This window comes from Oceanirhabdus seepicola, from assembly GCF_023684385.1.
In the GTDB taxonomy this organism is placed as follows: domain Bacteria; phylum Bacillota; class Clostridia; order Clostridiales; family Clostridiaceae; genus Oceanirhabdus; species Oceanirhabdus seepicola.
Genome location: NZ_JAGSOJ010000002.1, coordinates 1 through 57,671, shown reverse-complemented (window position 1 = coordinate 57,671; position 57,671 = coordinate 1). Strand labels below are relative to the sequence as shown.

Sequence of the window (57,671 nt, the reverse complement as noted above, 5' to 3'; positions counted from 1 at the left end):
GCTTCTTTTCTTGAGTTACCATAACCTAATTTAAAAACTACGTTATCTAATCTAACTTCAAGAAGCATTAATAGGTTGTCACCTGTTACACCCTTTAATCTACTAGCTTCTTCGTAAGTTCTTCTAAACTGCTTCTCAAGAACTCCGTATATTCTTCTAGCTTTTTGCTTTTCTCTTAACTGAACTCCGTAGTCAGTCATTTTACTTCTACGTTGCCCATGTTGACCAGGTGCATAACTTCTTCTAGTAAAAGCACACTTATCAGTAAAGCATCTATCTCCTTTAAGGAATAACTTCATTCCTTCTCTTCTACATAATCTACATACTGCTCCAGTATATCTTGCCATGAATCACACCTCCTTATTTACTAAACTCTTCTTCTCTTTGGTGGTCTACAACCATTATGTGGTATTGGAGTAACGTCTTTGATTAAAGTAATCTCTAATCCAGCTGCTTGTAAAGATCTTATTGCAGCTTCTCTACCTGAACCTGGACCTTTAACGTATACTTCTATACTCTTTAAACCATGATCCATTGCTACTTTAGCGGCAGTTTCAGCTGCCATTTGAGATGCAAATGGAGTTCCTTTTTTAGAACCTTTAAATCCTAATGCGCCCGCACTAGACCAAGCGATAGCATTACCAACTCTATCTGTTAATGTAACAATAGAATTGTTAAAAGTTGAATTTATATGCGCACATCCATGCTCAATGTTCTTTTTCTCTTTTCTTCTTCTACTACCTTTTTTAACTTTCTTTGGTGCCACGTTCACCCCTCCTATCTGTTACTTTTTCTTGTTAGCCATTGTCTTCTTAGGCCCTTTTCTTGTTCTAGCATTTGTTTTTGTTCTTTGACCTCTTACTGGAAGTCCTCTTCTATGTCTAATTCCTCTTAAACATCCAATTTCGTTTAGTCTCTTAATATTAAGAGCCACACCTCTTCTTAAGTCACCTTCAACAGTAAAATTCTTGTTGATATAGTTTCTTAAAGCAGAAACCTCATCCTCAGATAAGTCCTTAACTCTAGTATCAGGATTTACTCCAGTCTCTTTCAAGATCTTTTGAGCTGATGGTAATCCAATACCAAAGATGTATGTTAAACCAATCTCTACCCTTTTTTCTCTAGGTAGATCTATTCCAGATATTCTTGCCATTGATCAATTACACCTCCTAGGTATTCTTTTGATTTTAATTATATTTATATGTTAATTTCTAGAACAATAAAGCGTATTGTCAGCCGCACCCAGAAATTTAATATCTAATTTTATTATCCTTGCTTTTGCTTGTGTTTAGGATTTTCACAAATAACCATTACTCTACCTTTTCTTCTGATAATTTTACATTTCTCACAGATAGGTTTTACGGATGGTCTTACTTTCATTGTTACCCCTCCTTATTACTTCTCTCTCCAGACAATTCTACCTCTACTTAAATCATAAGGAGAAAGCTCTAATTTAACTCTATCACCTGGTAATATTCTAATGAAATTCATTCTTAGCTTTCCTGAAATATGTGCTAGTATTTTATGACCACTTTCTAATTCTACCTGAAATGTTGCATTCGGTAAAGATTCTAATACAGTTCCTTGCATTTCAATAACATCATTCTTTGACATAAGGTAATCAAACCTCCTTATTGGCAATTTTTTGACTTATGGCTTTTCTTACAGTAGCATCATTAAGCCTCTTGCCTTTTAGAATAATATCTTTTACTTCGTCACAGATTTTATCTGTGAAAATTAAATGTTTAATTTTCTTTTTCTTAGGCCTCTCAAGCCTTCGTAGATGTCCATCGACTAAGTAAACGAATTCTTCGTTTAAAACGTCCAAAATCATAAAATATTTATCTTTGTCTCTACCAGCTTTAGAGTAAACTATTTTACCTATTAGGTTCTTACGTTCCAAATAATTTCACCTCTATTTGCCCCAAGAAATACCTATTATAATATCTTTCCCGTTTGAAGCTATTTAATACTATATCATCCATAGGATTCTAAGTATATTTTAAACTTTACCTAAGTTGCAATTTCTATTTTCTTAACTCATTTAGAACTTTAGAAACACTCTCAAAAACATCATTAATTGCTTGAGTTCCATCAACTTCTGAAAGAAGATCTCTACTCTTGTAATACTCAATTAACGGATGAGTCTGTGCTTCATATATATCTAATCTTTTGTTTACAGTTATTTCAGCATCATCATCTCTTTGAATAATGTCACTGCCGCATATGTCACATATTCCCTCGTTTTTAGGAGGGTTAAACTTTACGTGATAACTTGCACCACATGATGGGCACACTCTCCTACCAGTCATTCTTTCAAGAATAAACTCTCTAGGAACTTTAATTAGTAATGCGGTGTCCAGATTTGCTTCTCTTTCGTTTAAAAAAACATCTAAAGCTTTAGCTTGCTCAACCGTTCTTGGATAACCATCTAAAAGATATCCATTTTCACAGTCTTCCTCTACTAATCTGGACTTAATAATATCTATTGTCAACTCATCGGGTACTAATTGACCATTATCAATATATTTCTTAGCTTCAATTCCTAAAGGCGTTCTCTCACTAATATTTTTTCTAAATATATCTCCAGTTGATATATGAGGTATATTATACTTGTTACTTATAGACTTAGCTTGAGTGCCTTTTCCAGCTCCTGGCGCACCCAATAAAATAATTCTCAATTGCATCATCCCCGCATATATTATTTTAAGAAACCTCTATAATGGCGCATTACTAATTGAGATTCTAATAGCTTCATAGTTTCTAGTGCCACTCCTGTCATAATTAACAGTGATGTTCCACCAAATCTAGCAGCTTCTAATCCAGGAACCATTGCTACAATTACAGGGAATATTGCTATAACACCCGCAAAACATCCACCTATAATTGATATTCTTCCAATAACAGTCTCCAAGTATTTCCTAGTAGGTTCTCCTGGTCTTATTCCTGGAATAAATCCTGATGATTTATGCATGTTTTCAGCCATTTCGTCTGGTTTCAACTGTAATTCAGTATAGAACCAACAGAAGAAAATAACTAATAAAAACATAATTATAGGATATAGTATACTATTTGTATTGAATATACTATATGGGCTTTCTTTAATAAATTTTGCGAAACTACTATCTGCCGCAAATAAAGATGCTATAGTTGGTAAAAAGCTCATAACAGACATAGCAAAAATTATTGATATTACAGCTGAACCATTAACGTTTACTGGAATATGACTGCTTTGTCCTCTTGTCACTTTATTTCCAACTGCTTTACCTGCATATTGAACTGGAATTCTTCTTTCAGCCATATTTGTTATTACAACACAAAGTAGCAATCCAAGTAGAATAGCTAAATATAAAGTAATAACAACAGGATCTGCTTCTTTAGAAGCATATAATCCTATAGTTTGTTGTGGTAATCTTGAAATAATATTTGCAAAGATAATCAATGAAACACCATTTCCTAAACCATATGCTGTGATTTGCTCACCAAGCCAAACTAAAATCACTGAACCAGTTACAAGTGCAACAACAATAGTGAAATATGTCCAAAAACTTGTATCTTTTATAACTCCATAATTACTTATTAATCCAATTACTCCAATTGACATAACGATTGCAAAGAATATTGAAGCATATTTTGTATATTTTTGAATTTTCTTTCTTCCTTCTGCACCCTCTTTTTGCATATTTTCAAGGGATGGAATCGCAACAGTTAATAAACTAAATATAATTGATGCATTGATGTATGGTGTTACAGACAATGCAATTATACTCATTTGTGAAAATGCTCCACCTGAGAAAAGATTATAGAATGACATTAATCCCCCAGTTTCACTAATTTGTTTAGCTAGAGCTGTTGCATCAACTCCAGGAACCGTTATATGGGCTATCAATCTTACTATAACGACCATCATTATAGTAAATAAAATTCTTTTTCTCAGTTCAGGAACTTTCCAGGCATTACGTAGGGTAGATAACACGTTATATCACCTCAGCTTTTCCTCCAGCTGCTTCAATTTTTTCTATTGCAGCCTTTGAGAATTTCATAGCTTTTATAGTTAACTTTTTTTCTAAATTTCCATTTGATAACACTTTTATTCCATCATTAAGTTTTCTAACTATTCTTTTCTCTAAAAGTAATTCTGGTGTAACTTCTGTACCATCTTCAAACACGTTTAGTCTATCAATGCTTACAGTAGAATACTTCTTAGCAAAGATGTTATTAAAACCTCTTTTAGGAAGTCTTCTATATAATGGCATTTGACCACCTTCAAAACCAAGTCTTACTCCACCGCCTGATCTTGAATTTTGTCCATCCTGACCTCTACCAGCTGTTTTACCCCAGCCAGTACCAGTACCTCTACCAATTCTTTTAGAAGATCTTTTAGAACCTTCTGCTGGTCTTAACTCGTTCAGTTTCATTTCGTTGCACCTCCTCTTGATTATGCTTCCTCAACTTCTAGGAGATAAGTTACTTTGTTAACCATTCCTCTGATTTGAGGTGTATCATTATGCACTACAGTACTACCAACTTTTCTTAACCCTAAAGCTTCTACTGTAGCTTTGTGACTCTTCATTCTACCGATTGTACTCTTTTTTAAAGTTATTTTTAACTTAGACAAAGGAATCCCTCCTATCCTAAGATCTCTTCAACAGTCTTGCCTCTTAATTTAGCAACCTGTTCTACAGTTCTTAAATTTGATAAACCTTCAATTGTAGCTTTAACCATATTGTTAGGATTGTTTGATCCTAATGATTTAGCTCTAACATTGTGTAATCCAGCTAACTCAAGTACTGATCTTACTGGACCACCTGCGATAACTCCTGTTCCTTCTTCAGCTGGCATAATTAAAACATTAGCTGATCCGTATACACCATTTGTTCTGTGAGGTACAGTACCATCTACCATAGCAACTCTTACAAGTTTTTTCTTCGCATCTTCGATACCTTTTCTTATTGCATCTGGAATCTCAACAGCCTTACCTGTACCAACTCCAACATGACCGTTCTCATCACCAACAACAACTAAAGCAGTAAATCTAAAATTTCTTCCACCTTTAACAACCTTAGTAACTCTGTTGATGCCAACAACTTTCTCTTTTAATTCTAAATTTGTTGAATCAATTCTCTTTTCCACGGCTCACCCTCCTTTACCTAGAATTTAAGTCCAACTTCTCTAGCACCTTCAGCAAGTTCTTGAATTCTTCCGTGGTAAATGAATCCGCCTCTATCAAATACTACGTTATCAATTCCTTTTTCAAGGGCTCTTTTAGCAACTAGCTCTCCAACTTGTCTAGCAGCTTCTTTATTACTTCCTGCTTTCAACTCAAGCTCATTGTCTAAGCTTGAAGCCGATACTAATGTATTTCCAACTGAATCATCTATAATTTGTGCGTATATATTCTTCTCACTTCTGAAAACGCTTAATCTTGGTCTTTCAGTAGTACCACTGATTTTTTTACGCAATCTTTTATGACGTCTGATTCTAGCATCATTTTTGCTCATCTTCTTAGCCATGTAGCATTGACTCCTTTCTACTTATTTATTTACCAGTTTTACCTTCTTTACGTCTGATGTATTCACCTTCGTATTTGATTCCCTTACCTTTATAAGGCTCTGGTACTCTCCATTTTCTGATATCAGCAGCAGCTGAACCAACTTTCTCTTTATCTATACCTTCAACGATAACCTTTGTTGTACCTTCTGTTTTGAAAGTTACACCTTCAACAGCAGTAATTTCTACTGGATGAGAATAACCTAAGTTCATAACTAAGTTACCACCCTTAACTTCTGCTCTGTAACCAACACCAACTAGTTCAAGAACCTTCTTGAACCCTTCAGTTACTCCAATTACCATATTATTAATTATAGCTCTTAAAGTACCTTGTAGTGCTCTGTGTAATTTATTTTCACTTGGTTTGTTAACCACAACTGAATTATCTTCTACTGTAATAATCATCTCTTTGTGAAATTGTTTACTAAGTTCTCCCTTTGGCCCTTTAACAGTTACAAGATTTTGATCTGTCACTGCTACAGTTACACCAGCAGGGATTTCTATTGGAAGTTTACCAATTCTTGACATTTCTACACCTCCTCTATGTTAAACTACCAGATGTAGCAGATTACTTCTCCACCTACGTTTACTTTTCTAGCATCTCTATCAACTAAAAGTCCTTTTGGTGTTGAAATAATTGCAGTTCCTAGTCCATTTAATACTTTTGGTATTTCATCTTTACCTGTATATACTCTTAAACCTGGCTTAGATATTCTCTTTAACCCTGTTATAACTCTCTCTTTTCTCTCACCATATTTCATAGTAATTCTTAGCATTGGCATTGTGCCGTCATTGTATTCTTCACATTTTTTAATGTAACCTTCGTTAAGCATTATTTCAAGAATACCCTTCTTAATTTTTGATGCTGGTACATCAACAACCTCATGACCTACTGTATTAGCATTTCTAATACGCGTAAGTAAATCTGCGATAGGATCTGTCATTACCATTTAATTTGCCTCCTTTCACCAAATATCTCTATTACCAACTAGCTTTCTTACATCCTGGAATTTGACCTGCGTAAGCAAGTTCTCTAAAACAAATACGACAAATTCCATATTTTCTTAATACTGAATGTGGTCTACCACATCTTCTACATCTTGTATACGCTCTAGTAGAATGCTTTGGATCTTTTTTCCACTTTACGATCATTGCTTTACGTGCCATAATCTTCCCTCCTTACTGCTGAGCAAAAGGCATACCTAATAACTTTAATAATTCTTTTGCCTCTTCGTCAGTTTTTGCAGTTGTTACGAAAATAACATCCATACCTCTAATTTTATCAATCTTATCGTATTCGATTTCAGGGAACATTAATTGCTCTTTAATACCTACTGCATAGTTTCCTCTTCCATCGAAAGACTTTGCAGAAACTCCTCTGAAGTCTCTTTCTCTAGGAAGAGCAATATTGATGAACTTATCAGCAAATTCATACATTCTTACTTTTCTTAAAGTAACTTTACTTCCAATATTCATACCTTCTCTTACTTTGAAGTTCGCAACTGATTTTCTTGATTTAGTAACTACAGGCTTTTGTCCTGCGATTAATTGTAAATCAGTTACTGCACTTTCAATAACTTTTGAGTTTTCCTTAGCTTCTCCTAGACCCATATTAAGAACGATCTTTTCAAGCTTTGGTACCTGCATTATATTCTTATATCCGAATTTTTCCATCAAAGCTGGAACAACTTCTTTTTGGTACTTCTCCTGAAGTCTTGGTATCATAATCCTTACCTCCTTCCCAAGTAATCTATTATAAAGTTTCACTACATTTTTTGCATATTCTTACTTTTGAACCATCTTCAAGAATCTTCTTAGAAATTCTTGTTGCTTTCTTGCACTTATCGCAGTAAAGCATTACTTTTGAGCTATAAATCGGTGCTTCCATTTGAACCATTCCGCCTTGCATGTTTTGTCTGCTTGGTTTTTGGTGTTTAGTAACGATATTAACATCTTTAACTAAAACTTTTCCCGTTTTAGGCTGTACTGAAATTACTTCTCCGATTTTACCTTTATCTTTACCAGAAACAACAATTACCTTATCATTTCTTCTAACATGTACTTTCATTCTAGCCACCTCCTAACTATAGAACTTCTGGTGCTAATGATAAAATTTTACTGAAATCTTTATCTTGATCTCTCAACTCTCTTGCTACAGTTCCAAAGATACGAGTACCTTTTGGCATAAAATCATCTTTGATTATTACAGCAGCATTATCATCAAACTTAATATAAGAACCATCTTTTCTTCTTACACCTTTTACAGATCTAACGATAACAGCTTTAACTACTTCACCTTTTTTTACAACGCCACCTGGTGTTGCTTTCTTAACACTTGCAACTATTACATCTCCAATATTTCCATATCTCTTCTTTGATCCACCTAATACTCTGATGCACATAATCTCTTTTGCTCCTGAGTTATCTGCAATTCTAAGTCTAGTTTGCTGTTGTACCATTTAAGAACCTCCTTTCAACTTTAAGGAAATCAACTATTTAGCTTTTTCAACTATTTGAACCAATCTCCATCTCTTATCCTTGGATAATGGTCTTGTTTCCATTATTTGAACTATATCATTAACTTTACATTCGTTGTTTTCATCATGAGCTTTGAACTTAGTAGTTCTATTAACAGTCTTACCGTATAATGGATGACGTTTTTTTGTTTCAATCGCAACTACGATTGTTTTATCCATTTTATCAGAAACAACTTTACCTACTCTAGTCTTTCTGTTTCCTCTAACCACTATTTAAACCTCCCTTCGTTGCTACTATTGTTGCAACGCCTTTAACTCAGCTTCTCTAATTACTGTTTTAATCTGAGCTATCGACTTCTTAACTTGTTTGATTCTCATTGGATTTTCTAATTGTCCAGTAGCTAACTGGAATCTTAAATTGAATAGCTCTCCTTTTAAATCTCTAACCTTTAATGATAACTCTTCTGGGCTGCTATTTCTTAATTCTTGTAACTCTCTTTGTTTCATTATTCTTCACCACCCATTTCCTCGAAATCTGCTCTTCTGACGAATTTACATTTTACTGGAAGCTTATGTGATGCTAATCTCATAGCCTCTCTAGCTAATTCCTCACTTACGCCTGCGATTTCGAATAAAACTCTACCTGGCTTAACAACTGCTACCCAATACTCTGGAGAACCTTTACCAGAACCCATACGAGTTTCTGCTGGTTTTTGAGTTACAGGCTTATCTGGGAAAATTTTGATCCAAACTTTTCCCCCTCTTTTAACATGTCTATTGATTGCAATTCTGGCTGCTTCTATCTGATTACTTTTAATCCATCCGCATTCAGTAGCTTGTAATCCGAACTCTCCATAAGCAATGAAGTTTCCTCTTGTAGCTTTACCTTTCATTCTTCCACGTTGTACTTTACGACGCTTGACTCTTTTAGGCATTAACATTTTGCTTTTCCTCCTTCCTTAGCAATCCGCTCTATTTTACAAATTAAGCTCTTTTTTTCTCGCTTTTAACTACTGGAAGAACCTCACCTTTATATATCCAAACTTTTACACCAATCTTACCGTAGACTGTATCTGCTTCAGCAAATCCATAATCAATATCTGCTCTTAAAGTTTGTAGTGGAATTGTTCCTTCGTTATATTGTTCAGTTCTAGCAATTTCCGCTCCGCCTAATCTACCAGCACAAGCAGTCTTTATACCTTTTACGCCTGATTTCATTGCTCTTTGAATACATTGCTTCATAGCTCTTCTGAATGAAATTCTCTTTTCTAACTGAAGTGCTATATTCTCAGCAACTAATTGAGCATCTTTCTCAGATTGCTTAACTTCTACAATATTTATTAGTAAGTTTTTGTTACTATTTTTTAAGATATTCTTCTTGATTTCTGTTTTTAGAGCTTCAATTCCAGATCCGCCTCTACCTATTACCATACCTGGCTTAGCTGTATATATGTTAAGCTTAACTTTTTTAGCAGCTCTCTCAATTTCAATTTTAGAAATTCCTGCATTTTTATGTTTATTCTTGATGTATTTTCTTAACTCAACATCTTCCATTAGGTAATCTGCGAAATTTTTCTTATCAGCATACCATTTAGCGTCCCAGTCTTTGATAACACCAACTCTTAAACCATGAGGATTGACTTTTTGACCCACTCTTTTTCCCTCCTTTTTAGTTTCTTTCTCTTACTACCAAAGTAATATGACTTGTTCTCTTAAGGATTCTATAACCTCTACCCTGAGCACGTGGTCTGAATCTCTTTAGTGTTGGTCCCTGACCTACATATGCTTCAGCAACAAATAATCTATTTACATCTAATTCGTGGTTATTCTCCGCATTAGCAACAGCTGATTTCAAAACTTTATTAATCTCAACAGCAGCTTTTCTTGGAGTATATTCTAAAATTGCAGCTGCTTCATTTACATTTTTACCTCTAATTAAATCTAAAACGATACTTGCTTTAGGTGAGGAAACTCTTACGTATTTAGCAGTAGCTTTAACTCCGTTCATGTTATTCCCTCCTTTCTGGATTATCTAGCTTTTGACTTTTTCTCTTTCTTGATATGTCCTTTGTAAGTTCTTGTTGGAGCAAACTCCCCAAGTTTATGTCCTACCATATCTTCTAAAACGTATACTGGCACATGCTTTCTACCATCATGAACAGCTATAGTATGACCAACCATTTGAGGGAAAATAGTCGAACTTCTGGACCAAGTTTTAACAACTTTTTTCTCACCAGCTTTATTCATTTCTAATATTCTATTTATTAATCTTTCTTGAACGAAAGGGCCTTTTTTAATAGATCTTCCCATTAGATATCCTCCTTTCTCTTACTTTAGAATAAGTGAAGAGAATGTTTCAATTCTCTTCTTCTATTTTCTCTTCTTAACAATGTACTTATCAGAAGCTTTTTTATTTTTTCTAGTTTTGTAACCAAGTGTTGGTTTACCCCAAGGAGTAACTGGTCCTGGTCTTCCGATTGGAGATTTACCTTCTCCTCCACCATGTGGGTGATCGCAAGGGTTCATTACAGATCCTCTAACGTGTGGTCTTATACCCATGTGTCTCTTTCTACCCGCTTTACCGATTTTTACGATATTGCTAGTAGGGTTAGAAACTGTTCCAATAGTAGCTTTACACTCGATTCTAACTTTTCTTACTTCGCCAGATGGTAATCTTAATGAAGCATAATTCCCTTCTCTAGCCATTAATTGAGCAGATGTTCCAGCAGATCTTACAATTTGAGCACCTTTTCCAGCTTTCATTTCAATGTTGTGAATTACTGTACCAACTGGAATGTCTTTTAATTGTAATGCATTTCCTGGTTTGATATCTGCTTCTGGTCCAGATAATAATTCTGTACCAACAGTGATTCCTTGAGGAGCGATGATATATCTCTTCTCACCATCAGCATATACTAATAACGCAATATACGCTGTTCTGTTTGGATCATATTCGATACTAGCAACTTTTGCTGGAATACCATCCTTATTTCTTTTAAAATCGATAATTCTATACTTTCTTTTAGCTCCGCCACCACGATGACGAACTGTTATTCTACCATTAGCATTTCTACCACCATTTTTCTTTAACGCAACAAGAAGTGACTTTTCTGGCTTATCAGTCGTAATTTCCTGGAATGTAGCCATTGTCATATTTCTTCTTGAAGGAGTAGTAGGCTTAAAACTTTTAACTGCCATATCTATTTCCCTCCCTATCAGCTTCTCTGGTTCCCACCAATATAGGCTTATTTTATTGCATCATACCTTCGAAGAATTCGATGCCCTTACTATTTTCTGAAAGCTTCACTATAGCTTTCTTATAATCCGCTCTCTTACCGAAGTGAACGCCTTGTCTCTTTGGTTTACCGTTGTATCTTATTGTTTTAACTTCTTCAACTTCAACACCAAACACTTCTTCAACAGCTCTCTTTATTAGAGATTTGTTAGCTTTGATATCAACAATGAAGGTGTATTGTCTGTCTGCCATAGCAGTCATACTTTTTTCAGTGACAACTGGTCTTCTAATTATATCATAACTTGTCATCTTCATTATGCATACACCTCCTCTATCTTAGCTACAGCATCTTTAGTAATCATGAAGTTTTCATACTTAAGAATGTCATACACATTGATATTATTTACAGGAATCACTTGAACTCCTGGAATGTTTCTAGCTGATTTGTATGCATTTTCGTTACCTTCAGTAACAACAATTAAAGTTTTCTTTGATTCAAAGGCATTAATTGTCATAACCATTTCTTTTGTCTTAGGAGCTTCTAAATTTAAACTATCTAAAACAATTAAGTTATTATCAAGCACTTTTGAAGATAGAGCACTTGTAATAGCTAATCTTCTTACTTTCTTAAGAACGCTCTGTCTGTAGCTTCTTGGTTTTGGTGCAAATACAACTCCACCCTTAATCCATTGAGCTGCTCTTATCGAACCTTGTCTTGCATTACCAGTTCCTTTTTGTCTCCATGGCTTTCTTCCACCACCACGAACTTCAGATCTAGTTTTAGCACTTTGAGTTCCTTGTCTCTTGTTAGCAAGTTGTGCAACAACTACTTGATGCATAACATCCTTGTTAACCTCAACACCGAACACTTTATCTGATAATTCTATTTCTCCAACTTTTTTAGCTAATCTATCATAAACAGCTACGCTTGGCATAACACTTCCTCCTTTCTCTTAGAAGTTTTTTATCTTTTAACTGTATCTTTTATGAATAATAATCCTTTTCTTGGCCCTGGAACTCCACCTTTGATTAAGATTATATCTTGTTCTGGCATAACTTTAACCACTTCAAGATTCATAACAGTTCTCTTAACATTACCCATGTGACCAGGCATTTTTCTATTTTTAAAAGTTCTTGATGGGTCAGATGCAGCTCCCTGTGATCCAGGTGCTCTTTTGAATTTAGAACCGTGACTCTTAGGTCCGATTGAGAAATTCCATCTCTTAATTACCCCTTGGAATCCTTTACCTTTAGAAGTTCCTGTAACATCAACTTTTTCTCCAGCTTCAAAAGTGTCAACTTTAATCTCTGATCCAATTTCGTAAGTAGACATATCATCTAACTTAAACTCTTTAATGAATCTTTTAGCAGCTACTCCTGCTTTTTTGAATTGACCCATTCTTGGGCTATTTACTAATTTTTCTCTGATGTTTTCGAATCCTACTACCACTGACTCGTAACCATCTTTTTCTATTTCCTTTTTACCAATCACTACTGATGGTTCACACTTAACAACCGTTACTGGAACAACACTTCCATTTTCATCGAAAATTTGTGTCATACCAATTTTTCTTCCTAATATAGCCTTTTTCATGCTATAACACCTCCTATTTTTATTAGCGGATCACACTTTTGCAATCATAACATCTAGATAGATTATAGCTTTATCTCGATATCCACACCCGCTGGTAAATCTATTCTCATTAGAGAATCAACTGTCTTCTGAGATGGGCTGATGATATCAATAAGTCTCTTATGAGTTCTTATTTCAAACTGCTCTCTAGAATCCTTATACTTATGTGTTGCTCTTAAGATAGTAACTATTTCTTTTTCTGTTGGTAGAGGTACTGGACCTGCTACATCAGCTCCTGTGTTTTTAGCAGTTTGAACTATTTTTTCAGCAGAAGTATCTAGTAGACTATGATCAAAAGCTTTTAATCTGATTCTGATTTTTTGAGTTGCCATCGTACATTTCCCTCCTTTACTTGACATTTACATTTGAATTTTACTTCTGTAAACTGTTCCACGTGTTGCATGATTTAAAACATATAATATATGTTATTTTAACGCCTTCTTAACCAAGGCTTATCACCTATAATTAGCTTAAATTCGATAATTTTAAGCATTCGTAACAAACTTCCGACTTAACAACTTCTATAGTATACTATACATTAAATCCTTTTACAAGAGTTTTCTACTCATTTTTTAAAATTTAAACTACATTATTATTGGTAATTTTTTTTGAACATTCTACATGATATTCACTTTTACAGAAAACCATGAGAGTAGGAATCATCCTATCCCTCATGATTTATCAATATAAAGTTAAATATTACTCTACGATGCTAGTAACAACACCAGAACCTACTGTTCTTCCACCTTCTCTGATTGCGAATCTTAATCCCTCTTCCATAGCGATTGGAGTGATTAACTCAACATTCATGTCAATGTGGTCTCCTGGCATTACCATTTCCATTCCTTCTGGAAGGTTAGCTGTACCAGTTACATCTGTAGTTCTGAAGTAGAACTGTGGTCTATATCCATTAAAGAATGGAGTATGTCTTCCACCCTCTTCTTTTTTAAGTATATATACTTGACCTACAAACTTCATGTGTGGGCTTACTGTACCAGGCTTACATAATACTTGCCCTCTTTGTACTTCTGCTCTTTGAACACCTCTTAATAATGCTCCAATGTTGTCTCCAGCCATTGCAGAGTCAAGAATCTTTCTGAACATCTCTACTCCTGTACATACAGACTTCATTTTTTCTTCTTTAATACCAACGATTTCTAATTCGTCTCCTGTATTAAGAACTCCTCTTTCAACTCTTCCAGTAACAACTGTACCTCTTCCAGTGATTGTAAATACGTCCTCGATAGGCATTAAGAATGTCTTATCTGTATCTCTCTCTGGAGTTGGAATCCACTCATCTACTGCAGCCATAAGTTCGAAGATACATGCATCTTCACCTTTTTCGATTGCCATTAATGATGATCCACTAACTACTGGACATTCGTCTCCGTCAAATCCATATTCGCTTAGTAATTCTCTTACTTCCATTTCTACTAACTCTAATAACTCTTCGTCATCTACTTGGTCAGCTTTGTTTAAGAATACTACGATATGTTCAACACCTACTCTTGATGCAAGAAGGATATGCTCTCTTGTTTGTGGCATTGGACCATCTGCAGCAGATACTACTAAGATAGCTCCATCCATTTGTGCTGCTCCTGTAATCATGTTCTTAACATAGTCAGCGTGTCCTGGACAGTCAACGTGCGCATAGTGTCTGTTCTCTGTCTCGTACTCAACGTGTGCAGTGTTGATTGTGATTCCTCTTTCTTTTTCTTCTGGAGCTTTATCTATTTGATCATAGTTCATTACTTCTGCTCCACCAGCTTTTGCTAATGTCATTGTGATAGCTGCTGTAGTTGTAGTCTTACCGTGGTCAACGTGACCAATTGTTCCTATATTTACGTGTGGCTTACTTCTTTCAAACTTTGCTTTAGCCATTTTTTATTCCTCCTTAAAACTAACTTGTTTTATTTATAAAATTAATAATAATTTATAGTTACTATAACTATATTAAATAAGTATTACTTATTTTTACCTGATACTTCTTCTTGAATGCTCTTTGGAACCTTCTCATAAGCTGCAAACTCCATACTATAGTTTCCTCTACCTTGAGTTCTTGATCTTAATGTCGTTGAATAACCGAACATCTCTGAAAGAGGTACCATAGCTCTTACAACTTGAACTCCATTCTGTGGTTCCATTCCCTCAATTCTTCCTCTTCTTGAGTTAATGTCACCCATAACATCTCCCATGTACTCTTCTGGCATAGTTACTTCAACTCTCATAACAGGTTCAAGTAATGTTGCTCCAGCTTTAGCCATAGCATTCTTAAACGCCATAGAACCAGCAACTTTAAATGCCATTTCGTTAGAGTCAACATCATGGTAAGATCCATCATAACATCTAGCTTTGAAGTTAATTACTGGGTATCCAGCTATAATACCAGCTTGTGAAGCTTCTTGGATTCCTTTATCAACAGCAGGAACATATTCTCTTGGAATAACCCCTCCTACGATAGCATTCTCAAACTCATATTCACCTTCAGTTGGGATTAACTCTATCCAACAGTGACCGTATTGTCCACGTCCACCTGATTGTCTTACAAACTTACCTTCAGCCTTAACTTGTTGACCAATTGTCTCTTTGTAAGCAACTTGTGGAGCACCAACGTTACACTCAACCTTGAATTCTCTTAGTAATCTATCAACGATGATCTCTAAGTGAAGCTCACCCATTCCAGCGATAATTGTTTGACCTGTTTCTTGGTTAGTAAAAGTTTTAAATGTTGGATCCTCTTCAGCAAGTTTAACAAGAGATAATCCCATTTTATCCATACCAGCTTTTGTCTTAGGCTCAATCGCAACAGATATAACCGGCTCTGGGAATTCCATACTTTCAAGTATAACAGGATGATCCTCATCACATAAAGTCTCACCAGTGATAGTATTCTTTAACCCTATAATTGCACCTATATCTCCAGCTCTTAACTCTTCAACTTCTTCTCTATGGTTAGCATGCATCTTAACCAATCTACCAATTCTTTCTTTTTTACCCTTGTTACTGTTAAGAACGTAACTTCCGCTCTTTATTATACCAGAGTAAACTCTTGCAAATGTTAACCTTCCAACAAATGGGTCAGTAGCAATTTTGAATGCCAAAGTTGCCATTGGAGCGTCGTCATCTGCAGGTCTTTCAACTTCTTCATCAGTATCAGGGTTTATACCTTTTATAGCTTTGATATCTACTGGAGATGGCATGTAATCAACTACAGCATCAATCATCATTTGTACACCCTTATTCTTGTATGACGAACCACAAACTACTGGAACTATTTCATTAGCTATAACACCTTTTCTTAAAGTAGCTTTTAACTCTTCAAGAGTTATTTCTTCTCCATCAAGGTATTTCATCATTAATTCTTCATCCAGTTCAGCAACCGCCTCAATTAATGAACCTCTATATTCTTCAGCTAATTCTTGCATATCAGCTGGGATTTCAGTTTCTTCTATTTCTTTTCCTAAGTCATCTTTGTAGATCTTAGCTTTGTTAGTAACAAGATCTATGATTCCCGTTAAGTTATCCTCTTTACCTATTGGTAATTGAATAGGCACTGCATTACACTTTAATCTTTCTCTCATCATGCTTACAACTCTGAAGAAATCAGCACCTAAAATATCCATCTTGTTTACGTACGCCATTCTTGGTACGTTATATTTATTTGCCTGTCTCCATACTGTCTCAGATTGAGGTTCAACTCCACCTTTAGCACAGAATACAGAAACAGCTCCATCAAGAACTTTTAAAGATCTCTCAACTTCAACTGTAAAGTCTACGTGTCCAGGTGTATCAATTATGTTTACTGTGTGATTTTTCCAGCTAGCAGTTGTAGCCGCAGAAGTAATTGTAATACCTCTTTCTTGCTCTTGAACCATCCAGTCCATTGTAGCTTCACCTTCGTGAACCTCACCAATTTTATGTGTTCTACCAGTATAATATAGTATACGCTCAGTAGTTGTTGTTTTACCAGCATCAATGTGAGCCATAATACCAATATTACGGTATTTTTCTAATTTTACTTTTCTAGCCACTTAACTTTTCCTCCTCTCGCCGTTCATTAAAATTCGACAAAACTGCCTTGGCAAACCAAAACAGCTTTGTCTTAATAAATCTTTTTCTAATATTAGTATCTGTAATGAGCGAATGCTTTATTAGCTTCTGCCATTTTATGAGTATCTTCTCTCTTCTTAACAGCCGCACCTGTGTTATTTGATGCATCGATTAACTCATTAGCAAGTCTTTCAGTCATGAATCTTTCACTTCTTTTTCTTGAAGCAATTAAAAGCCATCTAAGACCTAAAGTCTGTCTTCTAACTGGTCTAACTTCGATTGGTACTTGATAGTTAGATCCTCCGATTCTTCTAGCCTTAACTTCTAGTAAAGGCATTATGTTTTCTAATGCTGCTTCAAAAACCTCTAATGGATCTTTTCCTGTCTTTTCAGCAATGATATCAAAAGCTCCATAACAAATCTTTTGAGCTAATCCTTTTTTACCGTCTTGCATTATTCCATTTATTAACTTAGTAACAACCTTACTGTTGTACATTGGATCTGGTAATATATCTCTTTTTGGTGCACTTCCTTTTCTTGGCACTTTACTTCCCTCCTTAAATATCTAATTTAATTCACAGGTACTCGACATCCAACTCGTTAAGTGTCAGTGATTATTACAACCACATTATCAACTTTCTAGATCATCAAATAACACGTGCTAGTACTAAAATATATAGATTTATGTGAACTGGATACTACAGCATTGCTAATTAAGATACAAATATTATTGTATTTTAAAATCTAACCTAATAAATATTATTTCTTTGGTCTTTTACTTCCATACTTAGATCTTGATTGCTTTCTTTCACTTACTCCAGCAGTATCTAACGCACCTCTAATAATCTTATATCTTACACCTGGTAAGTCCTTAGTTCTTCCACCTCTGATAAGAACAACACTGTGCTCTTGAAGGTTATGTCCTTCACCTGGAATATAAGAAGATACTTCTAACCCGTTTGTTAATCTAACTCTTGCAACTTTTCTTAATGCTGAGTTTGGTTTCTTAGGAGTAGTTGTTTTAACAACTGTACATACTCCTCTTCTTTGTGGACACGCATCAAGGGCTGGTGACGTTGATTTTAAAGGAGTAGTTTTTCTACCTTTTCTTACTAATTGATTTATAGTTGGCATTCCTGCACCTCCTCTATCTTTTTTAAAAATTTTTAATAATTTACGTTATTTTTATTGTTCTTTTAAGAACAATGCCGCTGCAGCTCCAACATCTATATCACAAATTTCACCTAATTCCGTCATAGTATCTATATATACTATTTCAACGGATAAATCTTTTGCCTTATCTATAAGAGGCTGAATAACTATTTTTTCCGCATTTTTTGCTATACACAAACATCTGCAATCTTTATTATTCATCTTTTTTAATGATTGTTTAACTCCAACAACTTTCGTATTATTCTTTAACTCAAGCATTTTAAGCTATCCCCCATTAAAATTATCCTAAAGAAATTCAGCACAAATCGTATTTTATCATTTTAAAACGACTATGTCAATATCATTAATAATTAAGCTCAAATCCATTTTCTTCAATTTCAGCTGTATCCATTGATTCTTCGACATCTGGGCTTATATTAATTTTTCTATATCTCATCATACCTGTACCAGCTGGTATAAGTTTACCAATGATAACATTCTCTTTTAAACCTATTAATGGATCAATCTTACCTTTAATTGCTGCATCAGTAAGAACTCTTGTTGTTTCTTGGAATGATGCTGCAGATAAGAAAGAGTCAGTAGCTAAAGATGCTTTTGTAATACCCAATAAAGCGTTAGAGTAAACAACTAACTCTCCACCATCATTTGCGATTTTCTCATTTTGATTATTAACATCTAAAATGTCAACTTTTTGGCCTGGTAAGAATTCACTATCACCAGCTTCTTCTATCAACACTTTTCTTGTCATTTGTCTTACAACAACTTCAAGGTGCTTATCATTGATATCAACCCCTTGTAGTCTATAAACCTTTTGAACTTCTGAAAGAAGATACGCCTTAACCCCTTCAACACCTTTAATTCTTAAAATATCATGTGGGTTAACTGAACCTTGTGTAATATTATCTCCAGCTTCAATTTTATCCCCATCAGCAACTACAATTCTAGCTCCAAATGGAATATCATATTTGAACTCTTCGCCTTCCTCTGTTACTACAATAACGATTCTCTTCTTTTTCGTCTCTTCATTTCTTACACTTCCGCTAACTTCTGAAACTATAGCTAACCCTTTAGGCTTTCTTGCTTCAAATAATTCCTCTACCCTTGGAAGACCCTGAGTGATATCTCCACCAGCGATTCCTCCTGTATGGAACGTTCTCATTGTAAGCTGCGTTCCTGGCTCACCGATTGATTGAGCAGCAATAATACCAACAGCTTCACCAATATCAATTTGGGTACCTGTAGCCATGTTCATACCGTAGCACTTTGAACATACTCCGTGTCTACTTTTACATGTAAATACAGATCTTATTTCAACTTTTTCTATTCCAGCATCTACAACTTTTTGTGCTAACTCTCCATCCATATATACATCGTTTTCTACTAAAACTTCACCTGTTTCTGGATGTATAATCTTAGTTGCAGTGTATCTACCAGTTAATCTCTCATGAAGCGTTTCAATAACTTCTGATCCTTCTGCTATTTGGGCAACCTCATAACCTTCTACAGCTCCACAATCCACTTCTCTAATAATAACATCTTGGCTTACATCAACCAATCTTCTTGTTAAGTATCCTGAATCGGCAGTTTTTAAAGCTGTATCGGCATTACCTTTTCTCGCACCGTGAGTTGATAGGAAATACTCAAGTACGTCAAGTCCCTCTTTAAATGACGATTTAATAGGCAACTCGATGATTTTACCTGATGGACTAGCCATAAGTCCTCTCATACCAGCTAATTGCTTAATCTGACTCTTAGAACCCCTGGCACCAGAGTCAGCCATCATGTAGATAGGATTAAACTTATCAAAACTATCCATAAGTGCATTCGCAACATCTTCAGTAGTTTCAGTCCATTTTTCGATTACTCTCTCATATCTCTCTTCTGCAGATATGAATCCTCTTCTATACATCTTTTCAATTTTTTCTACTGTCTTTTCAGCATCATCAATTAAATCTTTCTTAGCTTCTGGAACTATCATATCAGAAGCAGCAATAGTTATTGCTCCTATTGTAGAATAATGATATCCAGTAGCTTTAATGTTATCTAACATTATTGATGTCTTAGTAGGTCCATATTTAACAAAACACTTATCTATTATCTTTCCTAGATTTTTTTTACTTACTAGGAAGTCTATTTCTAACTTCAGCTCGTTACCTGGTATACTTCTATCTACAAGACCAAGTGTTTGAGGTACAGCTTCATTAAATATTAATTTACCTGTAGTAGTTTCTATTATACCTTCATGCATTTTCCCATTTACTTCAGCTCTCATTAATACATTAATTTTAGCATGTATATCAATATCTTTTTTCTGATATGCCATAATTACTTCATCCGGTGATGAAAAATACCTTCCTTCACCCTTTGCACCATCTTTATCGATAGTTAAGTAATATACTCCTAAAACCATATCCTGAGTTGGTACAGCAACAGGCTTTCCATCAGAAGGTTTTAAAATATTATGAGCTGCTAACATTAAGAATCTCGCTTCTGCTTGAGCTTCTACTGATAACGGAACATGAACAGCCATTTGGTCTCCATCGAAGTCCGCATTATATGCAGTACATACTAGAGGATGCAGCTTGATAGCTTTTCCTTCAACCAATATAGGCTGGAACGCTTGAATTCCAAGTCTGTGTAGAGTAGGCGCACGGTTAAGTAATACAGGATGATCACGTATAACTACTTCTAACGCACCCCAAACTTGTGGTTGCATTCTTTCTACCATTCTTTTTGCACTTTTAATATTATGTGCTATATTCTTATCTACTAATTCCTTCATTACGAATGGTTTAAATAATTCTAAAGCCATTCCTTTTGGAAGTCCACATTGGTACATTTTCAATTCAGGACCAACAACTATAACAGAACGTCCAGAATAGTCAACACGTTTTCCTAGAAGATTTTGTCTAAATCTACCTTGCTTACCTTTAAGCATTTCAGATAATGATTTTAAAGGTCTGTTTCCTGGTCCTGTAACCGGTCTACCCCTTCTACCATTATCGATAAGTGCGTCAACAGCTTCTTGAAGCATTCTCTTTTCATTTCTAACTATTATATCCGGTGCCCCTAATGATAATAGTTTTTTAAGTCTGTTATTTCTATTAATAACTCTTCTGTATAAGTCATTCAAGTCAGATGTAGCAAATCTTCCTCCATCCAGTTGCACCATAGGTCTTAAATCTGGTGGTATAACTGGGATAACATCAATAATCATCCAATCTGGTCTATTTACTGATTTTCTGAATGATTCAACAACATCTAATCTTCTAACTGTTCTAATCTTTTTCTGACCAGTACTAGTCTTTAAGCCTTCTTTTAATTCTGCACTTAATGATTCTAAATCAATTTCTTCTAAAAGTCTTTTTACTGATTCAGCTCCCATTCCTGCTTCAAAGCTTCCATAACCATACTTATCAATAGCTTCTCTATACTCTTTTTCATTTAACAATTGTTTCTTTATTAGAGGAGTTTCTTTTGGGTCGATTACAATATAAGAAGCAAAATATAAAACCTTCTCTAACGATCTTGGTGACATATCAAGAATCAATCCCATTCTTGACGGTATACCTTTAAAGTACCAAATATGAGATACAGGAGCAGCAAGTTCAATATGCCCCATTCTCTCACGTCTCACTTTAGATTTGGTAACCTCAACACCACATCTATCACAAACAATTCCCTTATATCTAACTCTTTTATATTTACCACAGTGACATTCCCAATCTTTCTGTGGTCCAAAAATCTTCTCACAAAACAATCCATCTTTCTCTGGTTTTAATGTTCTGTAATTTATTGTTTCCGGCTTTTTCACTTCACCTCTAGACCAGTCTCTTATCTGCTCTGGTGAAGCTAACCCTACTTGTATTGCATCAAAGTTATTAAGTTCAAACAAGGGTTTATCCTCCCTTCACTATTAGTGTTCATCAGTAACATCGTTTAAATCTAATTCAATACTACTTAAAGATACGTCATCTAATTCTAATTCAGTGAATTCTTCTGCATCTGGTTCTATTTCTTCTATCACGCTATTAGCCTCAATTTCGCTTTTATCTGTTTCTACAGGCACAGAATCTTCATTACCTTCTATATATACTCCAAGCTCTTCGCCATCTTCTTCAATAGATTCTTTTAGTATTATTTCAGCATTGTCCCCACCAAGCACTTTAACATCAATACATAATGCCTGGAATTCTTTAATAAGAACTTTGAAAGACTCTGGAACTCCTGGTTCTGGAATATTTTCACCTTTAACTATTGCCTCATAAGTTTTAACCCTTCCAACAACATCGTCGGATTTAACAGTTAAAATTTCTTGTAGAGTGTAAGCTGCTCCATATGCTTCTAAAGCCCATACCTCCATCTCACCAAATCTCTGACCACCAAATTGAGCTTTACCACCCAATGGTTGTTGAGTTACTAAAGAATATGGTCCTGTAGATCTTGCGTGCATCTTATCGTCAACCAAGTGGTGTAACTTCAAGATATACATGATACCAACTGTTACTCTATTTTCAAACGGCTCTCCAGTTCTACCATCATAAAGAACTGTTTTACCATCTCCATCATATCCTGCTTTCTCTAGACACGCTTTTATATCAGACTCAACTGCACCGTCAAATACTGGAGTAGCTATATGCCACCCTAACTTGCTAGCAGCCCAACCTAAATGCACTTCTAATACCTGACCGATATTCATACGAGAAGGAACCCCTAGAGGATTTAAACATAGCTGTACTGGTCTACCATCCGGTAAGAACGGCATATCTTCAACTGGTAGGATTCTAGATATAACACCCTTATTACCATGTCTTCCAGCCATTTTATCTCCTACTGATATCTTTCTCTTATGTGCTATATATGCTCTTACTAATTTGTTTACTCCTGGTGATAACTCATCTCCATTTTCTCTAGTAAACACCTTAACATCAACAATTATACCATTTTCTCCATGCGGAGCTCTTAATGAAGTATCTCTAACTTCTCTAGCTTTTTCACCAAAGATAGCTCTTAACAATCTTTCTTCAGCAGTCAGTTCAGTCTCACCCTTAGGCGTAACTTTACCCACTAGTATATCGCCAGATCTAACTTCAGCACCTATTCTGATTATTCCGCTTTCATCAAGATCCTTAAGGGCATCTTCTCCAACATTCGGTATATCTCTTGTTATTTCTTCAGGTCCTAACTTAGTATCTCTTGCCTCACATTCATATTCTTCAATATGAAGAGATGTGAACACATCCTCTCTAACTAATTCCTCAGATACTAGCATAGCATCCTCATAGTTATAACCTTCCCAAGTTACGAATCCAATTCTGATATTCTTACCAAGTGCGATTTCTCCAAGATCAGTAGATGGACCATCAGCTAAAACATCTCCTGCTTTAACTTTCTCTCCTTTTTCAACTAAAGGCCTCTGATTAATGCATGTTCCTTGGTTTGAACGCTTAAATTTCAATAGATTATAAGTATCTACTATACCTAATTCATCTCTTCTAATTTTAATTTCATTAGCACTAACATACTCGACAACACCGTCATACTTAGATTTAGGTAACACCCCTGAATCTGCAGCAGCTCTGTGCTCTATACCAGTTCCAACATATGGAGATGCCGCTTTTAATAACGGAACCGCCTGACGTTGCATGTTTGATCCCATCAGCGCACGGGATGCGTCATCATTTTCTAAGAAAGGAATCATAGATGTTGCAACTGATACGATCTGTCTTGGAGATATATCCATTAGATCTACTTGTGTTGCTGGAACAATAATAGCTTCCTCTTTATCTCTTACAGTAACTTTATCATCGATAAATTTACCATTTTCATCAATAGGTTCGTGAGCCTGTGCAATCAAGTGCCCATCTTCTTCATTCGCTGTAAAATATCTTATTTCATCAGTAGCCACACCATCTTTTATTACTCTATATGGCGTTTCCATAAATCCATATTCATTAACCTTTGCATACGCCGCCAAAGAGTTAATTAATCCAATGTTCGGTCCCTCTGGTGTTTCAATAGGACACATTCTACCATAGTGAGAGTGGTGAACGTCTCTTACCTCAAATCCAGCTCTTTCTCTCGAAAGACCTCCTGGCCCCAGTGCAGATAATCTTCTCTTATGAGTTAATTCCGAAAGAGGATTAGTTTGATCCATGAACTGAGATAATTGAGAACTTCCAAAGAATTCCTTTATAGCTGCAGTAACTGGTCTTATATTTATTAGACCTTGTGGTGTAATACCTTCCTGCTCTTGAATAGTCATTCTTTCTTTAATAACTCTTTCCATTCTTGAAAGACCAATTCTAAATTGATTTTGCAACAATTCTCCCACTGATCTTAATCTTCTATTTCCTAAGTGGTCAATGTCATCAGAATAACCGATACCATATACTAAACCAATTTGATAACTAATAGTAGCTAACATATCATCTTTTACAATGTGCTTAGGAACTAACTTATTTTTATTCTTCTTGATCTCAACTTTTAATACTTCTTCATTTTCGCAATTATCCATAATATCTTTTAATGTTGGATAATGTACCAATTCTCTAATACCCAATTCTGTAGCGTCAAAATCAACAAAGTGATTTATATCAACAAAGTGATTTCCAATAATTCTTATGATTTTATCTTCTACAAGAACATCAACTGAATTCATACCAGAATTTCCGATTTCTTGAGCTCTTTCTCTTGAAATCTTTGCACCTTCTTCAACAATTATTTCTCCCGTTTCTGGATTCACAATGTTTTCAGCTGCTATTTGGTTTATTAGTCTGTTACTTATGCTAAGTTTCTTATTAAACTTATATCTCCCTACTTTTGATAAATCATATCTTTTAGCATCAAAGAATAGTGAATTTATAAGACTTTTAGCACTTTCAACAGTAGGAGGCTCGCCTGGTCTTAACCTCTTATATATTTCTAAAAGACCTTCTTCTTCTGTCTTTGTATTGTCTTTTTCTATAGACGCAGTTAATCTCTCTTCTTCTCCGAAAAATTGAGTTAACTGTAAGTCACTTCCGTACCCCATAGCTCTTGCTAATACAGTTATAGGAAGTTTTCTTGTCTTGTCGATTCTTACATAAATAATGTCATTAGAGTCCGTTTCGTACTCCAACCAAGCTCCCCTATTAGGAATTATCGTTGAAGAATATAGTTTTTTACCTGTCTTATCAACATTATAACTATAATATACTCCCGGTGATCTAACAAGTTGACTTACGATTACTCTTTCAGCTCCATTAATTACGAATGTACCTTGTTCTGTCATTATTGGGAAATCTCCCATAAATACCTCTTGTTCCTTAATTTCGCCAGTTTCATTGTTAGTTAATCTAACTTTTACTTTTAGAGGCGCTGCAAAAGTAGAGTCTCTATCTTTGCACTCTTCAACGTCATACTTCGTGTTGTCATAATCTAAATTGTAATCAACAAATTCTAACACTAAATTACCTGTATAGTTCTGTATAGTATTTATGTCGTCAAAAACCTCTTTAAGACCAGCATCTAGAAACCAGTTGTATGAGTTCAACTGTACCTCTATAAGGTTTGGCATAGTTGTAACCTCTTGAACTTTTGAGAAGCTCATTCTGGTCCTTTTACCAACTTGGATAGGATGTACCATAACTTTCACTCCTTGCTTAAGTAAAATAGCAGCACTAATTGCATTAACATCTTATTATTATACCCTAGTTTTTATCCAAAATACCCTTTATTACACAAAAAACTAATATTTTATAATATAATAACATTAAATTTCAACAAATCAATGCAATTATCTATATTATCATATTTCTTTTTCATTGTCAACATGTATTAAGTAAAAAAAAGGGCACTTAAATTAAGTGCCCTTCTAGTCGGCTATTATTATTTTAATTCAATAACTGCTCCAACTTCTTCTAACTTAGCTTTCATTTCTTCAGCAGCATCTTTAGCTAAAGCTTCTTTGATTGTCTTAGGAGCTCCATCTACGATTTCTTTAGCTTCTTTTAATCCTAAACCAGTAACTTCTCTTACTGCTTTGATTACTTTGATTTTGCTTGATCCAGCAGAAGCAAGAACTACGTCAAACTCAGTTTTTTCAGCAGCTCCACCTGCAGCAGCTCCAGCAGCAGCAGCTGGCGCAGCAGCGCTTACTCCAAACTCCTCTTCACATGCTTTAACTAACTCGTTTAATTCCATAACTGACATTTCTTTTATAGCTTCAATAATTTGTTCTCTTGTCATTTTTAGTGCACCTCCATATATTTTTACCGTACAATTTTTTTATTAATATTTAACTGATTAAGCTTCGTTTTTCTCAGCGATAGCTTTAACTAAATATGCAAACTTTGATATTGGTGATTGTAAACTTCCAAGTAACTTTCCAAGTAATACCTCTTTTGGTGGTATTGATGCGAACTCTGTGATTTTTTCTAAATCATAAACTTCACCTTGAACTAAACCTGCTTTTAATTCTAGTGCTTTATGTTCTTTCACGAAAGCACTGATTACTCTACCTGGTGCAGTAGGATCTTCATATCCTAATGCTATAGAAACAGGTCCTTCTAAATGCTCATCAAGACCTTCAATTCCTAACTCTTTAAGAGCTAATTTTACTAAAGTGTTTTTGAATACTTTATATTCAACTCCAGCTTCTCTGAATTGCTTTCTTAATTGAGTGTCTTCTTCAACAGTAAGACCTTGGTAATTAGTTAAGATTACTGTTTGAGCTTTTTCAAGCGTAGCTCTGATTTCTTCAACCTTAGCTTCTTTAATCATTCTATTTTTACCTGCCACTGTATACACCTCCCTGCAATTTATTTTATATTTAAAAAAGTCTCTCCATAGACATGAAGAGACCAAATATCTTAATTAATTAAGTATCAATGGAATCCTCGGCAGGCGACATAGCTTACGTTTTTCAACACCTACTGTCTAGGGAATATTTTTTAATTTTCCTTAACAACATTAACTATAATACTACAGTTAATCTTATTTGTCAACAATAATTTCGAAATTAATCTAATATCTTTGTTGGGTTAATTTTAATTCCAGGTCCCATTGTGCTAGCAACGCTAACAGACTTAACGTATTGACCTTTTGCTGCTGCTGGTTTAGCTTTAACTAATGCTCCCATTAACGTTTGGAAGTTTTCTGAAAGCTTCTCACCATCAAAAGATTTCTTTCCAATTGGTACGTGAACGATAGAAGTCTTATCAACTCTATATTCAACCTTACCAGCTTTTATATCATTAATAGCTTTTTCAACATCAAAAGTTACTGTTCCTGATTTAGGGTTCGGCATTAAACCTTTAGGTCCTAATACTCTACCTATTCTACCAACAACACCCATCATATCTGGTGTTGCAACAGCAACATCAAATCCAAACCAACCTTGCTGAATTTTAGCTACTAATTCATCTGATCCAACAAAATCTGCTCCTGCTGCTTCAGCTTCTTTAGCTTTTTCACCTTTAGCAAAAACTAAAACTCTAACAGTTTTACCTGTTCCGTGTGGAAGTACAACAGCACCTCTTACTTGTTGATCTGCGTGTCTTGGATCTACCCCAAGTTTAACATGAAGCTCAATAGTTTCATCAAACTTAGCCTTCGCTGTTTTTTGAACTAATTCAATAGCTTCTGCTGGTGTGTATAGTGTGTTTCTATCAACTATTTTAGCACTCTCTACGTAATTCTTACCTTTTTTAGCCATTATTCTATCCTCCTTCGTGGTATTAACGGTTACAACCTCCCACTTTATTGGGCATTATACCTATTCTACTACTTCAACACCCATACTTCTTGCTGTACCTTCGATCATGCTCATAGCAGTCTCTATTGAAGCAGCATTCAAGTCTGGCATTTTAATCTCAGCTATTTCTTTAATTTGCGCTTTAGTTATCTTACCAACTTTATTTTTGTTTGGCTCTCCTGATCCACTTTCTAAACCAATAGCTTTCTTGATTAGAATTGGAGCTGGTGGAGTCTTAGTGATAAACGTGAATGATCTGTCCTGATAAACTGTTATAACAACTGGAATAATCATTCCTGCTTGATCTGCAGTTTTTGCGTTAAACTCCTTAGTGAAAGCCATAATATTAACACCGTGTTGACCTAATGCTGGCCCTACTGGTGGTGCTGGTGTAGCTTTCCCTGCTGGTAATTGAAGTTTAATATAGCCTGTAATTTTTTTAGCCATGTGTTACACCTCCTGATTTGTGGTAAATGCGGATTTTTAATCCTCCCACTTAGCAAAGGATTTCCCTTGCATAAGTACATTAATCTAAATGTTTTATTTGATTGAAATCAAGTTCAACAGGTGTTTCCCTGCCAAACATGTCGACTAATCCTTTTATTTTTTGTTTTTCAAGGTTAATTTCTTGTACTAATGCAACAAAGTTTTCTAACGGACCCGTTACTATTCTTACACTGTCACCAACCTCAAAATCAACCTCAACAATTTTTTCTTTAATTCCCATAATCTTAACTTCTTCGTCAGTAAGAGGAACCGGCTTAGATCCTGGACCTACAAATCCTGTAACTCCGCGAGTATTTCTAACTACATACCACGACTCATCAGTCATGATCATTTTTACCATGACATACCCAGGGAAAACCTTTTTTTGAGTTACTTTTTTCTTACCATCTTTAATTTCAACTTGTTCCTCCATAGGAACAACGATGTCAAAAAACAACTCATGAAGATTTCTATTCTCTATTGTCTTTTCGATATTAGCTTTAACTTTGTTTTCATATCCCGAGTACGTATGCGCTACATACCACTTTGCATTGTTTTCATTCATAATTTCCAAGGACTACCGCCCTACCTCCTTTTACGTTATTGACCAAAAATCACACCAAACATCTTCATGAATACACTGTCACAAAGAGAAATTAATAAAACATAAAAAGTACAGCATAAAGCAACTGCCCCTAGTGCTTTTTTAACATCTTTCTTTGGAGCCCATGTAATTCTCTTGAATTCCGCTTTAGTGTTCTTAAAAAAAGCCAAACTTCCTTTGTTAGCTGTCTTGTTTTCGTTTTTTTTCACTTTCCCATTTACAGCCATTCTATTCACATCCCCATATATAATTATACCTACTTAGTTTCTCTGTGTAGTGTATGTTGCTTGCAGAATTTACAATATTTCTTCATTTCAATTCTCTCAGGGTTGTTCTTCTTATTCTTCATAGTATCATAGTTTCTTTGCTTACATTCCGTACATGCTAAAGTAGCTTTAATTCTCACTTTAAACACACCTCCTAGTTTAAACCCAATTATTGGTATACTCGTATCTCTTTTTTATTTACTAACCTAATTTATCACAAAGTTATACACCATGTCAACTAGACATTTTTATACACTTTAGTATATTTTGCTTTTTAATACTTTCAAAAGGACTAGGTATTACCCCAGTCCAAATTTATCTTAATCAATTATAAACTTAGATATTACTCTACGATGCTAGTAACAACACCAGAACCTACTGTTCTTCCACCTTCTCTGATTGCGAATCTTAATCCCTCTTCCATAGCGATTGGAGTGATTAACTCAACGTTCATGTCAATGTGGTCTCCTGGCATTACCATTTCCATTCCTTCTGGAAGGTTAGCTGTACCAGTTACATCTGTAGTTCTGAAGTAGAACTGTGGTCTATATCCATTGAAGAATGGAGTATGTCTTCCACCCTCTTCTTTTTTAAGTATATATACTTGACCTACAAACTTCATGTGTGGGCTTACTGTACCAGGCTTACATAATACTTGCCCTCTTTGTACTTCTGCTCTTTGAACACCTCTTAATAATGCTCCTATGTTGTCTCCAGCCATTGCAGAGTCAAGAATCTTTCTGAACATCTCTACTCCTGTACATACAGACTTCATTTTCTCTTCTTTAATACCAACGATTTCTAATTCGTCTCCTGTATTAAGAACTCCTCTTTCAACTCTTCCAGTAACAACTGTACCTCTTCCAGTGATTGTGAATACGTCCTCGATAGGCATTAAGAATGTCTTATCTGTATCTCTCTCTGGAGTTGGAATCCACTCATCTACTGCAGCCATAAGTTCGAAGATACATGCATCTTCACCTTTTTCGATTGCCATTAATGATGATCCACTAACTACTGGACATTCGTCTCCGTCAAATCCATATTCGCTTAATAATTCTCTTACTTCCATTTCTACTAACTCTAATAACTCTTCGTCATCTACTTGGTCAGCTTTGTTTAAGAATACTACGATATGTTCAACACCTACTCTTGATGCAAGAAGGATATGTTCTCTTGTTTGTGGCATTGGACCATCTGCAGCAGATACTACTAAGATAGCTCCATCCATTTGAGCTGCTCCTGTAATCATGTTCTTAACATAGTCAGCGTGTCCTGGACAGTCTACGTGTGCGTAGTGTCTGTTCTCAGTCTCGTACTCAACGTGTGCAGTGTTGATTGTGATTCCTCTTTCTTTTTCTTCTGGAGCTTTATCTATTTGATCATAGTTCATTACTTCTGCTCCACCAGCTTTTGCTAATGTCATTGTGATAGCTGCTGTAGTTGTAGTCTTACCGTGGTCAACGTGACCAATTGTTCCTATATTTACGTGCGGCTTACTTCTTTCAAACTTTGCTTTAGCCATTTTTTATTCCTCCTTCAAATTGTATATATATATTTCTATTCATCTTTCTCCAACTCATAGTCCAGTTAACCATACTGGAGCCCACGACCGGACTTGAACCGGCGACCTCCACCTTACCAAGGTGACGCTCTACCGTCTGAGCCACATGGGCATTTAGAACTCAACTATGGGTTTAAGAGAAAGCGAATAAATAATACCTCAAACTAATTATTAATTTTACTATAAATCATAGATTTGTCAATAAGGATTTTATCTTTTGTCTAGACATTTTTCAAGCTTTCTTTTAACTCTCTGAAGAGCATTATCTATTGACTTGGAATGTCTATCTAAATCACATGCAATTTCTTGATATGATTTTCCGTCAAGATACGCCATAAGGACTTCCATTTCTAGGTCAGATAATACCTCACCTATTTCATGTTCAATATGACTAACTTCCTCAGCACTTATAACCAACTCTTCTGGATCAGTTACTTTAACACCTGATAAAATATCTAAAAGTGTTCTATCTGATTCTTCATCATATATTGGTTTATTAAGAGAAACATAGGTGTTAAGTGGTATATGCTTTTGTCTAGTAGCTGTTTTAATGGCTGTTATTATCTGTCTTGTTATACACAACTCCGCAAAGGCTTTAAAAGACGAAAGTTTATCTGGCTTAAAATCTCTGATAGCTTTATATAAACCTATCATTCCTTCTTGGTAAATATCTTCTTTATCAGCACCAATCAAAAAATAAGATTTAGCCTTAGATTTAACAAAACTTTGATATTTTTGAATTAAATATTCTTCTACTTTTTTGTCCCCTTCTTTTGCCTTAAATACTAATTCTTCATCAAGTATATTTTTATACTGTTGAAAATAGTATTCTCGAAGAGCCATTTGATTATTTGCAGACCCCTTATCCAAAGCTTAACCCCTCTCTTTAATTCAACATAATTCTCTAACTTAGATTATACAATATTTTTTTTTCAATCGTCAAGAAAATCAATCACTTCTTCTTATTTTTTCAAGTTTTTCAAATACATTCTCATCCATAAACTCTGATAATAAATTCCTTTCTTTTGAAGCTACCTTTATAGTCTTATTTTTAATACCTGACATTCCTTTAACTACATCAGTATAAAACTCGAAACAACTTTTCCTTACAGCGCCCCTCTGGAACACAACCTGCTGCTCTAAATTATCATCTGTAACAACAGTCACATTAACTCTCCTACCTAAATTATTTACACTTTTTTCAATATAACTATCAGCTGTTTCCCCTTCTTTTGTGAAAATCACAATTAATTCACCATATTTATCTTTTTTTTGTATGCTTCCTCTAACTTTATGAGCATCAAATACAATTATGATTTTACTACCAATAAAAGCACCATAATTTTGCAAAATCTCTATTAATTTTTGTCTTGCAGCTTCATAACTGACTTTTTTCTCATTTACAAGTTCTGGCCAATTATTTATTAAATTATAACCATCAACATATATTATTTTCACTTTTTACCACTGTTAAGTTTTTGTCTCAACACTTCATACATCAATATTCCACCTGCCACAGATGCATTGAGAGAATTAATTTTTCCCACCATAGGAATTTTAACCAAAACATCACACTTCTTTAATGTTAATCTTGAAATTCCTCTTCCCTCACTTCCAATAACTAAAGCAATCGATCCATCCATATTTGTTTCATGGCAATACGCCTCACCATTTATGTCCGCTCCATAAATCCATATTCCCTTTTCTTTAAGATCATCAATAGTAGCATTTATATTTGTTACTTTAGCTATCTTCATATGTTCTACTGCTCCAACTGAAGTTCTATGTACAGTAGGTGTAACAGCAACATTCCTTCTTTTTGGTATAATTATGCCATGTACTCCAACAATCTCAGCAGTCCTTATTATTGATCCAAAATTATGAGGATCTTCAATTTCATCTAGAATAATGATAAAAGGTTTTTCACCTTTTTCAGCTGCATAATTTAATATTTCTTCTACTGACGAGTATTCATAAGAATTGACAATAGCTATTACTCCTTGATGGTTTCCTGTTTCACTTATAGAGTTTAGCTTTTGTTTGTCCACCTCTTTTATTACAATCTTTTTTTCTTTAGCTAGAGCATATATAATATTCAAAGAATGTCCTACACTAGAGCTATTTATAAGTATATTTTCTATTGTTCTATCTTTTTTTAATGCTTCAACTACAGCATTACGACCTTCAATTATATTTCCCAAATCTTCTTTTACACTAGAATCCTGTTTTTTCTTGTAATTTTTTTTTCTCTTAAAGTCCGCTTTTTTGTTTGAATCTTCTTTTTTGTTAAATTCTTCTATGTTCTTCATATTTGCCACCTTCTTTAAAGATATCTTTTTCTCATTTCATCTATCTTACCACAACTCATTCGTCCTTCTGGACAAGAAGTTTTTACACAACTTGGTCCTGCATATTTAAAAATGGATGGAGCTACACCTTTTACTAATTGAAGCATATTATCTGCCATTAATCTTATTTCCCACTGAGCTCTTTGACAGCATCTATGCCTGAAAAAGTTCATTAATGTTCTTGCATTCATAGTGAACACAATCTTTGTTTCACATGCATTAGGAAACACATATCTAGCATCCTCAATAGCCTTCTTCTCACTATTTCTTTCATCTAACCCTTGTTCCATATATTTTTGCTTTAACCCATCAGCCAAATAACTATATGATTCATTAATATTATTCATTGCTTCTTTATAACTCTTTAATAGCTTTTCATCACCTTCTATAGATGGTGGTACTATATATTCAAACCCTTCTAATTTAACATACCTTTGACTTTGCTGGGAATAAGAAGCTATCCTATGCCTCACTAATTGGTGCGTTAAACTTCTTGATACCCCTTCCACAGCAAATGTAAATGATACATGCTCAATTGGTGATTCATGGCCATATGATTGAAGCATTTCAACAAATTTTTCCACTTTGTCCTGAGTAAGATTTTTTTCAATCTCTTCAACACCACCTCTGCTATAACATAATTTAGCAGCTGATGCTATCAGTTTTTCCGCATCTGGTGTATAAGCAATTAATTTCACGTTCATACCCATTATATTTCCCCCTCAAAAACATATTTCATTAACTCACCAATTCTTTCATTTTTACCAACAAGATACAAATACCCTATAAGCGCCTCAAACCCTGTTGCAACTCTATACTCTGTTATATTAGCACTTTTAGGAGCTGAAATACTTTTACAATTCCTTCCCCTCTTATATACACCCATCTCATCATCATTTAACTTATCTTCAATCTTCTTCATAAGTTTACACTGAGACGTAGCTTTTACATAATCTATAACTTTCTTATGGGCATCTTTTACTTTCATATTCTTATTTATTTTTATAATATGGCTTCTTACTATTATTTCAAAAACACCATCGCCGATAAAAGCCAATGTTAACGAATTCATTTGTTTTGCTTCTACTTCTTTAAAGTTATCTCCTAAAAATTCAAAGTTCATACAAAAATCCTCTCAAAGTTTTTTATATTAAAATTTATCATATACTTTTAAAATATATAATTATCTATATATAGTATAAAACATATTCATTCATTAAAAAACACCATTACTCAATATTCATTTAATTTTAATACCTTAATTCTTTTTTTGCAACAAAAAAGAACGCCAACTGAAAATCAGCGTTCCTTTTGTAAATATTTTTTAAATTTTCTTCCATCTGATACCTTCTGGAGTATCTTCTAGTACAATTCCTCTTTCTTTTAAATCATCTCTTATCTTATCTGCTAATGCCCAATTCTTATCTTTTCTAGCCTTTTGTCTCTCTTGTATAAGCTCTTCTATCTCATCTTCCAAAGAACCCTTTGTAGTATTTTGAAGTATGCCCAAACATTTCCCTAATTCTCTCAATAAATTCAGTGTACTTTGTATAAGAGCTTTAGATGAATTAACATTTATATTTATATTTATATCCTTTACTAAATCAAAAAGCACAGAAATAGCGTCTGCTGTATTGAAATCGTCATCCATCTTTTCAATGTATTTACCTTTATGTTCCTCAAGAATTTTAATAAATTTTTCATCTTCTTCATTCAATAATTCTCTTTCAACTTTATCAAATAGGTTCTCTAAATGATTAACTGCATTATACAATCTATCCATGGAAGCCTGCGCACTCTCTAGCAAGTCAACACTAAAATTAAGTTGATTTCTATAATGTGCTTGAAGCATAAAATATCTTATAACCTCAGCATCATATTTTTCCAAAGCTTCTCTTGCAGTTATAAAATTATTAAGCGACTTAGACATTTTCTTATTATCAACATTTAAATACGCTGAATGCATCCAATAATTAACGAACTTTGATCCAGTTTTCGATTCACTTTGTGCAATTTCATTTTCATGGTGTGGGAACGCTAAATCCATTCCACCGCCATGTATATCAATAGTATCTCCTAAGATATCTTGTGCCATACATGAACATTCTATATGCCACCCTGGTCTTCCTAGTCCCCATGGTGATTCCCATGCTGGCTCATCTGGTTTAGCAGCTTTCCAAATAGCAAAATCCATAGGATCTTTTTTTCTTTCATCAACTTTAATTCTAGCTCCTGCTTGCAAATCTTCTAGATTCTGACCAGATAATTTCCCATAATCCTGGAAACTCTTTGTACTAAAATACACATCACCATCAACCTCATAAGCAAATTCCTTATCAACTAAGTCTTTAACAAATTCCACGATTTTGCCCATGTACTCGGTTGCTCTTGGATTAACTGATGCCCTATCAACCTTCAAAGCATCTGCATCCTTATAATATTCATTGATATATCTATCTCCAAGCTCTTTAACAGTTGTACCTTCTTCATTGGCTTTTCTTATCATTTTATCATCAATATCAGTAAAGTTCTGTACAAATTTAACCTCATAACCTCTATATTCTAAGTATTTTCTTATTGTGTCAAATACTATAAAAGTCCTAGCATTACCTATGTGGAAAAAATTATATACAGTTGGTCCACATACATACATCTTTACTTTGTTAGGTTCAATAGTTATAAATCTTTCTTTTTTCTTTGTTATGCTGTTATAAATTTTCATGATTTTACCTCCTTTTCATATAGTAATTATTATTTATTTAATAAACATATTAGCTTTTTTATATTCATCTCTAATCTTATCATACACATCTTCTACAGAAACCAATTCTTTTTCTGGCTGATTTCTTAATTTAAATTCTATCATACCATCTGTAATATTCTTTCCAACAGTTATTCTCATTGGAATTCCAATTAATTCTGAATCTTTGAATTTAACTCCTGCACGCTCATTTCTATCATCAAGAAGGACTTCTACTCCCATTTCTTTCAACTTATTATAAATTTCTTCTGCTGCATTCATATGCTCTTCTTTTTTAACGTTTACTGGTACAACTACAGCTTCATATGGAGCTAATGCAAGAGGCCATTTTATTCCATCTTCATCATGATGCTGTTCAATTATTGCAGCCATAGTTCTTCCGATTCCAATTCCATAACATCCCATTAAAATTGGCTTCTCTTTACCATCTTTATCGATATAGTTAGCTCCCATTGACTCAGAATATTTAGTTCCAAGTTTGAAAATATGACCTACTTCTACCCCTCTTGCGATTTCAATTTCTTCACCACATTTTGGGCATTGTTCTCCATTTTCAATTTTTCTGAAATCACCCACTACACCTTCAAAATCTCTTCCATAATTCGCATTAGCAATGTGATATCCTGTTTTATTAGCACCAGTAATAAAATTACTTAACTCCACAATCTCCAAGTCTACTAATACCACATCTGTCTTTATTCCTATTGGACCCGCAAATCCTACTTCTGCTCCTGTAACTTCTTTTATTATGTGTAAAGGTGCTAATTCAAAATCAACTGCTCCACCTATGGCATTTTTAATTTTCACCTCATTAGCTTCTCTATCACCTCTTATTACCACTGCCACACTTTTACCATCAGCATAGTAAATAAGTGTCTTACCAAATTTTTTTGCAGAAGTATTAAAGAACTTTTCAAGATCACCGATGGTCTTTACCTCTGGAGTCTCTATTTCTTCTAAATCTTTCATTTCTTCTTTATCTAAAATCTCAGCGACTGTTGGAGCTTTCTCAACATTTGCAGCATAACCACAACTTTTACAGAATACAACTTCATCTTCTCCTACTTCTGATTTAACCATAAACTCAGCTGAACCAGAACCACCCATAGCACCTGAATCCGCCTCAACAGGACTACAGTCTAATGAGCATCTTTCAAATATGTTCTGATATGCTTGGTACATATCATTGTATGATTCATTCAATCCATCTTCATCAACATCAAATGAGTATGCATCTTTCATTATAAATTCTTTACATCTCATAAGTCCAAATCTTGGCCTTCTTTCGTCTCTGTACTTAGTTTGAATTTGGAATAAATTCATTGGTAGTTGTTTATATGATTTAATTTCAGATCTTACAAGGTCAGTAAACACCTCTTCGTGAGTAGGCCCTAAACAAAACTCCCTCTCGTTCCTATCATTCAATCTAAACATTTCACTCCCCATTTTATCCCATCTTTCAGATTCTTTCCATAATTCAGATGGTAAAAGAGCTGAACAGAGAATTTCCTGTCCACCAAAATTTGATATCTCTTCTCTAACAATATCCTCTATTTTTTTGATAGTTCTTAACCCAAATGGCATATAATTATATATTCCAGATGAAAGTTTTCTTATCATACCGGCTCTTAACATCAACTTATGGCTAGGTATTTCTGCTTCAGCAGGAACCTCTCTCAAAGTTGGTATAATCATTCTTGACATTCTCATAAAATAATACCTCCCATATTCCTTTTTATAAATAAATAAAACTCACCCTAGTATATTAGGGCGAGTTGATTCGCGGTACCACCTAAATTGGTTCTTAATTTAAATAACGGATAATCCGATAGGGTTTACCTATAGTTCAAAAGCGGGTTCAAGATAGTTGAAAATCTCTCAGCATAAATTTTCTCTCTGTATGTTATCTTTACTATTCTTCATCATTACCTATATCATTATTAAATTTTCAGTAAGTTTATTATACAATATTTATTTATTTTGTAAATAGATTTTCATAAATTTGTTTAGCCATAATCATGTCTTTAGGGGTAGTTATCTTAATATTATTATAGCTTCCTTCATACAGATAAACTTTATGCCCAAAGTATTCAACAACAGATGTATCGTCTGTTACCTCAATTCCTTCTCTATTTACTTTTTCATGACATTCTCTTATCAAGTCATACTTAAAACATTGTGGTGTTTGAACTGCAATCAAATCACTACGCCTAGGTGTATGCTTTGAAAATCTTTCTCCATCCACTACCTTTATAGTATCTACTGGCATAACACCACAAGCACAACAATTGAATTTTAACGTATACTCAATTCCTTCATCAATGATTCTATTATTAATAAATGGTCTTGCACCATCATGTATTAAAACCATATCTACATCATCCATAACCTTAAGACCATTGAGTACCGAATCTTTTCTTTCATTGCCCCCTACTACAAGTTTTTTTACTTTTTTAAAACCATATTTATCAATTATACAGCTTTTAATAGTCTCTTCTTCATCTGGAGAACAAACTACCACTATAAAATCAATTTTATTATTTTTTTCAAATACATCTAACGAATAATATAATATCGGTTTCTCATCAATCTCTAAAAACTGCTTATTTATACCAGCTTTCATTCTACTTCCTTTACCAGCAGCAAGGACAATTACTCCGACACTCATACTATTCACCTTTACCTTCAATAGTTTCTTTCTTCCTAGCAAATATCATTCTACCTGCAGCAGTTTGAAGTACCGATGTTACAACTACTTTTAATATATGACCTACTTGTTTCTTCCCACCATCAACAACAATCATAGTTCCATCATCCAAATACGCAATACCTTGCCCTGGCTCCTTACCGTCTTTAATAATCTGAATTTGCATCTCTTCCCCTGGTAATACTACCGGTTTAACAGCATTAGCTAACTCATTTATGTTCAGCACTTTAACTCCTTGAAGTTTCGCAACTTTGTTCAAATTAAAATCATTAGTTAAAACAACACCCTTTAACACTTGCGCTAATTTCAACAATTTGCTGTCAACTTCAGCTATGTCAGGAAAATCTTTGTCAGTCAATTCTACAGGGACGTCAAGCTCCTTTTGGATTTTGTTTAGTATATCCAAACCTCTTCTACCTCTGTTTCTTTTCAAATCATCTGCCGAATCTGCAATATGTCTCAATTCCTCTAAAACAAAGTGTGGAATAATTAAGCTTCCCTCAATAAAACCCGTCTGACAAATATCTAGGATCCTACCATCAATTATTACTGATGTATCCAACACCTTTGGAGCTCCATGAACTTTAAGTTTCTTCTCCTTAGAAAAGGATGCACTATTTTTCTTTATTGATTCTAAAAAACTCATAATCTCATCACGTTTTCTTCTAAGAATATCTGCTCCTAGAACAGCCATAACAATGTTTGCAATAACCATAAACGAGGTCCAAAGTATATGTTCAATCTTAATCACACTAAAAAATAATGTGGTTATTAATAATCCAATTATGGCTCCAGTCGTTCCAAAAAGAACATCAGATATAGGTATTTTTTGAAAAGACTTCTCAATATATTCAATAAATCGTATTATTGCTGATGTGATTATAGGCGAAACTATGAAAAAAATGATTCCAATGATTAAGCTAAAAAAAGTCATAAAAGCAAACTCGTAAATAAGATTATCTTTAAAGTTATTTATAAATGAAAAGCTCTCGTATTTAATGAGATTCATTCCAATCATATACCCTAGTATTAATCCTGAAACAACAATGATTGATCTAAGTATCTTTTTTAGCATTCGTTCACCTCCTTATAATTTCTTATATTACTTATAAATTACTATATATCATAAGTATTTTTTTTTCAATAAATCGATTAATTATTTTATAGATTATTCATTTCTTTAAGTATATTTTCGTTTCTTAGCTTTTCTAAGACTTCACTATATTTTAAGTTCATTACCATAGAAAGTTCACTTACTACTAACCCTTCTGCTCTTTCAAGGATTTTTTCCTCTCCTTGTGGTAACATTAGATTCATTTTTAAAAAATATAAATCCCTAAGGGCATAACATATTGCGTTTATATTTAATCCATGTAACTTTTCTCTATTTTTCCTATATCTAGCATTCCAATTTTTTTCAATATTTTCTGGTTCCGAAAATATTATCTCAATATTTTTTTTCATATCTTCTTTTGAAGATATTTTTCTGTATTTACAGGTGCTCAATTTATTCTTAGGTAAAAAAATGCTCATCTTATCAAATATAAGAAAAATTTTAATATATTCTTCCTTCTGAGAGATGTTATTAATGAGTCCTACTTCTTTAACAACTCCTGCACCATAATTTGCCAAAAAAATTTTATCACCAATTTTTAACACAGATAACCCCCTATTAATATTTTCTTTCATGCTTTATTATATTTACATAAGCATTATTTGGTACAATCTTTGTTGACAAATTATTTATTTAGTTACTATAATTTACTTAAGGACTTAATTATTACAGTCTATAAGGGAGTTGTGTCTATGAAAGATATTATTTTTGACGAATTTCAAAATTCAATTAATCAATGTTTATTGAGACACAGAAGCATAATTGATATTTCTTCAAAGCTTCTTGAATCACAAGCACGAGTGAACCGAGCTCTTGCTAAAGCAGTAACAGATTGCGGTTGCATATGCATCGATGCTTCATGCGAAAATAAACTTGAACTCACAGTTACTAATAATGATTGTGATGATGAGGATCTTAAAATACTGAACAAATGCCTAAAAACACATTTGAAAGGTGAATTATGCGGTAATTGTAGAGACGTTTTAAATACAGAATTAGGAAATAACCTCTTTTACATAGCCTCATTATGCAACCTTTTAGATTTAAACATGTACGATATTTTAATAAAAGAAAATGATAATTTAAAAACTTTAGGAAAATATAGTCTTAAGTAAGTTACTAGTAATTTGTATTATGCATATGAAAAAAATCAAAAATACGAGCTTAACTAGTTTATTTTTTCAATGCGCCTTATATCTTAGAAAGTATATTATAAAACCCAAATAACTTTAGTATAATTAAATTCACAATAATCTAAAGTTATTTGGATTTTACTTTCTCAGTATTAAACTACATCTGTCTATCCAAAATAAATTGTTCCCTAAGTCTTCTTAATCTATTATTTATAGTTTTTGCTCTTGCTTCTCCAATCCCCTCAACACTCTCTAATTCTTCATGTGTTGCCTCAACAATGCTCTTGAGTTCATAAAATCTATCCACAAGATTATCAACCACACTTGAAGGAATTCTAGGAATTTTTGCTAACATTCTGTATCCCCTAGGTGATATAATTGTATCAACTAAAGGCACCCCTCCATATCCTAATATTTTTGATACTCTATCAAGATCAATCAACTCATCATAATCAATATTTTGCAACTTTTCGTAAACCTTTTGGTGCTCCAATTCTCCTTGGCAATAATCTCTAATTAAAAATACTTCCTCTTCTTCAATATCTTCAATAAGTTCATGAAGTTGCATTGAAATAAGACGACCTTCATTGCCTAATTCATAAATATATCTTTCAACTTCTTCTACAATTCTCATTACCATTTCCGCTCGCTGTATTGCTGTCATAATATCAAATAATGTTACTAAATCTTGAAATTCCAAGACATTAAGATTGTTTATAATATTTTGCTGTACAGAAACATATTTTTCTAATGTTTGAATAGCTTGATTAGCTTTAGCCAAAATTTTACTACTATCTTTAAGTACATATTTCATATCACCTTTATAAATACTTATGATATTTCTTCTCTGTGATATGGCAACAACAATACTATTCGTTTGTTTAGCTACTCTATTTGCCGTTCTATGTCTTGTTCCTGTTTCATATGTGCTAATAGTTTGTTCAGGCATCAACTGTGCATTAGCCCACCTTATTCTTTCGAAATCCGAACTAAGAACTAGTGCTCCATCCATTTTTGCAAGTTCATATACATATGCAGGTGAATACTCCGCATCAATTTTAAACCCACCATCTATGATCTTTAATTCTTCTTCTTCATCACCAATCAATATCAATCCACCAGTTTTAGCTCTCAAAATATTCTCTAATCCCTCTCTTAATTCTGTACCTGGAGCAATTATTTTTAGTATTTTTATGAGCTCTTCATCTTTTTTTATTCTCAATATCCTCACCTTACTTTAAAATACTTTAGTCAAACATTCCCTCAAATTTGAAACGCCTATTATATTTATATCATTAATTTTGATTTTTTCCAAATTTTTCTTCGGAATAATTATATTTTCAAACCCTAATTTTTTAGCTTCATTTACAATTTTTTCGCAATGTGTAACTGGTCTTACCTCTCCAGTCAACCCTATTTCTCCTACCATTATAGCTTTTTCAAGCTTGACCGGCTTATTTTTATGGCTTGAAATCATAGAAATTGCCAAACCTAAATCTCCATATGTGCCATCTAAGTTTAAACCACCAACTACATTTACATATACATCTCTATCATAAAATGGTATTCGGAATTTTTTTTCTAAAACTGCTAAAACAAGATTAAGTCTAGATTTATCAACTCCAACAGCTGTTCTTCTTGGCATAGGAACATTACTTTGACTTACAAGTGATTGCATTTCTACAAGAACGGGTCTTGTTCCCTCAACTATTCCAACTACCACAGAACCTTCATGAGCATACTCTGAATCTTGTAAAAATACTTTTGAAGGATTTTCAACTTCTATAAGTCCTTCACCACGCATTTCAAAGACTCCAATTTCACTTGTTGTTCCAAATCTATTCTTTATGGTTCTTAAAATACGAAATTCTTGTGTTCTCTCTCCCTCAAAATGCAGTACAGTATCTACCATATGTTCCAGCACTCTTGGTCCCGCTAACTCACCTTGTTTAGTCACATGGGCCACAATAAAGAATGGTATTTGCTTTCCTTTAGCCAACCTCATCAAGTCATTAGAACATTCTCTCACTTGTGAAACACTTCCTGGAGCTGAGGATATATTACTCTTATACAAGGTTTGAACTGAATCTATTATCACAAAACTTGGTTCAACATTTGTAATATGTACTTCTATTGTATCTATATTAGTTTCTGATACAACATAAAGATTATCTTTATTAGCTTTTAATCTATCTCCTCTCATTTTTATCTGTTGTTCTGATTCTTCTCCCGAAACATAAAGAACCTTACCATACTTATCGGCTATATTGCTAGCCGTTTGAAGTAGTAATGTAGATTTTCCTATGCCAGGATCACCTGAAATCAGAGTTAGAGATCCTTTAACTAATCCTCCACCAAGCACTCTGTTTAATTCATTGATATTGGTGTCTAGGCGTTCTTTTTCACCTGATTTAATATTTGTTATTTTTTCTGGTTTACTGCTACCTGTTGTAGTTACTGATCTTGCATGCTTTATATCTTTAGTTTTAACTTCTTCAATAAAACTATTCCAATTACCGCAATCAGGACATTTACCCATCCATTTTGCAGTTTCATATCCACACTCTTGACAAACAAATCTACTTTTAATTTTGGCCATAATAACTCTCCATTTCTGACTTTCTAGTGCTGCATGGCATAATATATGACTATTTAATTACATTGTGTAGCACTCGATAACATGTTAAAAATATAAGGAATTGTATAATCTCTATATTTATTATACAATCCCTTTGGCCTCAATAAAACCTCTAATATTACTAATTATGATACTTTTTATTCAATTTACGATAATACTACAAAGATTCAAAATGTAATTTATCCTCTTTAACAGTTACTAATACATTATCTCCTTTTTTTATATTATTCTTCAATATTTCTTCAGACATTCTATCTTCAATGGCTTTAGTTATAGCTCTCCTTAAAGGTCTTGCACCATATTCTAAATCTAAACCTTCTTTAGCTAAATACTCTTGAGCTTTTTCATCAAATTTAACTGTGATTTCTATTTCACTCAACCGTTGTTTAACACTTTTTAACATTATTTTAACAATACTTATAAGATCCTTCTCTTCAAGTGAATGAAATACAATTATATCGTCAATTCTATTTAAAAACTCTGGTCTAAAACTCCCCTTCAACTCACCTATCATATTCTCTTTCATTTTTTCATACTCAGTATTTATTCCATTTGACGTGATAGCAAATCCCATTGTTTTTTGCTTCTTTATAGTCGCTGCCCCTACATTAGAAGTCATTATAATAATAGTGTTTTTAAAATTAATTAATTTTCCCTTACCATCAGTTACTATTCCATCTTCCAATATTTGCAATAATATATTAAATACTTCTGGGTGTGCCTTTTCTATTTCATCAAATAGTATAACTGAATAAGGTTTTCTTCTCACCTTTTCAGTCAACTGTCCTCCTTCTTCAAATCCAACATATCCTGGAGGAGATCCTATCATTCTTGACACTGAATGTTTCTCCATATACTCTGACATATCAATTCTAATCATATTACTTTCATCACCAAACATAGCTTCTGCTAGAGCCTTGCTTAACTCAGTCTTTCCTACTCCAGTTGGTCCTAAGAATATAAATGACCCTATTGGTCTCTTTGGATCTTTCAAGCCTACTCTAGCCCTTCTGATAGCTTTTGCTATAGCATCAACAGCTTCTTTTTGGCCAATTACTCTCTCATGTAATATTTCTTCTAAATTTAAAAGCTTATCAGATTCAGATTGTGTCAATTTACTAACTGGCACATTAGTCCATTTCGAAACCACTTGTGCTACATCTTCTTCACTCAACTCTAGATCTTTTGACTCACTCTTGGTAACCCAATTATTTTGCATATTATCAAGCTTTTGTTTAATCTCCTTCTCTTTATCTCTAAATTCAGCAGCCTTTTCAAAGTTCTGAACAGAAATAGCATCAACTTTATCCTTTGTTACTTTTTCTAGTTCTTCTTCTAAATCTTTAAGATCTGGAGGAGCAGTAAAATTCTTAAGTCTTATCTTTGATCCGGCCTCATCAATAAGATCAATAGCTTTATCTGGTAAAAACCTATCTGTTATATATCTATCCGATAAATTAACAGCAGCCTTAAGAGCATTATCCAATATTTTAACCCCATGATGAGCTTCATATTTATCTCTTAATCCCAGCAATATTTGATATGCCTCTTTCTTTGTAGGTTCCCCTACATTTATTGGTTGAAATCTTCTTTCTAAAGCAGAATCCTTTTCAATATATTTTCTGTATTCATCCAAAGTCGTTGCCCCAATACATTGAATTTCACCTCTTGAAAGTGCTGGCTTAAGAATATTTGAAGCATCTATTGCTCCCTCTGCTCCCCCTGCACCTACAATAGTATGTATTTCATCAATAAATACTATTACATTATTCGAACTTACAATTTCCTCCATAATACTTTTAAGTCTCTCTTCAAATTCTCCTCTATACTTTGCCCCCGCTAAAACAGATGACAAATCTAATGTTATTACTCTTTTATCTCTTAACAATTCTGGAATGTTACCTGCTGCAATGCGTTGCGCCAATCCCTCTGCTATAGCAGTTTTCCCAACTCCAGGCTCTCCAATAAGACAAGGGTTATTCTTCATTCTTCTGCATAGTATTTCTAATAATCTTTGTGTTTCATCATCTCTGCCAATAACAGGATCTAATTTCCCTTCTAAAGCCATAGCCGTTAAATCTCTTCCATGTTTATCTAATACAGGTGTTTTATCCTCTCTTCTATTTCTCTTTCTACTACCTTCATTTGTCTGCACATTAGGCTGTGCCTTTAAACTTTCAACAAGTTTAGTAAATAACCTATTTATATCTGCACCTAATTTTATCAAAATTGTGAAAGCTACCCCTTGACCTTCTTTAACTAATGCCAGTAACATATGTTCTGGGGCAATATATTCATTCTTTAATTCATTTGCTGCCGTTACACTTGAATCAAGTAACCTCTTTGTTCTTGGGGTAAGTGGAATTTGTTCCTTAACCTCTTCTTTTCCTTCCCCTTCCAGTTGTATTATCAATTTTTTTACATCATCCTTTTTTATCCCTTCTTCACTAAGAAAAAGATTTGATTCTTCTTCTTCAATAGTTAAAAGCCCTAGTAATATATGTTCTGTACCAACATATCCATGTTTCAAATCTCTAGCATTATCTTGAGCATAAAGAATAACTTTTTGAGCCCTTTCAGTAAATCTATTAAACATAATTCCCTCCTATTTGTTTAGTTTGTTTCTTATCATCTCTGATCTTTTAACCTGGTATTCTTTAGAATTTGATATTTCCTTTTCTTTTTTTAGAATTGAATAATCACTTATTCCCACAAGTAAACTATTAATCTTTTTATAATTTATATCTTCTATTATTCCCATTTCCACGCCTAATCTAACATATGAAAGATGATTAATTGCTTCTTTATAAGTTATCATTCTGCTATACTTTAAAGCTCCTAACGCTCTAAAAGTTTTATCCTCAAATTCATATTTCATAGTAGAATTCATCTCATTCCGCTTACTCTTCTCAAGGTATATTATCTGTTTTACCACATTTGATAAATTGTTAATTATTTCTTTTTCTTCAATTCCTATGGTAACTTGATTAGAAAGCTGATAAAGATGTCCCATTGCATTTGATCCTTCTCCAAATAAACCTCTTATAGTCATACCCAGTTTTGAAACAGAATTCATAACTTTAGATATTTCATTCTTAATAGTTAGGACTGGCAAATGCAACATTACAGAAGCTCTAATTCCAGTTCCACAATTTGTTGGACATGCAGTTATGTATCCAATCTTCTCATGGAAAGCATAATCTAATCCACTTTCCAATAAATCGTCAATTTTGTTCGCCATATCATAAGCTTTCTCTAAATTAAATCCTGCATTGATGCATTGAATTCTAATATGATCTTCTTCATTTATCATTATACTGACAGTTTCATCCTTATTTACAATATAGGCAGCTTTAGAGCTATTATTGAGTAATTTTTTGCTTATAATATGTTTCTCAAAATCAATAATATTTTCTTCATCTGTTCTATCCCAAAGTTGCTTTGTTTTATATTTTTCAGTATTAAATTCATCTTTATAAAAAACCTTTTCCACATTTTTAATTATATCTTTTGCATCCTCAATACCTAATCGGTGAGGAAACTTAACATTAGAAAAATTTCGTGCCAATCTTATACGACTACTAATAACAATGCCATTATTAATAGAATTAGAACTTATCCAGTTTTCCATTAACTCCTCTCCCCTATTCCTCTTTCATAGCTATTATTTCATCTCTCAATTCTGCCGCTCTTTCATAATTTTCATTTGCTATTGCCAATTGGAGATCTTCCTTCAATTTTGTAATTTTCTTTTTAACCATTAAAGATTTCCCTTGTGATTTTGGTATTTTACCCAAATGCTCGTTATTCCCCTGTATCCGCTTCATTAAAGGAATAATCTCCTTTTGGAAGATTTCATAGCACACATCACAGCCCATTAATCCAGTATTTTTAAATTGTAAAAATGTTGTGCCACAATTTTTACAAGGAACAATCTTTTTTTGTTTATCATACATGAAGGTATTTGTGCCCATGTAATTAAGTAGTCCTGAGAACAAGTCATCTATGTCAAAAGAACTATATTCTATGTCTCCAATAACTTCTAGAGTATTTTTTTCTTTAGCACATTTATCACATAAATTCATCTCCATCTTTTTACCATTTATGATCTTAGAAATATGAATACTAGCTTCATTAATGTTACATTTATCACAAAGCATTGCGTCTCTCCTTCACTATATAATATAAAAGGAGCTTGGTTTTACCCAAGCTCCTACACCTCTTACATTAAGCTCGGTTATGATATCTCCTCTTATAATTAATCATTTCCAATCTTATGTAAAAATATTATGATTTTCGTCAATGAGATTCCTATTTATTAATAATAACTTATTTTACCATAAATTACAATTAATTTATATTTCATCTGGTATAAACCCTTTAAATTGAGCATTGTAAAGACGTGTATATATACCCTCTTTACTCATCAATTCTTCATGATTTCCTTTTTCTTCAATTCCTTCACTTGTTATTACAATTATATTATCGGCATTTTTAATTGTTGATAATCTATGTGCTACAATTATTGCTGTTCTACCTTTTGATAATTCCTCAAGAGATTTTTGTATGATAGCTTCGCTCTCATTATCTAATGCTGAAGTTGCTTCATCTAGTATCAATATTGGAGGATTTTTAAGGAATACCCTAGCTATAGATATCCTTTGTTTTTGCCCTCCTGACAATTTAACCCCTCTTTCACCTACATAAGTATTATATCCCTCATTAAGAGTCATTATAAACTCATGAATATTTGCCTTCTTAGCAGCTTGAATAATTTCTTCATCAGTTGCATCTGGTCTACCATAAAGAATATTTTCCTTAATTGTTCCTGTAAATAAGAAAACATCTTGTTGTACAACCCCAATATTTTGCCTCAATGATTTCAACTTCACATCATGTATATTTACATTATCTACAGTTATATCTCCTTTATTTATCTCATAAAATCTAGGTAATAACTGACATATTGTAGTCTTTCCTCCTCCAGAAGGTCCAACCATTGCAAGTGTTTCTCCATGTTTTATGTTTAATGATAAATCTGATAAAATTGATTTATTATCATCATATTGGAATGAAACATTTTTAAATTCAATATCCCCTACTACATTTTCAAGCTCAACAGAATCATCTCTATCTTTGACCTCTGGTTCAATATCCATCAACTCAATAAATCTTTCAAAACCTGCCATGCCTGATTGATATTGTTCAACGAATCCTGTCAACCTTCTAATTGGCTGCATGAAAAGTCCTATAAATATTAGATATGTTGCTAAATCTGCAACATTAATCTCTCTCCTTATAAGGAATATTCCTCCTGCAAAAATAACCACAACATTTAAAACATCTGTTATAAATCTAACTCCTGATGCAAATTCAGCCATATATTTATATGCATATGTCCTAGCATTCTTGAATTTTTCATTTCCTTCACTGAATTTTTCAACCTCATATTCTTCGTTTGTAAATGATTTTGAAACTCTAACTCCTGCAATACTATTCTCTAACTGTGCATTTACATTGGCAATTTTCTTTCTTACCTCTTTGAAGGCCTTTGCCATTTTGACTCTTTTCTTTGCAGCAAAATACAATAGTACTGGAAGAAAAGCAAAAACTATTAAAGTTAACTTCACGTTAATAGTACACAATAGTATAAATGACCCTATAAACATAACCAATGATATGAATAAATCTTCTGGACCATGATGTGCAAGTTCCGATACTTGCATTAAATCATTAACAATACGTGACATTATCTGCCCAGTCTTATTATCATCAAAATATTTAACTGGTAACGTCTGAAGATGTTTAAATACATCTTTCCTCATATCGTATTGCATTCTAACTCCAACTACATGCCCCCAATAATTTACTATATAATTAAAAATATATTTCACAACATATAGTCCTATTAAGATAGCAGTGAAAATTCCAAGTGTTCTTATATATGTTATATCTATACCTGACTCTATGTCATACATAACTCTTCTAGTAATCATAGGGAATACTAGATCTAATGCAGCTATCCCAAATGCACAAAATAAATCAAGAATAAATAGCCCCATATGATTCTTATAATATTTAATAAACCTTTTAACCATATTTCTCCTCCATATCATACTAATTTTTGAACAAATATAAGCCGATATGGTATTACCCAATATCAGCTTGTGTAGTTCTATCTATTTGCCATGAATTCTTCTATTTCATCAGCTTCTTTTATTACATCTTTACAAAGATTCACGCATCCATCTTTAGTTACTAATAGATCATCCTCTATTCTAATTCCAATACACTCTTCCTCAATATAAAGTCCAGGTTCATTTGTTATTACCATTCCCTCTTCAAGAGTTACACTTCTACTTCCCACATCGTGAGTATCTAATCCCAAATAGTGTCCAAATGAATGGAAGAAATACTTTCCAATTTCTTTTTCATCTTCTATTAATCCTAACTTTATACATTCCTCAGCTAGAACTTTTTTACAAATTTCATTTAACTCCATAAATGGAACTCCAGGCTTAACAGCTTCTTCCACCGCCTTCTGAGCCTTTAATACCGCGTTGTATACATCTTTTTGTCTATCTGTGAACTTACCATTTGCAGGGAATGTCCTACTTATATCAGCATTGTGATATCCATACTGTGCTCCAAGATCAAATAAAATCAAATCTCCATCTTTTATATCACTATTATTCTTATCATAATGTAATATAGTTGCATTTTTACCTGCAGCAGCTATAGTTTTAAACGCTTTATCTCTTATTCCATTTCTAATTAATGTAAAATCAAAATAAGCTTCAAGTTCATACTCTTTCATACCTGGTTGAGCATTCTTCATCATAAGCTCTATACCATCTTTTGTAATTTCAATAGCTTTTTCAATATTCTTTATTTCATCCTCATTTTTTATTACCCTTAGTGATGAAATTTCTTTGTATACATTCTTTATTATTATATGTGGATATTTCTCTTTTATATCTTTTGCTAATATTTGCTGTTTGTTTAAAGACATATTTATACTCTGTCTTTCTAAATCAAAGTAAATCTGCTCTATAGGCATTCTATTCATTGCCCCATCTAGATATCCTTCAAATTCATCTATATGTTTTATAGTTTTAATTCCTGATTTTTCATTAGCTTCTTCTTCAGTTATTGTTTTCCCTACCCATTTTGCCATTATTGGATCAAATCTCTCGATAAATAGAGTCTCACTTATTTGCCCATTAACCTTTCCAATTGTAAAGATGATTTTTTCTTCATCAATTCCAGTTAAATAATAGAAATTTCTATTTGGAGTAAATTCATATCGCTCATCTGCTGTTTTAAATGGCGCTGTTCCGGCAAACATAACTAATAAAGAGTTATCCTCAATAAGTTCTGAAAGTTTGTTTCTGTTATTTATAAAAAAGCTTTGTTCCATGTTTATTCCTCCCAATAGGTTTATATCTTCATTTTTATATAATTATAACATATATAAATCTATCCAGAAACATAAGTTTTGAGTTTCGAAATATATTTTCCTCTGCTTTTGTTCGCAATACTGAAACATTTATATGATAGAATAAAGAATATGAAAATAAATAAACGGCAAAGATTCGACGGATATTTTGCAGCTTAGGTATATTGGGGCTGATAGTTGTTCTAGAAGTGAGTTCCAAGGATGAAAATTATTCCACAAAATACCCTAACATACTGACTTTTGATTTATTTGAATGTGCCTAAAGAATAAGCGAGGTGTATATTATGTCTACTACCATATTGATTGTGGAAGATGAATTCAAAATGAGAAAATTAATTAAAGATTATTTCAAAAAGGAAAATTATATAATAATAGAAGCTGGTGATGGTCCAACTGCCATAAAAGAATTTAAGAATAATCCTGATATCGATATTATAATACTTGATATTATGATTCCGGAACTTGATGGATATACTGTATGTGAAGAAATACGCGAAATATCTACTGTTCCTATAATAATGTTAACCGCAAAAGGAGAAGAAGAAGATAAACTTCTTGGCTTTGAACTTGGAGCAGATGAATACGTAACTAAACCTTTTAGTCCTAAAGTTCTTGTAGCCAGAGTTAAAGCTCTTCTTAAGCGATCCTCTATCACTATACAACCATCTAATAATAAAATAATTACTATTGCTGATTTGAAAGTTAATATCCAAGAAAAATCTGCGCATATTGGAAACACATCTCTTCAATTATCACCAAAAGAATATGATCTTTTAGAGTATATGAGCAATAACCCCAATATGGTTTTATCAAGAGATTCCCTATTGAATAATGTATGGGGTTATGATTATTTTGGAGATTCAAGAACAGTAGATACGCATATTAAACGCTTAAGAGAAAAACTTGATGTTATGTCATACATAGTAAAAACAGTAAGAGGAAAAGGATATATGCTTAAGATTGGAGATGAATAAATAATGGGTAAAAAAATAAGAAGTAGTATTACTATCAAGGTTTTTCTCTTTACAATAATACCTATATTTTTATTAATTCTTCTTCTAATAATATCTCAATATCTATTTTTTAATGATTTTTATATAAACAAAAAGAGTAAGACTCTCAAATCTAACACATTAGGTTTAAAATATACAATCGATAATTATAATTTGACAGTTAACTCATTTAAGTCCTATATTTATGAATTTGAAGAAAAGAATAATGCCAAGGTTGCAATTTTAAACAGTAATGGAGCAATAAAGTTTTCTGTTACCCCCTATGATGATAATAATATACTTAAAGAATATGATACTATTAACAAAGCAATTGCACATTGGTTGAATTCGGATAATTATTATAAAGTTCTTCTTTCAAAAGAAACCTTAACATATCAGTTTATGGATCCAATATCAAAGAATTATTATTCAGTTATAGTTTCTCCACTAGAAACCTATAACCCATCAATACTCTTTGTTGTATCCACTTTACAACCTGTTGATGAAGCAAATAGTATTCTTACACAATATTACCTGTACTTCATTGTAGCTGCATTGATAATTTTAGTTATAGTATCTATTATATTATCACGTATGTTGACCAAACCACTTATTGCCCTTAATAAAACTGCAAAAAAAATGTCTAATTTAGAATTCAATGTTAAATGTAATGTTACTACCAATGATGAACTTGGTAGTTTGGGTAATTCTCTTAACTTTATGTCAAAGAAACTTGATACTACATTAACTGACTTACATAAAGCTAATGAGCAGCTCATAGATGATATTGAGAAGGAACGTAAGCTGGAGAAAATGAGGAGAGAATTTATCGGAGATATTTCTCATGAACTGAAAACTCCTATAAGCCTTGTCCAAGGATATGCAGAAGCATTAAAGGATGGTATTGTTGATAAAGATGATATTAGTTTCTATACTGATGTTATTATAGAAGAAACAAACAACCTAAATTGCCTTGTTATTGATATGCTTAATCTTGCTAAACTAGAGAATGATCCTTATAGTATTAGGGAAAAAAAAGTGAATTTATCACAATTTCTAAGGGTTATAACTAAAAAATATTCATTAATGATGCAAAACCATAACTTTATTACAAATATTGATATAGATACGTCACCTTACTCAATATTCGATCCAAAGAGGATAGAAGAAGTCCTTAATAATTTTCTTACTAATGCCAAAAGATATACCAAAGTAGGTGACAAGATAATAGTGTCTTTAAAGATTCTTAATGATGACAATTTTATTATATCTGTAGAAAATCAAGGTGTTCAATTAAATGAAAATGACTTAAATAATATATGGAATAAATTTTATAGAGTTGATAAATCTAGAAATAAAGCCTCTGGTGGTAGTGGTCTTGGCCTCTCTATAACTAAAAGAATCCTTGATTTACACAAAAGTATTTATGGCGTAGTGAATACCCCTAATGGTTTGAAATTCCATTTCACCTTACCAGTGTATTCAAAGAAGAATTAAAAAAGAAAAAAATAAATTAGGTTATTTAAAGCCTTTCAGTTTTACTGAAAGGCTTTACTATTTGTTCTTTGTACTTTTTTCTTCTTTTATGAATAAACTTACGAAGTAGTTTATTCATATGTTAATAATGAGGATTCTTTATATATTCCTCTTTATGGTGAGAAGCATCAGCATGAACCTCTATATTCATATTCGTTCCGTCGTGATCAATTATAGTTAAACTCGTTTGTTTTATAAAAGGTTCACCCCAAATATCATCTAAGTCTTTTCCTTCAAGTTTAAGTAACATTCCCTTTAATGCAACTGTATGAGTTACAACTAGGATATTGTCATCTATATGTTCTTTTATAATATTACTTAAGAATTTCTCAGTTCTATTAATAACATCTTGAAATGTTTCACCTGAATTATTTATATACTTACTAGGAGTTGTCCAATATATATCAACCATTTCTCCATATTTTTCTCTTAACTCTTGCTGATTCAATCCTTGCCATTCACCAAGTCCAATTTCTCTTAAATCATTACTGGTCTTTATCTCTAATCCCCAATCTTTATTAAGTATCTTAGCAGTTTCATAAGCTCTCCCTGAAGTGCTTGAGTATATATAGTCTATCTTTTCTTCCTTTAATCTTTCATATAACCATTCAGCTTGTCTAACTCCATTCTCCGTCAAAGATGAGTCATTCCATCCTTGTAATCGCCCTTCAGTATTCCATATAGTTTCCCCATGTCTGGTTAAATATATTTTACCCATCTGATCTCCTCCTACGCATATAACACTTTTAAACATCTAATATTAATTTTAGCATACTCTCAGTTCAAATGCATCTTATCCCAAATCGTAGATAATCCATATTTATAACGATAAAAAGGTACACTCCGCGTAATTTTCTAAATGATAAAAAATACCTAAAATGAATATTATCACTTTAGGTATCTACTATGTTATTACTATTCTAATAATTTTTCCTCATTAATCTCATTATTTCTTCTCAATTGAAATTCCACATCTACGGTAGGTGTTATCCATGCTTGAAAATCTGGTGGCGAATCAATATAATTATCCATATTTTCTCCTATATTTCTTACTACCATACCATCTGAACCATATGATTGAGATAATAATTTCAACTCAAAATAATCTGGATTTTTTTTCTTTCTATTCTTTCTTTGCTTTGATTGAGTATCTCCCATCTTTCTCTTCTCCTTCGTTTATGATATTAAACTGTTCATTCTTTAGTATATTACATATTATATCCACTTCTTTTTTTGGATTATTTTCAATATTCACAGTAATACTATCCTGATAATCTAGAATGCACACATAATCCTGTATTACAGAGTAATCCCCCAAAGATATCTTATCATTTATATACAATTCATAATTAGGCATCTTAGTCGTCCTTTCACGTGCTATAATCTTCTTATAAATATCATATGTAAAATATAAACAAACTATTCTAAAAAGGTATATACCAAAAATCGGTAGTATCATATATGATACTACCGATTAAATAAATAATTAATTATTTACCATCTTCATTACTAGCCGCAGCTATTATTTTATCAACTTCTTCTCTAGGAACTTCTTCATATCTCCCGAAATTCATTTCAAAATTACCTCTAGCACCAGTCATAGATCTTAACTCTGTAGCATATTCAAACATTTCTGAACGAGGAACCTCACCAATAATTTTCTGTACTCCATCAAGTGGTTCCATACCTAATATTCTTCCTCTTTTTCTGTTTAAATCTGAGATAATATCTCCTGTATAATCATCAGGTGCACTAATCTCAACATGCATTATAGGCTCTAATATAATTGGTTGTGCTTCTTTAATTCCTTTCTTGTATGCCATGGATGCCGCCATCTTAAATGCCATTTCTGAAGAATCAACAGGATGATAAGAACCATCGTGTAAAGTTGCTTTTAATCTAATTACAGGATATCCAGCAAGAACCCCTTTCTTAATACAGTCCTTCAATCCTTTTTCAACAGCAGGTATATATCCTCTTGGAACAACCCCACCAACAACCTTTTCTTTAAATAACAATTCATCTTCCCCATCAATTCTAGGTTCAAACAAAATTTTAACATCTCCATATTGGCCATGCCCACCAGATTGTTTTTTATACTTTCCTTGAACGTCCACACTCTTTTTGATTGTTTCTCTATATGCAATTCTAGGAGTTTTTAATTCAATATCCACTCCAAATTTATTCTTCAGTTTGCTTGCAATAACATCTAGATGTGTAACACCTAATCCATGTATTATTGCTTGTGAATTTTCAGAATTTCTATCTACAATTAAAGTCGGATCTTCTTCCATTAACTTATGAAGACCTCCTGCAATTTTATCTTCATCGCCCTTTCCTTTAGGAACTGCCGCTTTTTCATATACTGGTTTGGGGAAGTCCATCTCCCTATATTGAACAAAAGAACCTTTTTCACACAAAGTGTCACCTGTATTAGTATATTGTAATTTTGCAACAGCTCCAATATCACCAGAATACACTCTCTTAGTATTATATTGCTCTTTTCCCTTTATGAAATATAAGGTCCCCAATTTTTCTTCCTTATCTTTATTAGGATTATATACTACTGTGTCAGCTGTAGCTTCTCCAGTAATAACTCTGAACATTGACAATTTACCTACAAATGGATCCGCTATTGTTTTGAATACAACCGCAGAAAAAGGTTGTTCGTGATCAATTTTCATCTCAAGATATTCACCAGTTTCAGTATTCTTAGCTCTATAAAGATTTGTATCTTTTGGTGTTGGAAAACACTCTACTATATCTTCTAATAAAGTATTAATTCCAATACATTTTGAAGCTGAACCACACATTACTGGTACTATTTCTCCTTTTGATGCTCCATTTATCAACCCATTATAAATTTCTTCATCACTAAGTTCACCTTCATCAAAATACTTATCTAATAATACTTCATCAGTCTCTGCAACAGCTTCCATTATCATTCTCTTACACTCATCGACTTTATCCATAAGGTCTTCTGGAACATCTGTTACTTCCATTTCATGTGTTTTAGGATTATATATTCTTGCGTTTCTTGATATAACATTAACTATTCCTCTAAAATTTTCTTCACTACCAATAGGGTATTGTATTGGTACAACCGAAATACCAAATTTTGATTTTAATTGAAGTAACACTTTTTCAAAATTACTGTTTTCTCTATCTAATTTGTTTATAAAGAATGCTCTTGGTAACCCATGATTAACAGAATACTTCCATGCTTTCTCTGTTCCTACTTCAATTCCTGATTTACCACAAACGGTAATCATCGCCAAATCAACAGCCTTCAATCCTTGTACCATCTCTCCTACGAAATCAAAATATCCTGGGATATCTACAAGATTTATTTTTACATCATCCCACTCACACAATGCCACTGAAGTTGAAATAGAGTTACCTCTTCTTTTTTCTTCAGGATCAAAGTCACTTAATGTATTTCCCTCTTCTACGTACCCCATTCTGTCTATTGCCTTAGTATAATATAAAAGAGCTTCTGTCAATGTAGTCTTTCCACTACCACCATGACCTATTATTCCAACGTTTCTCAAGTTACTAGTTTTATATACTTTCATACGCGAATACCCCCTGTATACTTAGCCTTAAATAACTTATTCTATATCACATTAAAAAATCCTCTAAATTTTCAGAATTTTTTAAATACTCAAAGAATTTAATGCTATAACTTATATTTAATTACAATATTAATATTATTATCTATAATATAAGGTTTATTCATAAATTTAGAAAATATAAGGTTTTTTTTCTGTACCAAGTGACTTTTTCCACAATCGCTAAAACTTATCAACAATATGATTGAACTTTTCAACATAATACTGAATAACTTTATGAAAAACTTCTCAGAAACTCATTAATTTAAGATTGATTAAATACTTTTATTATGGGAATAATCTTTTTTTCATTATTGACTTGTGGATTACCATATGTTTGAAATGATATGTAAGTGAATTGAAATAAAAAAACAGCCTTATAAAAGACTGTTTTGGTGGAGGTAAGGGGATTCGAACCCCTGACCCCCTGCGTGCAAGGCAGGTGCTCTCCCAACTGAGCTATACCCCCAAGTATTTATTTAAAAGAGTTACAGCCTTAAAGAAATAAGGCTGTAATGGTGGACCATCAGGGACTCGAACCCCGGACCTACCGGTTATGAGCCGGTTGCTCTAACCAGCTGAGCTAATGGTCCAAATT

General features: G+C 33.2%; 68 protein-coding genes, 3 tRNA genes and 1 other annotated feature (1 of these 72 running past the window's edge). Of the genes, 3 read left to right on the top strand and 68 right to left on the bottom strand.

What is annotated here, in order from left to right; all coding sequences use genetic code 11:
• From rpsD to KDK92_RS07685, 55 genes are all read right to left on the bottom strand, one after another.
• Positions 1-347, bottom strand: the 5' portion of a protein-coding gene (rpsD, locus tag KDK92_RS07955) for a 30S ribosomal protein S4 (protein WP_250858698.1). 274 nt of this gene lie to the left of the window's left edge; only the first 347 of its 621 coding nucleotides appear in the window; its start codon is at positions 345-347; its stop codon lies off the left edge, out of view.
• Positions 348-367: 20 nt separating this feature from the next.
• A complete protein-coding gene (gene rpsK / locus KDK92_RS07950) occupies positions 368-766 on the bottom strand; it encodes a 30S ribosomal protein S11 (RefSeq protein ID WP_250858697.1) in 399 nt (132 codons plus the stop codon).
• A gap of 18 nt (positions 767-784) precedes the next feature.
• Positions 785-1,153, bottom strand: coding sequence for a 30S ribosomal protein S13 (rpsM, locus tag KDK92_RS07945; RefSeq protein ID WP_250858696.1), 369 nt, complete (start codon positions 1,151-1,153; stop codon positions 785-787).
• A gap of 113 nt (positions 1,154-1,266) precedes the next feature.
• Entirely contained in the window at positions 1,267-1,380 is a 114-nt protein-coding gene (gene rpmJ / locus KDK92_RS07940) for a 50S ribosomal protein L36 (RefSeq protein ID WP_003448032.1), read from the bottom strand.
• A gap of 15 nt (positions 1,381-1,395) precedes the next feature.
• Positions 1,396-1,614: a translation initiation factor IF-1 gene (gene infA, locus KDK92_RS07935; protein WP_250858695.1), complete on the bottom strand. Its 219-nt coding sequence runs from the start codon at positions 1,612-1,614 to the stop codon at positions 1,396-1,398.
• A 7-nt stretch (positions 1,615-1,621) separates the two neighbouring features.
• Positions 1,622-1,903: a KOW domain-containing RNA-binding protein gene (locus KDK92_RS07930; protein WP_250858694.1), complete on the bottom strand. Its 282-nt coding sequence runs from the start codon at positions 1,901-1,903 to the stop codon at positions 1,622-1,624.
• A 124-nt stretch (positions 1,904-2,027) separates the two neighbouring features.
• The gene (locus KDK92_RS07925) at positions 2,028-2,681 is read right to left on the bottom strand and encodes an adenylate kinase (protein ID WP_250858693.1); all 654 of its coding nucleotides are present in this window, start codon (positions 2,679-2,681) and stop codon (positions 2,028-2,030) included.
• A 20-nt stretch (positions 2,682-2,701) separates the two neighbouring features.
• Positions 2,702-3,976, bottom strand: coding sequence for a preprotein translocase subunit SecY (secY, locus tag KDK92_RS07920; protein ID WP_250858692.1), 1,275 nt, complete (start codon positions 3,974-3,976; stop codon positions 2,702-2,704).
• 1 nt (position 3,977) lies between these two features.
• Entirely contained in the window at positions 3,978-4,418 is a 441-nt protein-coding gene (gene rplO, locus KDK92_RS07915; protein WP_250858691.1) for a 50S ribosomal protein L15, read from the bottom strand.
• Between the two features lie 20 nt (positions 4,419-4,438).
• Positions 4,439-4,618, bottom strand: a complete 180-nt coding sequence (rpmD, locus tag KDK92_RS07910; protein ID WP_250858690.1) for a 50S ribosomal protein L30 — start codon at positions 4,616-4,618, stop codon at positions 4,439-4,441.
• A gap of 11 nt (positions 4,619-4,629) precedes the next feature.
• Positions 4,630-5,133: a 30S ribosomal protein S5 gene (gene rpsE, locus KDK92_RS07905; RefSeq protein WP_250858689.1), complete on the bottom strand. Its 504-nt coding sequence runs from the start codon at positions 5,131-5,133 to the stop codon at positions 4,630-4,632.
• 17 nt (positions 5,134-5,150) lie between these two features.
• On the bottom strand, positions 5,151-5,513 hold the full coding sequence (gene rplR / locus KDK92_RS07900; protein ID WP_250858688.1) for a 50S ribosomal protein L18: 363 nt from the start codon (positions 5,511-5,513) through the stop codon (positions 5,151-5,153).
• Between the two features lie 25 nt (positions 5,514-5,538).
• Positions 5,539-6,078: a 50S ribosomal protein L6 gene (rplF, locus tag KDK92_RS07895; RefSeq protein ID WP_250858687.1), complete on the bottom strand. Its 540-nt coding sequence runs from the start codon at positions 6,076-6,078 to the stop codon at positions 5,539-5,541.
• A gap of 23 nt (positions 6,079-6,101) precedes the next feature.
• Positions 6,102-6,500, bottom strand: coding sequence for a 30S ribosomal protein S8 (gene rpsH, locus KDK92_RS07890; RefSeq protein ID WP_250858686.1), 399 nt, complete (start codon positions 6,498-6,500; stop codon positions 6,102-6,104).
• Positions 6,501-6,531: 31 nt separating this feature from the next.
• On the bottom strand, positions 6,532-6,717 hold the full coding sequence (locus tag KDK92_RS07885) for a type Z 30S ribosomal protein S14 (protein WP_250858685.1): 186 nt from the start codon (positions 6,715-6,717) through the stop codon (positions 6,532-6,534).
• 12 nt (positions 6,718-6,729) lie between these two features.
• Entirely contained in the window at positions 6,730-7,275 is a 546-nt protein-coding gene (gene rplE / locus KDK92_RS07880; RefSeq protein ID WP_250858684.1) for a 50S ribosomal protein L5, read from the bottom strand.
• 28 nt (positions 7,276-7,303) lie between these two features.
• Positions 7,304-7,618, bottom strand: a complete 315-nt coding sequence (gene rplX, locus KDK92_RS07875; RefSeq protein ID WP_250858683.1) for a 50S ribosomal protein L24 — start codon at positions 7,616-7,618, stop codon at positions 7,304-7,306.
• A gap of 16 nt (positions 7,619-7,634) precedes the next feature.
• Positions 7,635-8,009 (bottom strand): 50S ribosomal protein L14, encoded by a 375-nt coding sequence (gene rplN / locus KDK92_RS07870; RefSeq protein ID WP_250858682.1) that lies wholly within the window; start codon positions 8,007-8,009, stop codon positions 7,635-7,637.
• Positions 8,010-8,042: 33 nt separating this feature from the next.
• A complete protein-coding gene (gene rpsQ / locus KDK92_RS07865; RefSeq protein WP_476739432.1) occupies positions 8,043-8,300 on the bottom strand; it encodes a 30S ribosomal protein S17 in 258 nt (85 codons plus the stop codon).
• Between the two features lie 21 nt (positions 8,301-8,321).
• Complete coding sequence (gene rpmC, locus KDK92_RS07860; protein ID WP_250858680.1) at positions 8,322-8,534, bottom strand: 50S ribosomal protein L29; 213 nt, start codon at positions 8,532-8,534, stop codon at positions 8,322-8,324.
• Positions 8,534-8,968 carry a 50S ribosomal protein L16 gene (gene rplP, locus KDK92_RS07855; protein WP_250858679.1) on the bottom strand — a complete coding sequence of 145 codons (435 nt, stop codon included), beginning with the start codon at positions 8,966-8,968 and terminating at the stop codon, positions 8,534-8,536. The genes rpmC and rplP overlap by 1 nt, the downstream gene beginning before the upstream one ends.
• Before the next feature lie 43 nt (positions 8,969-9,011).
• On the bottom strand, positions 9,012-9,680 hold the full coding sequence (gene rpsC / locus KDK92_RS07850; protein WP_250858678.1) for a 30S ribosomal protein S3: 669 nt from the start codon (positions 9,678-9,680) through the stop codon (positions 9,012-9,014).
• Between the two features lie 16 nt (positions 9,681-9,696).
• A complete protein-coding gene (rplV, locus tag KDK92_RS07845; protein WP_250858677.1) occupies positions 9,697-10,035 on the bottom strand; it encodes a 50S ribosomal protein L22 in 339 nt (112 codons plus the stop codon).
• Positions 10,036-10,055: 20 nt separating this feature from the next.
• The gene (gene rpsS, locus KDK92_RS07840) at positions 10,056-10,337 is read right to left on the bottom strand and encodes a 30S ribosomal protein S19 (protein ID WP_250858676.1); all 282 of its coding nucleotides are present in this window, start codon (positions 10,335-10,337) and stop codon (positions 10,056-10,058) included.
• Between the two features lie 60 nt (positions 10,338-10,397).
• Positions 10,398-11,225: a 50S ribosomal protein L2 gene (gene rplB / locus KDK92_RS07835; protein ID WP_250858675.1), complete on the bottom strand. Its 828-nt coding sequence runs from the start codon at positions 11,223-11,225 to the stop codon at positions 10,398-10,400.
• A gap of 52 nt (positions 11,226-11,277) precedes the next feature.
• Entirely contained in the window at positions 11,278-11,577 is a 300-nt protein-coding gene (gene rplW / locus KDK92_RS07830; RefSeq protein ID WP_250858674.1) for a 50S ribosomal protein L23, read from the bottom strand.
• Positions 11,577-12,197, bottom strand: a complete 621-nt coding sequence (gene rplD / locus KDK92_RS07825; protein WP_250858673.1) for a 50S ribosomal protein L4 — start codon at positions 12,195-12,197, stop codon at positions 11,577-11,579. Before rplD ends, rplW begins: the two co-directional genes overlap by 1 nt.
• Before the next feature lie 29 nt (positions 12,198-12,226).
• Positions 12,227-12,856 carry a 50S ribosomal protein L3 gene (gene rplC, locus KDK92_RS07820; protein ID WP_250858672.1) on the bottom strand — a complete coding sequence of 210 codons (630 nt, stop codon included), beginning with the start codon at positions 12,854-12,856 and terminating at the stop codon, positions 12,227-12,229.
• 62 nt (positions 12,857-12,918) lie between these two features.
• A complete protein-coding gene (gene rpsJ, locus KDK92_RS07815) occupies positions 12,919-13,227 on the bottom strand; it encodes a 30S ribosomal protein S10 (protein ID WP_250858671.1) in 309 nt (102 codons plus the stop codon).
• A gap of 367 nt (positions 13,228-13,594) precedes the next feature.
• Positions 13,595-14,776 (bottom strand): elongation factor Tu, encoded by a 1,182-nt coding sequence (tuf, locus tag KDK92_RS07810; protein WP_250858657.1) that lies wholly within the window; start codon positions 14,774-14,776, stop codon positions 13,595-13,597.
• Positions 14,777-14,859: 83 nt separating this feature from the next.
• Complete coding sequence (fusA, locus tag KDK92_RS07805; protein ID WP_250858670.1) at positions 14,860-16,926, bottom strand: elongation factor G; 2,067 nt, start codon at positions 16,924-16,926, stop codon at positions 14,860-14,862.
• 92 nt (positions 16,927-17,018) lie between these two features.
• Positions 17,019-17,489, bottom strand: coding sequence for a 30S ribosomal protein S7 (gene rpsG, locus KDK92_RS07800; RefSeq protein ID WP_250858669.1), 471 nt, complete (start codon positions 17,487-17,489; stop codon positions 17,019-17,021).
• A gap of 215 nt (positions 17,490-17,704) precedes the next feature.
• Positions 17,705-18,079, bottom strand: a complete 375-nt coding sequence (gene rpsL, locus KDK92_RS07795; RefSeq protein WP_250858668.1) for a 30S ribosomal protein S12 — start codon at positions 18,077-18,079, stop codon at positions 17,705-17,707.
• 51 nt (positions 18,080-18,130) lie between these two features.
• The gene (locus KDK92_RS07790; protein ID WP_250858667.1) at positions 18,131-18,376 is read right to left on the bottom strand and encodes a ribosomal L7Ae/L30e/S12e/Gadd45 family protein; all 246 of its coding nucleotides are present in this window, start codon (positions 18,374-18,376) and stop codon (positions 18,131-18,133) included.
• A gap of 85 nt (positions 18,377-18,461) precedes the next feature.
• A complete protein-coding gene (rpoC, locus tag KDK92_RS07785) occupies positions 18,462-22,013 on the bottom strand; it encodes a DNA-directed RNA polymerase subunit beta' (RefSeq protein WP_250858666.1) in 3,552 nt (1,183 codons plus the stop codon).
• A 21-nt stretch (positions 22,014-22,034) separates the two neighbouring features.
• Positions 22,035-25,745 carry a DNA-directed RNA polymerase subunit beta gene (gene rpoB / locus KDK92_RS07780; protein ID WP_250858665.1) on the bottom strand — a complete coding sequence of 1,237 codons (3,711 nt, stop codon included), beginning with the start codon at positions 25,743-25,745 and terminating at the stop codon, positions 22,035-22,037.
• Between the two features lie 242 nt (positions 25,746-25,987).
• On the bottom strand, positions 25,988-26,347 hold the full coding sequence (gene rplL / locus KDK92_RS07775) for a 50S ribosomal protein L7/L12 (RefSeq protein ID WP_250858664.1): 360 nt from the start codon (positions 26,345-26,347) through the stop codon (positions 25,988-25,990).
• Positions 26,348-26,404: 57 nt separating this feature from the next.
• A complete protein-coding gene (gene rplJ / locus KDK92_RS07770) occupies positions 26,405-26,899 on the bottom strand; it encodes a 50S ribosomal protein L10 (RefSeq protein WP_250858663.1) in 495 nt (164 codons plus the stop codon).
• A 23-nt stretch (positions 26,900-26,922) separates the two neighbouring features.
• Positions 26,923-27,061, bottom strand: a sequence feature (ribosomal protein L10 leader region).
• Between the two features lie 58 nt (positions 27,062-27,119).
• Complete coding sequence (gene rplA, locus KDK92_RS07765) at positions 27,120-27,815, bottom strand: 50S ribosomal protein L1 (RefSeq protein WP_250858662.1); 696 nt, start codon at positions 27,813-27,815, stop codon at positions 27,120-27,122.
• Positions 27,816-27,875: 60 nt separating this feature from the next.
• The gene (gene rplK, locus KDK92_RS07760; RefSeq protein WP_250858661.1) at positions 27,876-28,301 is read right to left on the bottom strand and encodes a 50S ribosomal protein L11; all 426 of its coding nucleotides are present in this window, start codon (positions 28,299-28,301) and stop codon (positions 27,876-27,878) included.
• Between the two features lie 79 nt (positions 28,302-28,380).
• Positions 28,381-28,905, bottom strand: coding sequence for a transcription termination/antitermination protein NusG (gene nusG / locus KDK92_RS07755; protein WP_250858660.1), 525 nt, complete (start codon positions 28,903-28,905; stop codon positions 28,381-28,383).
• A 35-nt stretch (positions 28,906-28,940) separates the two neighbouring features.
• Positions 28,941-29,171, bottom strand: a complete 231-nt coding sequence (gene secE, locus KDK92_RS07750) for a preprotein translocase subunit SecE (RefSeq protein WP_250858659.1) — start codon at positions 29,169-29,171, stop codon at positions 28,941-28,943.
• Positions 29,172-29,200: 29 nt separating this feature from the next.
• Positions 29,201-29,350, bottom strand: coding sequence for a 50S ribosomal protein L33 (gene rpmG, locus KDK92_RS07745; protein ID WP_250858658.1), 150 nt, complete (start codon positions 29,348-29,350; stop codon positions 29,201-29,203).
• A gap of 203 nt (positions 29,351-29,553) precedes the next feature.
• A complete protein-coding gene (tuf, locus tag KDK92_RS07740) occupies positions 29,554-30,735 on the bottom strand; it encodes an elongation factor Tu (protein WP_250858657.1) in 1,182 nt (393 codons plus the stop codon).
• A gap of 75 nt (positions 30,736-30,810) precedes the next feature.
• Positions 30,811-30,886, bottom strand: a tRNA-Thr gene (locus KDK92_RS07735).
• A 98-nt stretch (positions 30,887-30,984) separates the two neighbouring features.
• On the bottom strand, positions 30,985-31,617 hold the full coding sequence (gene sigH / locus KDK92_RS07730; protein ID WP_250859901.1) for an RNA polymerase sporulation sigma factor SigH: 633 nt from the start codon (positions 31,615-31,617) through the stop codon (positions 30,985-30,987).
• A gap of 105 nt (positions 31,618-31,722) precedes the next feature.
• Entirely contained in the window at positions 31,723-32,232 is a 510-nt protein-coding gene (locus KDK92_RS07725) for an NYN domain-containing protein (RefSeq protein WP_250858656.1), read from the bottom strand.
• Positions 32,229-33,083 carry a 23S rRNA (guanosine(2251)-2'-O)-methyltransferase RlmB gene (gene rlmB / locus KDK92_RS07720; RefSeq protein WP_250858655.1) on the bottom strand — a complete coding sequence of 285 codons (855 nt, stop codon included), beginning with the start codon at positions 33,081-33,083 and terminating at the stop codon, positions 32,229-32,231. Before rlmB ends, KDK92_RS07725 begins: the two co-directional genes overlap by 4 nt.
• A 14-nt stretch (positions 33,084-33,097) precedes the next feature.
• Positions 33,098-33,826 carry an FAD-dependent thymidylate synthase gene (gene thyX / locus KDK92_RS07715; RefSeq protein ID WP_250859900.1) on the bottom strand — a complete coding sequence of 243 codons (729 nt, stop codon included), beginning with the start codon at positions 33,824-33,826 and terminating at the stop codon, positions 33,098-33,100.
• 5 nt (positions 33,827-33,831) lie between these two features.
• Complete coding sequence (locus KDK92_RS07710; protein WP_250858654.1) at positions 33,832-34,245, bottom strand: Mini-ribonuclease 3; 414 nt, start codon at positions 34,243-34,245, stop codon at positions 33,832-33,834.
• A gap of 201 nt (positions 34,246-34,446) precedes the next feature.
• Complete coding sequence (gene cysS, locus KDK92_RS07705) at positions 34,447-35,844, bottom strand: cysteine--tRNA ligase (RefSeq protein ID WP_250858653.1); 1,398 nt, start codon at positions 35,842-35,844, stop codon at positions 34,447-34,449.
• 33 nt (positions 35,845-35,877) lie between these two features.
• Positions 35,878-37,593 (bottom strand): proline--tRNA ligase, encoded by a 1,716-nt coding sequence (locus KDK92_RS07700; protein WP_250858652.1) that lies wholly within the window; start codon positions 37,591-37,593, stop codon positions 35,878-35,880.
• 265 nt (positions 37,594-37,858) lie between these two features.
• A complete protein-coding gene (gene ispD / locus KDK92_RS07695; RefSeq protein WP_250858651.1) occupies positions 37,859-38,551 on the bottom strand; it encodes a 2-C-methyl-D-erythritol 4-phosphate cytidylyltransferase in 693 nt (230 codons plus the stop codon).
• 1 nt (position 38,552) lies between these two features.
• Positions 38,553-39,665, bottom strand: coding sequence for a PIN/TRAM domain-containing protein (locus KDK92_RS07690; RefSeq protein WP_250858650.1), 1,113 nt, complete (start codon positions 39,663-39,665; stop codon positions 38,553-38,555).
• 86 nt (positions 39,666-39,751) lie between these two features.
• Positions 39,752-40,249, bottom strand: a complete 498-nt coding sequence (locus tag KDK92_RS07685; protein ID WP_250858649.1) for a CarD family transcriptional regulator — start codon at positions 40,247-40,249, stop codon at positions 39,752-39,754.
• 147 nt (positions 40,250-40,396) lie between these two features.
• Here KDK92_RS07685 and KDK92_RS07680 point away from each other — a divergent pair, with 147 nt between their 5' ends.
• The gene (locus KDK92_RS07680) at positions 40,397-40,819 is read left to right on the top strand and encodes a DUF1573 domain-containing protein (protein ID WP_250858648.1); all 423 of its coding nucleotides are present in this window, start codon (positions 40,397-40,399) and stop codon (positions 40,817-40,819) included.
• Positions 40,820-40,994: 175 nt separating this feature from the next.
• Here the strand turns inward: KDK92_RS07680 and disA are convergent, their stop codons facing one another.
• The 7 genes from disA to KDK92_RS07645 all read right to left on the bottom strand — a co-directional run bounded on the left by disA (position 40,995) and on the right by KDK92_RS07645 (position 50,895).
• On the bottom strand, positions 40,995-42,059 hold the full coding sequence (disA, locus tag KDK92_RS07675; RefSeq protein ID WP_250858647.1) for a DNA integrity scanning diadenylate cyclase DisA: 1,065 nt from the start codon (positions 42,057-42,059) through the stop codon (positions 40,995-40,997).
• A gap of 15 nt (positions 42,060-42,074) precedes the next feature.
• On the bottom strand, positions 42,075-43,436 hold the full coding sequence (gene radA, locus KDK92_RS07670) for a DNA repair protein RadA (RefSeq protein ID WP_250858646.1): 1,362 nt from the start codon (positions 43,434-43,436) through the stop codon (positions 42,075-42,077).
• 196 nt (positions 43,437-43,632) lie between these two features.
• Positions 43,633-46,071, bottom strand: a complete 2,439-nt coding sequence (locus KDK92_RS07665; RefSeq protein ID WP_276575926.1) for an ATP-dependent Clp protease ATP-binding subunit — start codon at positions 46,069-46,071, stop codon at positions 43,633-43,635.
• Positions 46,072-46,080: 9 nt separating this feature from the next.
• A complete protein-coding gene (locus tag KDK92_RS07660) occupies positions 46,081-47,106 on the bottom strand; it encodes a protein arginine kinase (RefSeq protein ID WP_250858645.1) in 1,026 nt (341 codons plus the stop codon).
• A gap of 13 nt (positions 47,107-47,119) precedes the next feature.
• Complete coding sequence (locus KDK92_RS07655; protein ID WP_250858644.1) at positions 47,120-47,635, bottom strand: UvrB/UvrC motif-containing protein; 516 nt, start codon at positions 47,633-47,635, stop codon at positions 47,120-47,122.
• Between the two features lie 195 nt (positions 47,636-47,830).
• Entirely contained in the window at positions 47,831-49,573 is a 1,743-nt protein-coding gene (locus tag KDK92_RS07650) for an ABC transporter ATP-binding protein (RefSeq protein WP_250858643.1), read from the bottom strand.
• A 77-nt stretch (positions 49,574-49,650) separates the two neighbouring features.
• A complete protein-coding gene (locus tag KDK92_RS07645; RefSeq protein ID WP_250858642.1) occupies positions 49,651-50,895 on the bottom strand; it encodes an aminopeptidase P family protein in 1,245 nt (414 codons plus the stop codon).
• Between the two features lie 323 nt (positions 50,896-51,218).
• Here KDK92_RS07645 and KDK92_RS07640 point away from each other — a divergent pair, with 323 nt between their 5' ends.
• Positions 51,219-51,908 carry a response regulator transcription factor gene (locus KDK92_RS07640; RefSeq protein WP_250858641.1) on the top strand — a complete coding sequence of 230 codons (690 nt, stop codon included), beginning with the start codon at positions 51,219-51,221 and terminating at the stop codon, positions 51,906-51,908.
• Positions 51,909-51,911: 3 nt separating this feature from the next.
• The gene (locus KDK92_RS07635; protein ID WP_250858640.1) at positions 51,912-53,423 is read left to right on the top strand and encodes a HAMP domain-containing sensor histidine kinase; all 1,512 of its coding nucleotides are present in this window, start codon (positions 51,912-51,914) and stop codon (positions 53,421-53,423) included.
• A 121-nt stretch (positions 53,424-53,544) separates the two neighbouring features.
• Here the strand turns inward: KDK92_RS07635 and KDK92_RS07630 are convergent, their stop codons facing one another.
• The 6 genes from KDK92_RS07630 to KDK92_RS07605 all read right to left on the bottom strand — a co-directional run bounded on the left by KDK92_RS07630 (position 53,545) and on the right by KDK92_RS07605 (position 57,666).
• On the bottom strand, positions 53,545-54,180 hold the full coding sequence (locus KDK92_RS07630) for a histidine phosphatase family protein (protein ID WP_250858639.1): 636 nt from the start codon (positions 54,178-54,180) through the stop codon (positions 53,545-53,547).
• 197 nt (positions 54,181-54,377) lie between these two features.
• Positions 54,378-54,620, bottom strand: a complete 243-nt coding sequence (locus KDK92_RS07625) for a hypothetical protein (RefSeq protein WP_250858638.1) — start codon at positions 54,618-54,620, stop codon at positions 54,378-54,380.
• Positions 54,586-54,921 (bottom strand): hypothetical protein, encoded by a 336-nt coding sequence (locus tag KDK92_RS07620; protein ID WP_250858637.1) that lies wholly within the window; start codon positions 54,919-54,921, stop codon positions 54,586-54,588. Before KDK92_RS07620 ends, KDK92_RS07625 begins: the two co-directional genes overlap by 35 nt.
• 31 nt (positions 54,922-54,952) lie before the next feature.
• Entirely contained in the window at positions 54,953-57,037 is a 2,085-nt protein-coding gene (fusA, locus tag KDK92_RS07615; RefSeq protein ID WP_250858636.1) for an elongation factor G, read from the bottom strand.
• 429 nt (positions 57,038-57,466) lie between these two features.
• A tRNA-Ala gene (locus KDK92_RS07610) sits at positions 57,467-57,542 on the bottom strand.
• A gap of 47 nt (positions 57,543-57,589) precedes the next feature.
• A tRNA-Ile gene (locus tag KDK92_RS07605) sits at positions 57,590-57,666 on the bottom strand.
• Between the last annotated feature and the right edge of the window lie 5 nt (positions 57,667-57,671).

Bases quoted from the DNA above. Each gene is read 5' to 3' on its own strand.
- KDK92_RS07790 (WP_250858667.1), bottom strand. From the start codon at position 18,376: ATGCTTGAGTTAAAGAATAATACGAAAGTTGTTGGAGTTAAACAATCA.
- rplF (WP_250858687.1), bottom strand. From the start codon at position 6,078: ATGTCAAGAATTGGTAAACTTCCAATAGAAATCCCTGCTGGTGTAACT.
- sigH (WP_250859901.1), bottom strand. From the start codon at position 31,617: ATGGCTCTTCGAGAATACTATTTTCAACAGTATAAAAATATACTTGAT.
- rplX (WP_250858683.1), bottom strand. From the start codon at position 7,618: ATGAAAGTACATGTTAGAAGAAATGATAAGGTAATTGTTGTTTCTGGT.
- KDK92_RS07625 (WP_250858638.1), bottom strand. From the start codon at position 54,620: ATGGGAGATACTCAATCAAAGCAAAGAAAGAATAGAAAGAAAAAAAAT.
- rplC (WP_250858672.1), bottom strand. From the start codon at position 12,856: ATGAAAAAGGCTATATTAGGAAGAAAAATTGGTATGACACAAATTTTC.
- ispD (WP_250858651.1), bottom strand. From the start codon at position 38,551: ATGAGTGTCGGAGTAATTGTCCTTGCTGCTGGTAAAGGAAGTAGAATG.
- KDK92_RS07690 (WP_250858650.1), bottom strand. From the start codon at position 39,665: ATGCTAAAAAAGATACTTAGATCAATCATTGTTGTTTCAGGATTAATA.
- rplV (WP_250858677.1), bottom strand. From the start codon at position 10,035: ATGAACGGAGTTAAAGCTACTGCTAAATACGTAAGAGTTTCCTCACCT.
- rpsH (WP_250858686.1), bottom strand. From the start codon at position 6,500: ATGGTAATGACAGATCCTATCGCAGATTTACTTACGCGTATTAGAAAT.
- rpsS (WP_250858676.1), bottom strand. From the start codon at position 10,337: ATGGGAAGATCTATTAAAAAAGGCCCTTTCGTTCAAGAAAGATTAATA.
- KDK92_RS07665 (WP_276575926.1), bottom strand. From the start codon at position 46,071: ATGTTTAATAGATTTACTGAAAGGGCTCAAAAAGTTATTCTTTATGCT.
- tuf (WP_250858657.1), bottom strand. From the start codon at position 30,735: ATGGCTAAAGCAAAGTTTGAAAGAAGTAAGCCGCACGTAAATATAGGA.
- KDK92_RS07640 (WP_250858641.1), top strand. From the start codon at position 51,219: ATGTCTACTACCATATTGATTGTGGAAGATGAATTCAAAATGAGAAAA.
- rpoB (WP_250858665.1), bottom strand. From the start codon at position 25,745: ATGGTACATCCTATCCAAGTTGGTAAAAGGACCAGAATGAGCTTCTCA.
- rpsL (WP_250858668.1), bottom strand. From the start codon at position 18,079: ATGCCAACTATAAATCAATTAGTAAGAAAAGGTAGAAAAACTACTCCT.
- rplA (WP_250858662.1), bottom strand. From the start codon at position 27,815: ATGGCTAAAAAAGGTAAGAATTACGTAGAGAGTGCTAAAATAGTTGAT.
- rpsJ (WP_250858671.1), bottom strand. From the start codon at position 13,227: ATGGCAACTCAAAAAATCAGAATCAGATTAAAAGCTTTTGATCATAGT.
- rplW (WP_250858674.1), bottom strand. From the start codon at position 11,577: ATGAAGATGACAAGTTATGATATAATTAGAAGACCAGTTGTCACTGAA.
- KDK92_RS07680 (WP_250858648.1), top strand. From the start codon at position 40,397: ATGAAAGATATTATTTTTGACGAATTTCAAAATTCAATTAATCAATGT.
- rpmJ (WP_003448032.1), bottom strand. From the start codon at position 1,380: ATGAAAGTAAGACCATCCGTAAAACCTATCTGTGAGAAATGTAAAATT.
- secE (WP_250858659.1), bottom strand. From the start codon at position 29,171: ATGGCTGTAAATGGGAAAGTGAAAAAAAACGAAAACAAGACAGCTAAC.
- rlmB (WP_250858655.1), bottom strand. From the start codon at position 33,083: ATGAAGAACATAGAAGAATTTAACAAAAAAGAAGATTCAAACAAAAAA.
- tuf (WP_250858657.1), bottom strand. From the start codon at position 14,776: ATGGCTAAAGCAAAGTTTGAAAGAAGTAAGCCACACGTAAATATAGGA.
- nusG (WP_250858660.1), bottom strand. From the start codon at position 28,905: ATGAATGAAAACAATGCAAAGTGGTATGTAGCGCATACGTACTCGGGA.
- rplE (WP_250858684.1), bottom strand. From the start codon at position 7,275: ATGATACCAAGACTTCAGGAGAAGTACCAAAAAGAAGTTGTTCCAGCT.
- KDK92_RS07650 (WP_250858643.1), bottom strand. From the start codon at position 49,573: ATGGTTAAAAGGTTTATTAAATATTATAAGAATCATATGGGGCTATTT.
- rplR (WP_250858688.1), bottom strand. From the start codon at position 5,513: ATGGCTAAGAAGATGAGCAAAAATGATGCTAGAATCAGACGTCATAAA.
- KDK92_RS07620 (WP_250858637.1), bottom strand. From the start codon at position 54,921: ATGATACTACCGATTTTTGGTATATACCTTTTTAGAATAGTTTGTTTA.
- rplK (WP_250858661.1), bottom strand. From the start codon at position 28,301: ATGGCTAAAAAAATTACAGGCTATATTAAACTTCAATTACCAGCAGGG.
- cysS (WP_250858653.1), bottom strand. From the start codon at position 35,844: ATGAAAATTTATAACAGCATAACAAAGAAAAAAGAAAGATTTATAACT.
- KDK92_RS07885 (WP_250858685.1), bottom strand. From the start codon at position 6,717: ATGGCACGTAAAGCAATGATCGTAAAGTGGAAAAAAGATCCAAAGCAT.
- KDK92_RS07645 (WP_250858642.1), bottom strand. From the start codon at position 50,895: ATGGAACAAAGCTTTTTTATAAATAACAGAAACAAACTTTCAGAACTT.
- rplB (WP_250858675.1), bottom strand. From the start codon at position 11,225: ATGGCAGTTAAAAGTTTTAAGCCTACTACTCCTTCAAGAAGAAATATG.
- radA (WP_250858646.1), bottom strand. From the start codon at position 43,436: ATGGCCAAAATTAAAAGTAGATTTGTTTGTCAAGAGTGTGGATATGAA.
- rplP (WP_250858679.1), bottom strand. From the start codon at position 8,968: ATGTTAATGCCTAAAAGAGTCAAGCGTCGTAAAGTACAACGTGGAAGA.
- rpmC (WP_250858680.1), bottom strand. From the start codon at position 8,534: ATGAAACAAAGAGAGTTACAAGAATTAAGAAATAGCAGCCCAGAAGAG.
- thyX (WP_250859900.1), bottom strand. From the start codon at position 33,826: ATGAACGTGAAATTAATTGCTTATACACCAGATGCGGAAAAACTGATA.
- KDK92_RS07655 (WP_250858644.1), bottom strand. From the start codon at position 47,635: ATGCTTTGTGATAAATGTAACATTAATGAAGCTAGTATTCATATTTCT.
- rplL (WP_250858664.1), bottom strand. From the start codon at position 26,347: ATGACAAGAGAACAAATTATTGAAGCTATAAAAGAAATGTCAGTTATG.
- rpsM (WP_250858696.1), bottom strand. From the start codon at position 1,153: ATGGCAAGAATATCTGGAATAGATCTACCTAGAGAAAAAAGGGTAGAG.
- KDK92_RS07710 (WP_250858654.1), bottom strand. From the start codon at position 34,245: ATGAACTTTGAATTTTTAGGAGATAACTTTAAAGAAGTAGAAGCAAAA.
- rplO (WP_250858691.1), bottom strand. From the start codon at position 4,418: ATGAAACTGAACGAGTTAAGACCAGCAGAAGGTTCTAAAAGATCTTCT.
- KDK92_RS07635 (WP_250858640.1), top strand. From the start codon at position 51,912: ATGGGTAAAAAAATAAGAAGTAGTATTACTATCAAGGTTTTTCTCTTT.
- KDK92_RS07660 (WP_250858645.1), bottom strand. From the start codon at position 47,106: ATGGAAAACTGGATAAGTTCTAATTCTATTAATAATGGCATTGTTATT.
- infA (WP_250858695.1), bottom strand. From the start codon at position 1,614: ATGTCAAAGAATGATGTTATTGAAATGCAAGGAACTGTATTAGAATCT.
- fusA (WP_250858636.1), bottom strand. From the start codon at position 57,037: ATGAAAGTATATAAAACTAGTAACTTGAGAAACGTTGGAATAATAGGT.
- rplD (WP_250858673.1), bottom strand. From the start codon at position 12,197: ATGCCAAGCGTAGCTGTTTATGATAGATTAGCTAAAAAAGTTGGAGAA.
- KDK92_RS07700 (WP_250858652.1), bottom strand. From the start codon at position 37,593: ATGAGAATGTCAAGAATGATTATACCAACTTTGAGAGAGGTTCCTGCT.
- rplN (WP_250858682.1), bottom strand. From the start codon at position 8,009: ATGGTACAACAGCAAACTAGACTTAGAATTGCAGATAACTCAGGAGCA.
- KDK92_RS07630 (WP_250858639.1), bottom strand. From the start codon at position 54,180: ATGGGTAAAATATATTTAACCAGACATGGGGAAACTATATGGAATACT.